The organism is Pantoea sp. EKM103V, assembly GCF_011800365.1.
Taxonomy (GTDB): domain Bacteria; phylum Pseudomonadota; class Gammaproteobacteria; order Enterobacterales; family Enterobacteriaceae; genus Pantoea; species Pantoea anthophila.
In genome coordinates this window covers 83292-138172 of sequence record NZ_JAALFQ010000003.1, presented here as the reverse complement: position 1 = coordinate 138172, position 54881 = coordinate 83292, and the positions used below count along the sequence as shown (strand labels likewise).

General features: G+C 57.7%; 63 protein-coding genes (1 of these 63 only partly in view). 12 read left to right on the top strand and 51 right to left on the bottom strand.

Going from position 1 to position 54881, the window contains the following annotated elements; genetic code table 11:
• The 7 genes from folC to HFD97_RS09675 all read right to left on the bottom strand — a co-directional run.
• Nucleotides 1–37, bottom strand: the 5' end (the start) of a protein-coding gene (folC, locus tag HFD97_RS09705) for a bifunctional tetrahydrofolate synthase/dihydrofolate synthase (protein ID WP_150028895.1). Its footprint begins 1232 nt before the window's first position; only the first 37 of its 1269 coding nucleotides appear in the window; the start codon lies at nt 35–37; its stop codon lies off the left edge, out of view.
• Between the two features lie 94 nt (nt 38–131).
• Entirely contained in the window at nt 132–1046 is a 915-nt protein-coding gene (accD, locus tag HFD97_RS09700; RefSeq protein ID WP_009088976.1) for an acetyl-CoA carboxylase, carboxyltransferase subunit beta, read from the bottom strand.
• A gap of 144 nt (nt 1047–1190) precedes the next feature.
• Nucleotides 1191–1853, bottom strand: a complete 663-nt coding sequence (locus HFD97_RS09695; protein ID WP_009088975.1) for a DedA family protein — start codon at nt 1851–1853, stop codon at nt 1191–1193.
• 29 nt (nt 1854–1882) lie between these two features.
• On the bottom strand, nt 1883–2686 hold the full coding sequence (truA, locus tag HFD97_RS09690) for a tRNA pseudouridine(38-40) synthase TruA (protein ID WP_046102282.1): 804 nt from the start codon (nt 2684–2686) through the stop codon (nt 1883–1885).
• A gap of 2 nt (nt 2687–2688) precedes the next feature.
• Nucleotides 2689–3696: an aspartate-semialdehyde dehydrogenase gene (locus HFD97_RS09685; protein WP_111207526.1), complete on the bottom strand. Its 1008-nt coding sequence runs from the start codon at nt 3694–3696 to the stop codon at nt 2689–2691.
• A 132-nt stretch (nt 3697–3828) separates the two neighbouring features.
• A complete protein-coding gene (pdxB, locus tag HFD97_RS09680; protein WP_167431392.1) occupies nt 3829–4962 on the bottom strand; it encodes a 4-phosphoerythronate dehydrogenase PdxB in 1134 nt (377 codons plus the stop codon).
• 55 nt (nt 4963–5017) lie between these two features.
• Complete coding sequence (locus HFD97_RS09675) at nt 5018–5797, bottom strand: helix-turn-helix transcriptional regulator (RefSeq protein WP_167431391.1); 780 nt, start codon at nt 5795–5797, stop codon at nt 5018–5020.
• Between the two features lie 96 nt (nt 5798–5893).
• On the opposite strand from HFD97_RS09675, the gene HFD97_RS09670 reads away from it, so the two are divergent.
• Entirely contained in the window at nt 5894–6793 is a 900-nt protein-coding gene (locus tag HFD97_RS09670) for a DMT family transporter (RefSeq protein WP_167431390.1), read from the top strand.
• Here HFD97_RS09670 and HFD97_RS09665 read toward each other — a convergent pair.
• Nucleotides 6774–8162, bottom strand: coding sequence for a sensor histidine kinase (locus HFD97_RS09665; protein ID WP_167431389.1), 1389 nt, complete (start codon nt 8160–8162; stop codon nt 6774–6776). The genes HFD97_RS09670 and HFD97_RS09665 overlap by 20 nt on opposite strands.
• Nucleotides 8153–8824, bottom strand: a complete 672-nt coding sequence (tctD, locus tag HFD97_RS09660; protein ID WP_140923021.1) for a transcriptional regulator TctD — start codon at nt 8822–8824, stop codon at nt 8153–8155. The genes HFD97_RS09665 and tctD overlap by 10 nt, the downstream gene beginning before the upstream one ends.
• 120 nt (nt 8825–8944) lie before the next feature.
• Between tctD and HFD97_RS09655 the strand changes: the two genes are divergently transcribed.
• The 4 genes from HFD97_RS09655 (at nt 8945) to flk (ending at nt 13047) form a co-directional block, all read left to right on the top strand.
• The gene (locus tag HFD97_RS09655) at nt 8945–9925 is read left to right on the top strand and encodes a tripartite tricarboxylate transporter substrate binding protein (protein WP_058956892.1); all 981 of its coding nucleotides are present in this window, start codon (nt 8945–8947) and stop codon (nt 9923–9925) included.
• A gap of 12 nt (nt 9926–9937) precedes the next feature.
• Nucleotides 9938–10369 carry a tripartite tricarboxylate transporter TctB family protein gene (locus HFD97_RS09650; RefSeq protein ID WP_167431388.1) on the top strand — a complete coding sequence of 144 codons (432 nt, stop codon included), beginning with the start codon at nt 9938–9940 and terminating at the stop codon, nt 10367–10369.
• Nucleotides 10370–10379: 10 nt separating this feature from the next.
• Complete coding sequence (locus HFD97_RS09645; protein WP_009088963.1) at nt 10380–11885, top strand: tripartite tricarboxylate transporter permease; 1506 nt, start codon at nt 10380–10382, stop codon at nt 11883–11885.
• A gap of 112 nt (nt 11886–11997) precedes the next feature.
• On the top strand, nt 11998–13047 hold the full coding sequence (gene flk, locus HFD97_RS09640; protein WP_167431387.1) for a flagella biosynthesis regulator Flk: 1050 nt from the start codon (nt 11998–12000) through the stop codon (nt 13045–13047).
• A 1-nt stretch (nt 13048) separates the two neighbouring features.
• Here flk and HFD97_RS09635 read toward each other — a convergent pair whose 3' ends face one another.
• A complete protein-coding gene (locus HFD97_RS09635; protein WP_167431386.1) occupies nt 13049–13492 on the bottom strand; it encodes a rhodanese-like domain-containing protein in 444 nt (147 codons plus the stop codon).
• Nucleotides 13493–13579: 87 nt separating this feature from the next.
• On the opposite strand from HFD97_RS09635, the gene HFD97_RS09630 reads away from it, so the two are divergent.
• On the top strand, nt 13580–15001 hold the full coding sequence (locus HFD97_RS09630) for a PLP-dependent aminotransferase family protein (RefSeq protein ID WP_167431385.1): 1422 nt from the start codon (nt 13580–13582) through the stop codon (nt 14999–15001).
• Nucleotides 15002–15082: 81 nt separating this feature from the next.
• On the opposite strand, the gene fabB is transcribed toward HFD97_RS09630, so the two are convergent.
• Entirely contained in the window at nt 15083–16303 is a 1221-nt protein-coding gene (fabB, locus tag HFD97_RS09625) for a beta-ketoacyl-ACP synthase I (RefSeq protein WP_009088958.1), read from the bottom strand.
• A gap of 154 nt (nt 16304–16457) precedes the next feature.
• Between fabB and mnmC the strand changes: the two genes are divergently transcribed.
• The gene (gene mnmC / locus HFD97_RS09620) at nt 16458–18464 is read left to right on the top strand and encodes a bifunctional tRNA (5-methylaminomethyl-2-thiouridine)(34)-methyltransferase MnmD/FAD-dependent 5-carboxymethylaminomethyl-2-thiouridine(34) oxidoreductase MnmC (RefSeq protein WP_167431384.1); all 2007 of its coding nucleotides are present in this window, start codon (nt 16458–16460) and stop codon (nt 18462–18464) included.
• Nucleotides 18465–18501: 37 nt separating this feature from the next.
• On the opposite strand, the gene HFD97_RS09615 is transcribed toward mnmC, so the two are convergent.
• The 6 genes from HFD97_RS09615 to prmB are packed head-to-tail and all read right to left on the bottom strand — an operon-like array spanning nt 18502 to nt 23088.
• Nucleotides 18502–18786 (bottom strand): YfcL family protein, encoded by a 285-nt coding sequence (locus tag HFD97_RS09615; protein ID WP_009088954.1) that lies wholly within the window; start codon nt 18784–18786, stop codon nt 18502–18504.
• 32 nt (nt 18787–18818) lie between these two features.
• A complete protein-coding gene (locus HFD97_RS09610; RefSeq protein ID WP_009088952.1) occupies nt 18819–19364 on the bottom strand; it encodes an elongation factor P hydroxylase in 546 nt (181 codons plus the stop codon).
• Nucleotides 19365–19383: 19 nt separating this feature from the next.
• Complete coding sequence (locus HFD97_RS09605; protein WP_009088951.1) at nt 19384–20187, bottom strand: sulfite exporter TauE/SafE family protein; 804 nt, start codon at nt 20185–20187, stop codon at nt 19384–19386.
• A gap of 8 nt (nt 20188–20195) precedes the next feature.
• The gene (mepA, locus tag HFD97_RS09600; RefSeq protein ID WP_167431383.1) at nt 20196–21020 is read right to left on the bottom strand and encodes a penicillin-insensitive murein endopeptidase; all 825 of its coding nucleotides are present in this window, start codon (nt 21018–21020) and stop codon (nt 20196–20198) included.
• 4 nt (nt 21021–21024) lie between these two features.
• Nucleotides 21025–22110, bottom strand: coding sequence for a chorismate synthase (aroC, locus tag HFD97_RS09595; protein ID WP_009088945.1), 1086 nt, complete (start codon nt 22108–22110; stop codon nt 21025–21027).
• Nucleotides 22111–22155: 45 nt separating this feature from the next.
• Nucleotides 22156–23088 (bottom strand): 50S ribosomal protein L3 N(5)-glutamine methyltransferase, encoded by a 933-nt coding sequence (gene prmB / locus HFD97_RS09590; protein WP_009088944.1) that lies wholly within the window; start codon nt 23086–23088, stop codon nt 22156–22158.
• Between the two features lie 159 nt (nt 23089–23247).
• Here prmB and smrB point away from each other — a divergent pair, with 159 nt between their 5' ends.
• Nucleotides 23248–23796 carry an endonuclease SmrB gene (gene smrB, locus HFD97_RS09585; protein WP_009088943.1) on the top strand — a complete coding sequence of 183 codons (549 nt, stop codon included), beginning with the start codon at nt 23248–23250 and terminating at the stop codon, nt 23794–23796.
• A 28-nt stretch (nt 23797–23824) separates the two neighbouring features.
• On the opposite strand, the gene sixA is transcribed toward smrB, so the two are convergent.
• From sixA to HFD97_RS09565, 4 genes are all read right to left on the bottom strand, one after another.
• Nucleotides 23825–24307 (bottom strand): phosphohistidine phosphatase SixA, encoded by a 483-nt coding sequence (gene sixA, locus HFD97_RS09580; RefSeq protein ID WP_009088942.1) that lies wholly within the window; start codon nt 24305–24307, stop codon nt 23825–23827.
• Between the two features lie 200 nt (nt 24308–24507).
• Nucleotides 24508–26628 (bottom strand): fatty acid oxidation complex subunit alpha FadJ, encoded by a 2121-nt coding sequence (gene fadJ, locus HFD97_RS09575; protein WP_167431382.1) that lies wholly within the window; start codon nt 26626–26628, stop codon nt 24508–24510.
• Nucleotides 26628–27938: an acetyl-CoA C-acyltransferase FadI gene (gene fadI, locus HFD97_RS09570; protein ID WP_167431381.1), complete on the bottom strand. Its 1311-nt coding sequence runs from the start codon at nt 27936–27938 to the stop codon at nt 26628–26630. The genes fadJ and fadI overlap by 1 nt, the downstream gene beginning before the upstream one ends.
• Before the next feature lie 158 nt (nt 27939–28096).
• Nucleotides 28097–28393, bottom strand: a complete 297-nt coding sequence (locus HFD97_RS09565; RefSeq protein ID WP_009088938.1) for a YfcZ/YiiS family protein — start codon at nt 28391–28393, stop codon at nt 28097–28099.
• A 358-nt stretch (nt 28394–28751) separates the two neighbouring features.
• Between HFD97_RS09565 and fadL the strand changes: the two genes are divergently transcribed.
• Entirely contained in the window at nt 28752–30035 is a 1284-nt protein-coding gene (fadL, locus tag HFD97_RS09560) for a long-chain fatty acid transporter FadL (RefSeq protein ID WP_046102298.1), read from the top strand.
• 93 nt (nt 30036–30128) lie between these two features.
• On the opposite strand, the gene mlaA is transcribed toward fadL, so the two are convergent.
• From mlaA to ccmA, 10 genes are all read right to left on the bottom strand, one after another.
• A complete protein-coding gene (gene mlaA, locus HFD97_RS09555; RefSeq protein ID WP_140923029.1) occupies nt 30129–30893 on the bottom strand; it encodes a phospholipid-binding lipoprotein MlaA in 765 nt (254 codons plus the stop codon).
• A gap of 149 nt (nt 30894–31042) precedes the next feature.
• Entirely contained in the window at nt 31043–32254 is a 1212-nt protein-coding gene (gene ccmI, locus HFD97_RS09550; RefSeq protein WP_167431380.1) for a c-type cytochrome biogenesis protein CcmI, read from the bottom strand.
• Nucleotides 32251–32706, bottom strand: a complete 456-nt coding sequence (locus HFD97_RS09545) for a cytochrome c-type biogenesis protein (RefSeq protein WP_181405338.1) — start codon at nt 32704–32706, stop codon at nt 32251–32253. Before HFD97_RS09545 ends, ccmI begins: the two co-directional genes overlap by 4 nt.
• A complete protein-coding gene (locus HFD97_RS09540; RefSeq protein ID WP_167431379.1) occupies nt 32703–33260 on the bottom strand; it encodes a DsbE family thiol:disulfide interchange protein in 558 nt (185 codons plus the stop codon). The genes HFD97_RS09545 and HFD97_RS09540 overlap by 4 nt, the downstream gene beginning before the upstream one ends.
• Nucleotides 33257–35215, bottom strand: coding sequence for a heme lyase CcmF/NrfE family subunit (locus HFD97_RS09535; protein ID WP_167431378.1), 1959 nt, complete (start codon nt 35213–35215; stop codon nt 33257–33259). The genes HFD97_RS09540 and HFD97_RS09535 overlap by 4 nt, the downstream gene beginning before the upstream one ends.
• Nucleotides 35212–35697, bottom strand: coding sequence for a cytochrome c maturation protein CcmE (gene ccmE, locus HFD97_RS09530; protein ID WP_009088922.1), 486 nt, complete (start codon nt 35695–35697; stop codon nt 35212–35214). The genes HFD97_RS09535 and ccmE overlap by 4 nt, the downstream gene beginning before the upstream one ends.
• Entirely contained in the window at nt 35694–35927 is a 234-nt protein-coding gene (gene ccmD / locus HFD97_RS09525; RefSeq protein ID WP_009088921.1) for a heme exporter protein CcmD, read from the bottom strand. The genes ccmE and ccmD overlap by 4 nt, the downstream gene beginning before the upstream one ends.
• A complete protein-coding gene (locus HFD97_RS09520; RefSeq protein WP_058956857.1) occupies nt 35924–36664 on the bottom strand; it encodes a heme ABC transporter permease in 741 nt (246 codons plus the stop codon). Before HFD97_RS09520 ends, ccmD begins: the two co-directional genes overlap by 4 nt.
• 50 nt (nt 36665–36714) lie before the next feature.
• Nucleotides 36715–37374: a heme exporter protein CcmB gene (gene ccmB / locus HFD97_RS09515; RefSeq protein ID WP_009088919.1), complete on the bottom strand. Its 660-nt coding sequence runs from the start codon at nt 37372–37374 to the stop codon at nt 36715–36717.
• Nucleotides 37374–37991, bottom strand: a complete 618-nt coding sequence (gene ccmA / locus HFD97_RS09510; RefSeq protein ID WP_009088917.1) for a cytochrome c biogenesis heme-transporting ATPase CcmA — start codon at nt 37989–37991, stop codon at nt 37374–37376. Before ccmA ends, ccmB begins: the two co-directional genes overlap by 1 nt.
• Nucleotides 37992–38233: 242 nt before the next feature.
• Here ccmA and HFD97_RS09505 point away from each other — a divergent pair, with 242 nt between their 5' ends.
• From HFD97_RS09505 to HFD97_RS09495, 3 genes are all read left to right on the top strand, one after another.
• Nucleotides 38234–39181 carry a formate/nitrite transporter family protein gene (locus tag HFD97_RS09505; RefSeq protein WP_009088915.1) on the top strand — a complete coding sequence of 316 codons (948 nt, stop codon included), beginning with the start codon at nt 38234–38236 and terminating at the stop codon, nt 39179–39181.
• Nucleotides 39182–39696: 515 nt separating this feature from the next.
• Nucleotides 39697–40464, top strand: coding sequence for a hypothetical protein (locus tag HFD97_RS09500; RefSeq protein ID WP_167431377.1), 768 nt, complete (start codon nt 39697–39699; stop codon nt 40462–40464).
• Nucleotides 40454–40876, top strand: a complete 423-nt coding sequence (locus tag HFD97_RS09495) for a hypothetical protein (RefSeq protein WP_167431376.1) — start codon at nt 40454–40456, stop codon at nt 40874–40876. The genes HFD97_RS09500 and HFD97_RS09495 overlap by 11 nt, the downstream gene beginning before the upstream one ends.
• A 112-nt stretch (nt 40877–40988) precedes the next feature.
• Here HFD97_RS09495 and HFD97_RS09490 read toward each other — a convergent pair whose 3' ends face one another.
• From HFD97_RS09490 to HFD97_RS09395, 20 genes are all read right to left on the bottom strand, one after another.
• Nucleotides 40989–41312: a phage repressor protein gene (locus HFD97_RS09490; RefSeq protein ID WP_167431375.1), complete on the bottom strand. Its 324-nt coding sequence runs from the start codon at nt 41310–41312 to the stop codon at nt 40989–40991.
• A 1-nt stretch (nt 41313) separates the two neighbouring features.
• Nucleotides 41314–41553, bottom strand: a complete 240-nt coding sequence (locus tag HFD97_RS09485; RefSeq protein WP_167431374.1) for a DNA polymerase V — start codon at nt 41551–41553, stop codon at nt 41314–41316.
• A gap of 209 nt (nt 41554–41762) precedes the next feature.
• Nucleotides 41763–42176, bottom strand: a complete 414-nt coding sequence (locus tag HFD97_RS09480; RefSeq protein ID WP_167431373.1) for a tail fiber assembly protein — start codon at nt 42174–42176, stop codon at nt 41763–41765.
• A gap of 5 nt (nt 42177–42181) precedes the next feature.
• Nucleotides 42182–43060: a hypothetical protein gene (locus HFD97_RS09475; RefSeq protein WP_167431372.1), complete on the bottom strand. Its 879-nt coding sequence runs from the start codon at nt 43058–43060 to the stop codon at nt 42182–42184.
• Between the two features lie 2 nt (nt 43061–43062).
• Entirely contained in the window at nt 43063–43644 is a 582-nt protein-coding gene (locus HFD97_RS09470) for a YmfQ family protein (protein ID WP_167431371.1), read from the bottom strand.
• Nucleotides 43635–44702: a baseplate J/gp47 family protein gene (locus HFD97_RS09465; RefSeq protein WP_167431370.1), complete on the bottom strand. Its 1068-nt coding sequence runs from the start codon at nt 44700–44702 to the stop codon at nt 43635–43637. Before HFD97_RS09465 ends, HFD97_RS09470 begins: the two co-directional genes overlap by 10 nt.
• The gene (locus HFD97_RS09460) at nt 44695–45108 is read right to left on the bottom strand and encodes a phage GP46 family protein (RefSeq protein WP_167431369.1); all 414 of its coding nucleotides are present in this window, start codon (nt 45106–45108) and stop codon (nt 44695–44697) included. Before HFD97_RS09460 ends, HFD97_RS09465 begins: the two co-directional genes overlap by 8 nt.
• Nucleotides 45105–45662 (bottom strand): phage baseplate assembly protein V, encoded by a 558-nt coding sequence (locus HFD97_RS09455; RefSeq protein ID WP_370528410.1) that lies wholly within the window; start codon nt 45660–45662, stop codon nt 45105–45107. The genes HFD97_RS09460 and HFD97_RS09455 overlap by 4 nt, the downstream gene beginning before the upstream one ends.
• Nucleotides 45662–46732 (bottom strand): phage baseplate assembly protein, encoded by a 1071-nt coding sequence (locus HFD97_RS09450; protein WP_167431368.1) that lies wholly within the window; start codon nt 46730–46732, stop codon nt 45662–45664. The genes HFD97_RS09455 and HFD97_RS09450 overlap by 1 nt, the downstream gene beginning before the upstream one ends.
• Nucleotides 46729–48105 carry a DNA circularization protein gene (locus HFD97_RS09445; protein WP_167431367.1) on the bottom strand — a complete coding sequence of 459 codons (1377 nt, stop codon included), beginning with the start codon at nt 48103–48105 and terminating at the stop codon, nt 46729–46731. Before HFD97_RS09445 ends, HFD97_RS09450 begins: the two co-directional genes overlap by 4 nt.
• A gap of 44 nt (nt 48106–48149) precedes the next feature.
• Complete coding sequence (locus tag HFD97_RS09440; RefSeq protein ID WP_167431366.1) at nt 48150–48644, bottom strand: hypothetical protein; 495 nt, start codon at nt 48642–48644, stop codon at nt 48150–48152.
• A 13-nt stretch (nt 48645–48657) separates the two neighbouring features.
• Complete coding sequence (locus HFD97_RS09435) at nt 48658–50541, bottom strand: phage tail tape measure protein (protein ID WP_167431365.1); 1884 nt, start codon at nt 50539–50541, stop codon at nt 48658–48660.
• 141 nt (nt 50542–50682) lie between these two features.
• Nucleotides 50683–50952: a phage tail assembly protein gene (locus HFD97_RS09430; RefSeq protein ID WP_010246514.1), complete on the bottom strand. Its 270-nt coding sequence runs from the start codon at nt 50950–50952 to the stop codon at nt 50683–50685.
• A complete protein-coding gene (locus HFD97_RS09425) occupies nt 50949–51305 on the bottom strand; it encodes a phage tail tube protein (protein WP_167431364.1) in 357 nt (118 codons plus the stop codon). The genes HFD97_RS09430 and HFD97_RS09425 overlap by 4 nt, the downstream gene beginning before the upstream one ends.
• On the bottom strand, nt 51305–52801 hold the full coding sequence (locus HFD97_RS09420) for a phage tail sheath subtilisin-like domain-containing protein (protein ID WP_167431363.1): 1497 nt from the start codon (nt 52799–52801) through the stop codon (nt 51305–51307). Before HFD97_RS09420 ends, HFD97_RS09425 begins: the two co-directional genes overlap by 1 nt.
• On the bottom strand, nt 52801–52989 hold the full coding sequence (locus tag HFD97_RS09415) for a DUF2635 domain-containing protein (RefSeq protein WP_167431362.1): 189 nt from the start codon (nt 52987–52989) through the stop codon (nt 52801–52803). Before HFD97_RS09415 ends, HFD97_RS09420 begins: the two co-directional genes overlap by 1 nt.
• Before the next feature lie 3 nt (nt 52990–52992).
• Nucleotides 52993–53553 (bottom strand): hypothetical protein, encoded by a 561-nt coding sequence (locus HFD97_RS09410; protein ID WP_167431361.1) that lies wholly within the window; start codon nt 53551–53553, stop codon nt 52993–52995.
• Complete coding sequence (locus tag HFD97_RS09405; protein WP_167431360.1) at nt 53550–54056, bottom strand: hypothetical protein; 507 nt, start codon at nt 54054–54056, stop codon at nt 53550–53552. Before HFD97_RS09405 ends, HFD97_RS09410 begins: the two co-directional genes overlap by 4 nt.
• Nucleotides 54049–54438, bottom strand: a complete 390-nt coding sequence (locus HFD97_RS09400; protein WP_167431359.1) for a phage head closure protein — start codon at nt 54436–54438, stop codon at nt 54049–54051. Before HFD97_RS09400 ends, HFD97_RS09405 begins: the two co-directional genes overlap by 8 nt.
• A gap of 1 nt (nt 54439) precedes the next feature.
• Nucleotides 54440–54769 (bottom strand): head-tail connector protein, encoded by a 330-nt coding sequence (locus HFD97_RS09395; protein ID WP_167431358.1) that lies wholly within the window; start codon nt 54767–54769, stop codon nt 54440–54442.
• Nucleotides 54770–54881: the final 112 nt, after the last annotated feature.

The following is a 54881-nucleotide window of genomic DNA, read 5'->3' as shown; positions in this document are numbered from 1 at the left end:
AAGGCGACGTGGCTTGAGGAAGGTGAAGATTGTCCATATGTCCCGTTTTGCTTATTGATACCCGGCAGACTGCTGCTGCGGTATACGGTGCATTGGTAAGAGGCGCGGTGGACGCGCCTCTCTATCTCCTGTCAGGCCTCGTTGCTTTCCGATTCAGTCGGCGCAGGGGCGGACTGTTCACCGTCATGCAGCGGTGCCGGCAGGTTCATCATTTTTGCCAGCAGGCTTGCCAGTTTGTAGCGCATTTCCGGACGACGGATGATCATGTCGATCGCGCCCTTTTCAATCAGAAACTCACTGCGCTGGAAGCCTGGCGGCAGTTTTTCACGCACGGTCTGTTCGATAACGCGTGGGCCGGCAAAGCCGATCAGCGCTTTCGGTTCCGCCACGTTGAGGTCACCCAGCATGGCAAAACTGGCGGAAACGCCGCCCATGGTCGGGTCAGTCAGCACGGAAATGTAAGGCAGACCGCGCTCCTGCATTTTCGCCAGCGCCGCACTGGTCTTCGCCATCTGCATCAGCGACATCAGCGCTTCCTGCATACGCGCGCCGCCACTGGCGGAGAAGCAGATCAGCGGACAGTTATCTTCTAACGCCTGCTCAACCGCACGGACAAAACGCGCGCCGACCACAGAGCCCATTGAACCGCCCATAAAGGCAAATTCAAAGGCGGCCGTAACAACCGGCATGCCGTGCAGCTGACCTTTCATCACGATCAATGCATCTTTTTCGCCGGTGTCTTTCTGGGCGGCGACCAGACGATCTTTATACTTCTTGGAGTCGCGGAACTTGAGCAGATCTTTCGGCTCGAGTTCACTGCCAAGCTCAACCAGGGTGCCCTGGTCGAGGAAACTGCCGAGACGCTCACGGGCGTGCATACGCATGTGATGGTCACACTTCGGGCAGACCTCGAGATTACGCTCCAGCTCGGCGCGGTAGAGAACCTGGCCACAGCTGTCACACTTGGTCCAGACCCCTTCCGGGATACTGGCTTTGCGCGCAGGCGTCGTGGTGCTTTTATTAAGAATTCGTTCAATCCAGCTCATTGATGACCTTTCTGTTTAAAACTGACCTGGTCCAGTCGTCTTGATACTGCTGAAAACCGCTTCAGCAGACGGTAAATGTCGCTCATTAAACCACAACCTGTTCAGACTGTGGATAAAAATCTGGTCTTACCCCTGAGCAAAGTCTCAGGGCAGCTTCTGCTGTTTAGCCTGACGGCGATGACGCCAGACTTCGATGACGCCCGGCAGGACGGAGACCAGGATAATGCCCACAATCAACAGCTTCAGGTTTTCCTGCACCACCGGCAGATCGCCAAACAGGTAGCCCGCATAGGAGAAGAGCAGGACCCATAACAGCGCACCGGTGACGTTGAACAGCGCGAAGTGGCGATAGGACATATGGCCCATACCGGCAACAAACGGCGCAAACGTGCGGACGATTGGCACAAAACGCGCCAGGATGATGGTTTTTCCGCCGTGACGGGCATAAAACGCATGAGTTTTATCCAGATAACTGCGGCGGAAAATCTTCGAGTCCGGGTTACTGAACAACCGTTCGCCAAACAGCCGGCCAATGGTGTAGTTCACCGCATCGCCCAGAATCGCGGCGGTCACTAACAGCGCCACCATCAGATGCACATTCAGATCGTTCCCCGGCAGGGCTGCCAGCGCGCCTGCGACAAACAGCAGGGAGTCGCCCGGCAGGAAGGGCGTCACCACCAGTCCGGTTTCGCAGAACAAAATCAGGAACAAAATCGCGTAAATCCAGACGCCGTACTGAGCAACCAGCTCGGCAAGGTGCACATCAATGTGCAGAATAAAATCAACCAGAAAATGGAGGAACTCCATAGCGTGCCCTTTAATGTCCTGAAAGTGAATTAATCCGCGAGGAACAGGGGTCCCATCGGCGGCTGTGGTAACGCAAAGTGGGATGGATAATCCACCGCCACCAGATACAACCCTTCTGCCCGGGCTGTAGCGGCCGCTAACGTCCGATCTTTCGCCGCCAGCAGCGTTGCCATCCATGACTCCGGCTTGTTGCCGCAGCCTATCTCCATCAGGCTGCCCACGATATTGCGCACCATGTGATGCACAAAGGCGTTGGCTTTGATATCCACAATCACGTAAGGACCCTGACGCGTCACGTTGAGGTGAATCACGTTGCGCCACGGCGTACGCGACTGGCACTGCACCGCGCGGAATGAGGTGAAATCATTCTCGCCCAGCAGGCATTGCCCGGCGCGCTGCATCTTTTCCGCATCCAGAGGATGGTAAAAGTGCGTCACGCCCTGCGCCAGCACCGCCGGACGCAGACGCTGATTGTAGATCAGGTAGCGATAGCGGCGGGCGGTGGCGCTGAAGCGGGCATGGAAATCTTCCGGCACCGCTTTCACCCAGCGAACGGCTATGTCCGGCGGCAGATTGGCGTTGACGCCCAGCGTCCAGGCGCCGTCAGGCCGCTGCGCCGTGGTGTCGAAATGGACCACCTGCCCGGTGCCGTGCACCCCGGCATCTGTCCGGCCGGCACAAAAGATGCTGACCGGATGATCGGCGACTTTCGACAGCGCACGCTCAACCTTCTCCTGCACGCTGCGGACTTCATTCTGGCGCTGCCAGCCGTAGTAACGGCTGCCGTCATACTCTATGCCGAGCGCCAGTTTTTGCGTCTGACCTTCGGACATGCTTACAGGTACTCCTGAACCAGTTTCTCTGCGGTTTTCACCGCCATCAGCGCGCCGCCGAAACGGATGTTGTCCGCCACGGACCAGAACTGCAGCAGTTCCGGGATGCCGTAATCGTTGCGCACAGCGCCGATGCTGAGTTCGCCGTTGCCTGATGCATCCGTAACCGGCGTCGGCACCTCATCTTCTTCGCTGAGACGAATGTCAGACGCCAGCGCCAGTTCGGCACGCGCTTCCTCCGCCGAGAGCGGACGCAGGTTTTCAATGTGCACGATCTGCGCATTTCCGTAGAAGACCGGCGCCTGAACGCTGCTGACCGCAATCGGCAGGCCTTCGTCCTGCAGCACTTTACGCACCTGCTCAACCACCCGGCGCTCACTCTCAACGCTGCCTTCCGCATCCGCCTGTTGCGGCATCAGGTTAAACGCCAGCTGACGACCAAAATGGTGATCGTCGGCCGGGATGCCATTCAGCAGGCGGGCACTTTCACCGGCCAGCGCATCGACCGCCACTTTGCCGTAGCTGGAGACCGAGATCAGATTGGTCACCTGCAGGCGGCTCAGTCCGGCCGCATCGAGCAGCGGTTTAATCGCGGTCAGCAGCTGGCTGACCAGATTATCCGCCACGCTGATGATATTGCGATTACGGTAATCCGCCAGCACGTGCGGGTTCACATCCGGTACCACCAGCGGCACGTCCGGCTCCAGCGCAAACAGCTCGCTGCTGTCGATGACCAGACACCCGGCGTTGGCCGCTTCCTCCGCAAAACGGGCTGAGGCGTCACGCCCCGCGACGAAAAAGGCCAGCTGCGCCTGCGACCAGTCGAACGTCTCTGCATTTTCGACCCGCAACGTGCGGCCCTCGAAACGTTTGTTTTCGCCCGCGCTATTTTCGCTGGCCAGCAGATACAATTCACCAACCGGGAACTGGCGTTCCGCCAGCAGTTCCAGTACAGCGTTCCCTACTGCGCCTGTCGCGCCCAGTAGCGCAATATTCCAGCCGTCAGACATGTTGGTTTACTCCAGACAATGACATAAAAACAGAAGGCGGTGATATTCACCGCCCAGGGATTCAGATTTATCCCCCTCCTTAACCCGGCACGCGGCAGCGCCGCCTGCGTTCACTGCGGCATCGCGCGCCGGTTACGCCGGAGAGTGGATTGCGTTAAAGCCCAGCTGATTCAGCATCTCAGCCGTGGTGGCGTCATTACACTTCACCCGCAGCGATGACCACTCACGGCGCTCCAGATATTGCTTACGCAGGCGATCAAATTCGCCGGGCTGCGCCGCCACTTTTCGCAGGGGGGCATCATCGCGGCGCACATCATACACCAGATGCGCCAGGCGTTTCAGCGTTGGCTGATCCAGCGGACCATTCAGGGTGATGTCACTGAATTCCGGCTCCGGCAGCAGGGTGCTGAGCGGCACCTGCTGCGGCTGACCGATAAAGTCACACCAGGCTTCGAACACCTGGGTCGTGCCGCGAGCCTTGCCTTCCAGCGTGTAGCCTGCAATGTGTGGCGTGGCAATGTCGACCCTGTCCAGCAGCGCCAGAGAGAGATCCGGCTCCGGCTCCCAGACATCCAGCACCACGCTAAGGTCGTGCCGCATTTTCAGCACCTCCAGCAGCGCGACGTTGTCGACCACCGGGCCGCGACAGGCGTTAATCAGAATAGTGTTGGGCTTCAGCGCCATCAGCAGCGCGGCATCGGCCAGGTGCCAGCTCTTATAAGGCCCCTCTTTAAACAGCGGCGTGTGGAAAGTCAGGATATCGGCCTGCGCGGTCACCGCCTCCAGCGACAGGAAATCCCCTTCGTCACCGCGATCGGCGCGCGGCGGATCGCACAGCAGGGTTTTGATGCCCCAGGCTTCCAGGCGCTTCTGCAGCCGTCCACCGACGTTGCCGACACCCACGATGCCGACCGTGCGATCGCGCAGCTGGAAACCATCACGTTCCGCCAGCAGCAGCAGCGCGGAGAAAACGTACTCCACCACCGCAATGGCGTTGCAGCCGGGCGCCGCAGAAAACGCAATGCCGGCCTGCTGCAGCCAGGCCTCGTCGATATGATCGGTGCCCGCCGTGGCGGTGCCGACAAATTTCACCGGCTTGCCCGCCAGCAGCGCCTCATTCACCTGCGTCACTGAGCGCACCATTAGCCCGCTGGCATCGGCCAGTTCATCCACCGGCAGCGGACGTCCCGGTACCGCGACCACGTCGCCGGTCCGGCTGAACAACTCACGGGCATAAGGCATATTTTCATCGACCAGAATTTTCACCACGGCTTTCCTGTCTGTTGCATGAGAGGCAATTATTCTGGCACAAAGCACCGCGTTAGCCTAACCGGGTGCGGTAGCGCTCCGGCGTGGTGCCCGCCTGCTGCTGAAACATCACAATCAGCGCCGAGGCGGAACTGTATCCCAGCTCATGGGCGATACTCTGCACGCTTTCGCCCTGCTCCAGCAGCACGATGGCGCGCAGAAAGCGCAGCCGCTGCCGCCATTCACCAAACGTCATGTGAAGCTGCTGCTGGCAGCGCCGCGCCAGCGTCCGTTCGGTGGTAAAGACCCGCGCCGCCCAGCCTGCCAGGGTAGTGTTATCCCCCGGGCTGGCTTCAAGCGCATGGAGCACCGGTGCAAGAAATTTATCCTGTGAGGTGGGCAGAAAACTCTCCTGCACCTCCGCCAGCAGCAGGCGATCGCGCAGTACCTCACACAGCCGCCACTGCGCTTCGGTTTCGGGCTGTTCAAGCTGTTGATCGGCAAAGGTATCCAGGATGGCGTGTGCAATTGCGTCGATTCGCATCAGGCAGGCCTGCTGCGGCAGACCAGCGCAAAGCGGGGCCGCCAGATTAAAGGTGCGGAACTGCGCCTGACGATGGTTATAACTGCTGTGCTGCTGCCCCGGCGGGATCCAGACCGGCATGTCAGCCGGGGTCAGCAGGCGTTCACCCTCTACCTGCATCTCCAGCACGTAACTCTTTACCAGAATCAGCTGGCCCCAGGCATGGGCATGCGGCAGATATTCCGTGCGGGCATTGGCCTGTTCATAGCGCATAAAGTAGCGCAGCTGCGAGACGTCGGCTGGCGGCTGGTAGGTCACTTTCAGAATCATTCTGTCCGCTCTGTTAAAATTTTTGTCCGATATTAACTATCTGGATAAAACCGGACAAGCGTACACTGCGTCGCATTCTGATTCAGGAGAGTGCGTATGTTTTTTCTCTATCCGCTCGGTGCGGTGATGATCTGGTCGATCAACGCGATCGTCAGCAAACTGTCGGCCAGCGCGATCGATCCGGCAGCCATCTCATTTTATCGCTGGCTGCTGGCGCTGCTGGTGCTGACGCCGTTTGTGCTGCCCGGTGTGTGGCGCGCCCGTCAGGCGATTAAGCCCCATCTCTGGCGGCTGGCGATACTCGGTCTGCTTGGCATGGTGCTCTACCAGAGCCTCGCCTATTACGCGGCGCACAGTGTCAGCGCCCTCTTTATGGGGATCATCGGCGCGCTGATCCCACTGCTTACCGTCCTGCTGAGCGTGGTGATCCTGCGTATTGCGCCGACATCCGGCATCCTGTTCGGCAGCATCCTCTCCTTTGGCGGTCTGGTGTGGCTGGTCAGTGAGGGCGACGTGATGCAGCTGCTGCATCACGGACTGGGTAAAGGGGAGCTGATGATGCTGGCGGCTTCCATCGCCTATGCCCTTTATGGCGTGCTGACTAAGCGCTGGGCGCTGCCGCTGCCCATCTGGCACAGCCTCTATGTACAGATTCTGGCTGGTGTCCTGATGCTGCTGCCCGGCTTTCTGCTGGCACCTGATGTCTCGCTTGACCGGCATAACCTGCCGCTGGTGATGTTTGCTGGCCTGTTCGCCTCCCTTATCGCGCCATTTTTGTGGATCCACGGGGTGCAGCGCCTCGGCGCGAGCACCACCAGCATCTTTATGAATCTGACACCGTTGTTTACGGCGCTTATCGCCGTGCTGTTTCTTCATGAGCAGCTGCACAGCTACCACTGGATCGGCGGGGGGCTGACGCTGGGCGGGGTGATCCTGGCGCAGCGACTGCGCACGCCCTTAACCCGGTGTAAATGGGTTAACCTGCGTAAGTTTTAAATAATATGGTCACCCGCAGTCCGCCCAGGAGCGGACTGCGATCCAGGTGCATGGTTGCCCCATGCCAGGCACAGATATCCTGCACCAGTGCGAGACCGATACCGGCTCCCGGCTGGATACCGACATTGTCCAGCCGCTGAAAAGGCTGTAACGCCTTCAGCTGCTCCGCCCCCTCAATGCCCGGCCCGCTGTCCTCAATTTCAAGGCCCCCCACAATCACCCGCGCGGTGACAATGCCGCGACAGGGGGTATATTTAATCGCATTGTCCAGCAGGTTGGCGCACAGTTCGCCAATCAGCACGCCATCGCCCCTGACCAGACAACTCTCTTCCCCTTCGAAACCCAGATCGATCTGCCGGGTACGGGCCGCCATATAGCGGCTGAAACAGGCATCGCGCACGATAGCCGCTAAATCAACCCGCGCCATCGGTTTATCCTCGCCATGACGCGCTTTGATACGGGCTAACTGTAACAGCCGATCGGTCAGAATAATGGTCTCATCCAGTGTATGACGCATCCCGAGCAGACTCTCCTGCCAGGCTTCAGGACGCTCACTGCTGAGCGCGACGCTGACCTGCGTTTTGAGGATGGTCAGCGGTGTGCGCAGCTGATGTGCCGCGTCAGCACTGAAACGATCCTGGCGCGCCAGCAGTCCCCGCAGTCGGGCAAGATAGCGGTTAAAGGCGATGATAAGCGGTTGCAGTTCTGACCACGGCAAGGAGGGAAGAGGCGTTAATTCGCCACCGTCGCGCTGCAACACGATGCGCGACAGCCGCCGTAGCGGGCGCAAAACCCGACGCAGCATCAGGCTGGCCAGCAGCAGTGTCATCAGAACCAGTCCGCTCTGGCTGATCAGCGCAGTTTGCATTAGCTGGCGGGCAAACTCCTGACGTGAGTTGATGGTTTCAGCCACCAGCACCAGCGCCATGCCATCCACTCCCGCTTCGCTCACCGGCTGCCATAATGCCGCAACGCGAATCCGATGCTGGTGATAGCGTCCATCATAAAAATGCACCAGTGCGGGATAAGCGTTCGACATTTTGCTGGTGATGGGTATGGGCGGCAGATCGTTATAGCCCGATAACGTTTTTCCCTGCGGTGAAATCACCTGATAAAAGAGCTGATCGTTCATGTTACGTTCGAAGCTGTCGAGCACAACCCACGGCACATCAACCTCCAGATGCTGTTCCCGCACCACCAGCCGCTCTGCCACCGTTCGCGCCGACGCCAGCAGCGAACGGTCATAAGCCTGATTAGCGGCCGCCAGCCCGCTCTGATAGTGGGTATAGACTGAGAGCGCCCAGAGCAGTAAAAGTGGCAGGCCAAACCATGCCAGCAGCTCACCCCGTAGCGAATGAATCAGCCGCATGAGAGCGTTTCCAGGCTGTAACCCAGCCCGCGCAGGGTCACGATCGCCACGTTGCTGCCTGCCAGCTTTTTACGCACCCGATGTACATAGAGCTCAATACTCTCCGGGCTGGCTTCATCTGACAGGGTAAAGGTCTGCTCGTACAGTGACTGACGCGAAACCGGCCTGCCCTGCCGCTGCATGAGTGTCGTCAGGATGCTTGCTTCCCGCGGCGTCAGCGCCAGGGGTCTGTCTGCCAGCAGAAAATAGCCTTCGCCATCCAGCACCAGCTGACCCAGTGACTGGTTTTGCGATGTGTGACTCTGACTGCGTCGCAGCAGCGCCCGTAACCGCGCTTCGAGTTCATCCATTTCAAAGGGTTTCGTCAGGTAGTCATCTGCCCCCAGGTTCAGACCCCGTACACGATCGTCCAGCGCACTGCGTGCAGTCAGTAGCAATACTGGCACACTTTGTCCGCGTCGCCGCAACCGTGCCAGCACCTCCAGTCCATCCATGCGTGGCAGTGAAATATCGAGCACGACCAGTGCATAGGCTTCACATTGCAAAGCATGGTCGGCCGCCATTCCATCCGCGACCCGGTCGACGGCGAACCCTTTTTGGGTGAGAGCTTTTTCCAGCCAGCGTGCCAGGTCTTCCGTATCTTCAACCAGTAAGAGACGCATATCACATCCTGCTATTAAATCCGCGCACTGAAAGGTAAATGAAAGGTAACTGTTTTAACAATTCGGTAACGCTGATGTTTCAGCGGCAATCACACTCTGGAAGAATGAATGGAGCATAAGATGAAAAAAATCATCCATACCGCCCTTGCCACTACCCTGCTGTCGCTGATGGCAACACCCCTCGTTGCCGCCGGGGAGCCCGGTCGCACCGAATGTATCGCGCCAGCTAAACCGGGTGGCGGGTTCGATCTCACCTGCAAGCTATTGCAGGTCTCTCTTCAGGAAACCGGACAAATTAAGACGCCGATGCGTGTCACCTACATGCCCGGCGGTGTCGGCGCGGTGGCCTACAACGCGATTATTGCCCAGCGGCCGGCTGAAGCGGGCACCGTGGTCGCCTTCTCTGGCGGCTCACTGCTGAACCTTTCACAGGGTAAGTTTGGTCGTTATACCGTGGACGACGTTAAGTGGCTGGCGGCGGTAGGTACCGATTACGGCATGGTGGCCGTTCGTGAGGATGCACCGTGGAAAACGTTAGGTGAGCTGATGACGGCGATGAAAGCCGATCCAACCAAAGTGGTGGTCGGTGCCGGTGCGTCAATAGGCAGTCAGGACTGGATGAAAACGGCGTTGCTGGCGCGCGAAGCGGGAATTGATCCACGCAAAATGCGTTATGTCGCCTTTGAAGGCGGCGGTGAGCCGGTAACCGCCCTGCTCGGAAACCATATTCAGGTGGTCTCAGGTGATATGAGTGAGATGGTGCCGCATCTGCAGGGCGGCAAAATGCGGGTGCTGGCCGTGATGTCCGATCAGCGTCTTCCGGGTCAGCTGGCCGGGGTACCCACGGCAAAAGAGCAGGGTTTCAATATCGTCTGGCCGATTATTCGTGGCTATTACCTCGGTCCAAAAGTCAGTGATGCGGATTATCAGTGGTGGGAACAGGCCTTTAAAAAAATGGCTGAGACGCCGGAGTTTAAAAAGCAGCGTGATCTGCGCGGACTGTTCGAATTTAACCTGACAGGCCAGGCACTCGACAGCTACGTGAAGAAGCAGGTGGCGGATTACCGTGAGCAGGCCAAATCCTTTGGTCTGGCCAAATAACGGGAGCAGATGATGAGCGATCGCATTTTTGCCAGCCTGTGGCTGGCGCTCTGCCTTGGCGGCATGATGATGGCCTGGCAGATTCAGAGTGAATACAGCTACGAACCCGTCGGGCCGCGTCCTTTCCCGATGGGGATCCTTGGCCTGATGGCCATCTGCGCCCTGCTGATGCTCTTTCGGAAACCGGACACCATTCAGTGGCCCGCAGCTGGCACGCTGAAACGGCTGGTAGCGCTGGCGCTGATGATGATGCTCTATGGCTGGCTGTTTGAGACGCTGGGCTTTGCCATCTGCACGACGGTGCTGACCTTTGGCATCGGCCTGCTGTTTGGGGCGCGCTGGTGGGCCGCCGCGCTGGCCGGGCTGGTGATGGGCAGCTCGCTGTTTTACGCATTTGACCGTCTGCTGGAAGTCACCCTTCCGGTCGGCAGCTGGCTGAGTTAAGGAGAGCATCATGGATACCTGGTCCTTTTTAATGCAGGGCTTTGCCGTCGCCATGACGCCAGAGAATCTGCTGATCGCCCTGATCGGCTGCTTTATCGGCACCATTGTTGGCCTGCTGCCTGGCCTGGGGCCAATCAATGGCGTAGCCATTCTGATGCCGCTGGCTTTTGCGCTGCACCTGCCGGCCGAGTCGGCGCTGATTCTGCTGGCCACGGTTTATATCGGCTGTGAATATGGCGGGCGCATCTCCTCCATTCTGCTCAACGTTCCAGGCGATGCCGGCGCAATCATGACCGCGCTGGATGGGTATCCGATGGCGCAGCAGGGTAAAGCGGGCGTCGCGCTCTCCATTTCGGCGGTCAGCTCGTTTGTTGGCTCTACGATTGCCATCGTCGGCATTATTCTCTTCGCCCCGCTGCTGGCCAGCTGGTCACTGGCGTTTGGACCGGCAGAGTACTTTGCCCTGATGGTGTTTGCCATCGCCTGCCTGGGCAGCATGATGAGCCACAATCCGCTGAAATCTTTTCTTTCGGCGCTCATTGGCCTGGGCATGGCCACGGTCGGGGTGGATGCCAATACCGGCGTCTATCGCTTCACGTTTGACAGCGTTCATCTCTCTGACGGCATTCAGTTTGTGGTTGTCGTCATTGGTCTGTTCTCGGTCAGTGAAATTTTGCTGATGCTCGAGTCGACCAGTAGCGGCCAGAAAGCGGTGCGGGCAAGCGGCCGCATGATGTTCAACATGAAGGAGGCGGCGATGGCCACAGGCGCGACGCTACGCTCCTCTTTTCTGGGGTTCTTTGTCGGCGTTCTGCCTGGTGCCGGAGCGACCATTGCCAGCGCTATCGCCTACATGACGGAGAAAAAAATCAGCGGCAGTGAGCAGTTCGGTAAAGGGGATATTCGCGGTGTGGCCGCACCGGAAGCGGCAAACAATGCCTCAGCCTGTGGCTCCTTTATCCCGATGCTGACGCTGGGAATCCCCGGCTCCGGCACCACAGCGGTGATGGTCGGCGCTTTAACGCTCTATAACATCACGCCAGGTCCGGCGATGTTTGTTGAGCAGCCAGATATCGTCTGGGGTCTGATCGCGGCACTGCTGATTGGCAACGTTATGCTGCTGGTGATGAACATTCCGATGATCAATGTTTTCGCCCGGATGCTGAGCATTCCGCTCTGGTTCCTGGTGCCGGCCATTGCCGCCATCTCCGCGGTGGGCGTCTATGCTGTGCACAGCACCACCTTCGATTTGCTCCTGATGGTCGGCCTGGGAATCTTTGGTTATATTCTGCGCAAGATGGACTTTCCGATGTCGCCGCTGATTCTGGGCTTTGTGCTGGGTGAGATGCTGGAGCAGAACCTGCGTCGTGCCCTCTCAATCAGTAACGGTAACCTGGTTATTCTGTGGGAAAGTCCTATCTGCAAAGTGCTGCTGGTGCTGGCGATTTCGGTGCTGGTTCTGCCACCGATCTGGAAACGCTGGCGTCGCTATCGCCTCAGACTGGCTGAAGAGTAAATCTCACGCTGAACTGTGCCTCCCCCGTGGGATTTCGCGGGGGCTTTTGCTATCATGGCCTATTCTTTTTCCGGCGCACCCGACGCTGTTCTGTTTTCCCAAGGAATCCGCCATGCAACCTCTCAGCGGCCCCGGTGTGCCGGTCGGCGATCGTTCATCTCTTAATCCGCAAACCGGCGTAACACGTCACGGTTCTGTGGCGGGTGAACAGCCCCTCTCCCCGGCTCAGCGCACGACATTAGAACGCCTGATCGTGCGTATCTTATCGCTCAGCAATCTGAAGGCACCTGAACTCTGGGCGGGCGTCCGGCATGAGGTGGGCGTGAAGAGTGAGGCAGAGCTGCAGTCGCGTCACTTTCCGGCTGCGGAGCAGTATCTCAATGGTCGTCTGACTCAGGCGCAGAATGGCCATGCCACGCGTCAGTTGATGACTCAGCTCACAGAACTGCTGCCGAAGGGCAATAACCGTCAGGCGGTGAGTGACTTTATCCGCCAGCAGTTTGGTCAGACCGTTCTGAGTTCGCTGAGCCAGGACCAGCTGCGTCAGGTGCTGACGATGCTGCAGAACGGGCAGATGACGATCCCGCAGCCGCAGCAGAGCCGCGTCAGCGATCGGACCCTGCTCCCGGCGGAGCATCAGACGCTCAATCAGCAGGTGGTCCGACTGGCCGCCGCCACCGGAGAACCGACCGGCAAACTCTGGACGGCGGCGCTGAAACTGGTCGGACTGACCAGCGGCGATCCCATCCCCTCGCGCCACTTCCCGCTGCTCACCCAGTATCTGCAGGTACGTCAGACGCTGAGTCAGCACAGCGCACCGACCTTACAGCTGCTGGAAGCCTCGCTGAAACAGCCGCTGGATCAGCACGAGCGGCATAGCCTGGAAGAGTACAGCCAGCAGCGTTTTCAGGCCACACCGCAGACGGTGCTAACCGTGACGCAGACGCAGGATCTGCTGAACTTCCTGTTCAGCCGTCGCGCCGATCGTGCCGAGAAAGTTCACGAACAGCCGCTGGCCGCCAGTGAGATTAAACCGCAGCCGATCTGGTCGCCCTTTGTCGCCTCGCTACCGTCACCGCTGCAGCCCCTGGCGCAGCGTCCCCTGCTGGGTCTGTTTGTTGCGCTGGTGGTGATCACCCTTCTGCTCTGGCTGGTGCTCTAGGTCAGCAGCCACAGGATGCATCGGGTGCGGTGACGGGCCATTCGCCCGGCGCCTCCCCCCAGGTCAGCGGATGACCTTCCCGTTTCCAGAAATCCAGCCCGCCAGTCAGCTCCTTCACCTGAAATCCCAGTTCCGCCAGCTTCAGAGCCGCTTTCGTCGAGCCGTTACAGCCGATGCCGTCGCAATAGGTGACATAAATGCGGTTGCGGTCGAGCGGCTCGCAGCTGGAAGCATTGATCTCACGGTGGGGAAAATTAATCGCGCCGCTGATATGGCCGGCGCGATAAGCCGCCGGTGCGCGCGCATCGATCACCTGAATGCCAGGCAGATTCCGGGCCAGATCCTCCGCCAGATCCCAGGCGTCTGTATAATAAGCGAGTTTTGCCTGCAGATAGTCGAGGCTTTGCTGCGGCGTGGCGGCGGGAAAATGTAATACAGATGACATCGCGATTCTCCTGTTGAAGTGAGCGTGCAGTTTACGGCAGAGTGGACTGCCTGCTGATACCCATTTTGCGCCAGGAATAAGACCCATATGAGTTCTCCGCTGTTGCAGCTTTTCCAGCATCAGGCCAGCGGCGGCGTGCGTGAGCGCCTCTGCACCACCCTGCGGCTGGCCATTAACCGGCATCATCTGCACGCCGGTCAGCAGCTGCCCTCCAGTCGCCAGCTGGCGCAGGATCTCCGGATTTCACGCGTCACGGTGGAGGCCGCCTATGGTCAGCTTGAGAGCGAAGGCTATCTGCGACGCGAGATCGGTCGCGGAACGTTTGTGGCCATCACGATTCCCGCAGGCACCGCTTCAGCGGCACGCGTTCAGCCCGCCCGTTTCTCAGCGCGGGGGCAGCAGGTGCTGGCAACCGGAGGCTGTCAGGATCCCCCGTTTCCTCACGCCTTTGCTGCCGGTTCCCCGGAGTTACGCGCTTTTCCCCATGACAGCTGGCGACGCCTGAGCAGCAGCGTGCAGCGTTCGCTGGGCAGCGCCGCCATGGGATATGGCGATCCCTGCGGCTACCTGCCGCTGCGCAGTGCGATTGCTGATTATCTGGCGCTCTCGCGGGGTATGCAGTGCCAGCCGGAGCAGGTGATTATCCTGACCAGTTCGCAACAGGCGCTACAGCTGCTGGCGATGATGTTCGTCGATCCCGGAGATGATGTGTGGATAGAGGAGCCAGGCTATCCCGGCGCACGAAACGCGCTGCTCGCCGCAGGCGCAAAGGTGCACGGGATAACCGTCGATGCCGAAGGCGCAGTGCCGGGTCACGGCAGTGCAAAGCTGATGTATCTGACGCCTTCACACCACTATCCGACCGGGGTAACGCTGAGCCTGCCCCGCCGTCTTGCCTGGCTCGCCTGGGCGCAGCGCAACCAAAGCTGGCTGATTGAAGATGACTACGACAGCGAGTTTCATTATGACGAGCGCCCGATTCCTGCGCTGCAGGGACTGGACCGTCATCAGCGGGTCATTACGCTCGGCACCTTTTCGAAATCGCTGTTCCCTTCACTGCGTCTGGCGTGGATGGTGGTGCCTCCCGCGCTGATTGCCCCTCTGGGCCAGGCTCGCAGCGTGCTGGATGGACACAGCGCCCTGCTGCCCCAGGCGATTACCGCGGCCTTTCTGCAGCAGGGACATTTTGCCACTCATCTGCGGCTGATGCGTCAGCTCTATCACAGCCGTCGCGATCGATTGCTGGAGCAGATTGCGCAGCGCCTCTCACCGTGGATCACGCCCATCGCCAGTGGTGGCGGACTCCAGCTGACGGTGACAGTAGAACAGGATGAAGCGCGCTTAACCGCGCTCGCGGCACAACAGGGATTGCTGTTGCCTCGTCTCAGCCCGCTCTATGCCGGCTCCGCGTCTCAGCAGGGCTGGATACTCGGCTTCGCCGCGCTGACGCCTGATGAGATTGTGGCAGGGTGCGATAAACTGCTGAGGCTGCTGCAGCGGGAGGGATAAATCTGGCCGGCTCCGGTTTACCGTAAGCCAGAAAACAAAAGGGCCGGCAAAGCCGGCCCTTCAGCGTGCTGACGTAAAAGATTACGCCTGATATTTACGCATGGTCAGCGTAGCGTTGGTGCCACCGAAACCAAAGCTGTTAGACATCACGGTCGTCAGCTCTTTTTCCATCGGCTCAGTCACGATGTTCATACCGGTGGCAGCTGCATCCAGTGAGTTGATGTTGATGCTTGGCGCGATAAAGCCATGCTCCAGCATCAGCAGCGAGTAAATCGCTTCCTGCACGCCAGCCGCACCCAGTGAGTGACCGGTCATTGCTTTGGTTGCTGAAATGTAAGGGGTTTTCTCGCCAAACACTTCACGAATCGCACCCAGCTCTTTCACGTCGCCCACTGGCGTAGAGGTACCGTGGCTGTTCAGATAGTCGATTGGCGTGTCGACGCCGTTCATTGCCATCTTCATGCAGCGCACCGCACCTTCACCTGAAGGCGCAACCATGTCTGCACCGTCAGAGGTCGCACCGTAGCCGACGATTTCGGCATAGATGTGTGCACCGCGAGCCAGCGCATGCTCCAGCTCTTCAACCACCACCATGCCACCGCCACCGGCGATAACAAAACCGTCGCGCTCGTTGTCATAGGTGCGTGACGCTTTTTCTGGTGTGTCGTTGTAACGGGTGGAGAGCGCGCCCATGGCGTCGAACTCACAGGCCATTTCCCAGCAGAGCTCTTCGCCGCCGCCGGCAAAAACGATATCCTGTTTGCCCAGCTGAATCTGCTCAACGGCGTTACCGATACAGTGCGCAGAGGTGGCACAGGCGGAGCTGATCGAGTAGTTTACGCCATGAATTTTGAATGGCGTGGCGAGACAGGCAGAGACGCCAGAAGCCATCGCCTTGGTGACCACGTAAGGGCCAACCGCTTTCAGGCCGCGTGGGCTGCGCATTGCATCAGCACCAAAGACCTGGAAGCGCGGGGAACCACCGCCCGAACCTGCAATCAGCCCTACACGCGGGTTGCTCTGATACATTTCATCAGTCAGGCCGGAATCTTTAATCGCTTCTTCCATGGAGAGATAAGCATAGATGGACGCATCACTCATAAAGCGCACAACTTTGCGATCGATGAGGCCGGTGGTATCTAATTTGACGTTACCCCAGACGTGACTACGCATGCCGGAATCTTTCATCTCTTCAGAAAAGGTGATGCCAGAGCGTCCTTCACGCAGAGATGACAGCACTTCCTGCTGGTTATTACCAATACTGGAAACGATCCCTAAGCCAGTAATCACAGCACGTTTCATTCAATCTTCCTCATCCACTTCTTCGTAATTGGCATGCACTCTAGCGTACACTTGTACGCCGAACAAGTCCGATCAGCTATTTCCTTTTGTAAATTTGCGTCATGTGACCTGGGTCGTTAAAATCGCGCCACTGCCTGAAAAACGAGCCTTTCCCGTGAAATTAACCCCGGTTAAACATGCGCAGCTAAACTGGAATGAACAGGGTACACCTGTTTCCCGAGCGTTTGGCGACGTCTATTTCTCTAACGACAACGGTCTGGAAGAGACACGCTATGTGTTCCTTGGCGGCAACGGTTTCCCGCAGCGTTTTGCGGCGCATCCGCGCGATCTCCTGATCGTGGCGGAAAGCGGGTTTGGTACCGGCCTGAATTTTCTTACTCTGTGGCAGGCCTTTGACGCCTTTCAGCGTGAACAGCCTGGTGCGACAGTAAAACGTCTGCATTTCATTAGCTTTGAGAAATTTCCGTTAACCCTCGCGGATCTGATCGCGGCGCATCAGCACTGGCCCGAACTTGCCCCCTGGGCAGAAGCGCTGCAGGCCCAGTGGCCGGCTGCCCTGCCCGGCTGCCAGCGACTGCTGTTTGACGGCGGGCGCATCACGCTGGATCTGTGGCTGGGCGATATCAACCTGCTGATGGAAAAAGTGGATGAGAGCCTGCATCGTCAGGTCGATGCCTGGTTCCTCGATGGCTTCGCGCCCGCAAAGAATCCCGATATGTGGACGCCCGCGCTGTTCAGCATGATGGCGAAGCTGGCGCGTCCACAGGGGACTTTCGCGACTTTTACTGCTGCAGGGTTTGTGCGGCGCGGTCTGCAGGAGACGGGATTTGATGTCACCCGCCGCAAAGGATTTGGTCCGAAGCGCGAAATGCTGTGCGGCAGCCTGCAGGATGCGCCTCTGCTATCCGGCACGCAGCCCTGGTATCATCGCCGTCCGGCGGCGCAGCGGGAGGTCGCCCTGATTGGCGGCGGCGTGGCCAGCGCGACCCTGGCGCTGGCGCTGCTGCGCCGAGGCTGGCGGGTAACGCTCTACTGCGCCGATGAGGCGCCCGCGCTGGGTGCCTCCGGTAACCGGCAGGGCGCACTCTATCCGCTGCTCAATCAGCACGACCCGGCCCTCGCCACCTTCTTCCCGGCGGCATTCAGCTTTGCCCGGCGACTCTACGACCAGAGCGGGGTCACCTTTGAGCATGAGTGGAGTGGCGTACTGCAACTGGGCTGGGATGAAAAAAGCCGCAAAAAGATCGAACAGATGCTGGCGATGGATCTGCCTGAAACCCTCGCCTGCGGCGTCGATGTCGCAGAGGCGGAAAACCGGGCGAAGGTAGCGCTGGGCTGCGGCGGCATTTTCTATCCGGAGGGCGGCTGGCTCTCACCGGCTGAGCTGACCACCGCGCTGCTCGCCCATGGCGAGACACAGGGCTTACGCATTCACTGGCTGCACCGGGTAAGCGGGCTTTCTCAAGAGGAAGATGGCTGGACGCTGACCTTCAGCGACCGCCCGGCGGTTCACCATTCTGCGGTGGTCCTGGCAAACGGTCACGCGATCGCCGACTTTGCGCAAAGCGCCCCGCTGCCAGCCTACCCGGTAGCGGGTCAGGTAAGCCATGTTCCCGCCACGCCTGCCCTCAGCGCGCTGCAGACCGTGCTCTGTTACGACGGCTATCTGACGCCGGTCAGCACCCAGTTTGGTACCCACTGTATCGGTGCCAGCTACCATCGTGGTGAAACCGCAACGCGTTATCGCGAGGCGGATCAGCAGGAGAATCGCAGTCGACTGCTGCACTGTCTGCCTGACAGCCGCTGGGCGGAAACGGTGGATGTCAGTGAGGGAGAAGCCAGAATGGGCGTGCGCTGCGCCACGCGCGATCACCTGCCGATGGTGGGCGGCGTGCCCGATTATGCCGCGACGCTGGCACAGTATGCCGATTTACCGGCCCGGCTTGCGGCAGGCAGTCAGATTACTGACGCGCCCGATCTGCCGGGGCTTTATCTGTTTGGTGCGCTGGGTTCGCGCGGCTTATGCAGCGCACCGCTGGCGGCCGAGGTGCTGGCCGCCCAGCTGGCAGGTGAGCCACAGCCGCTGGATGCGACCACGCTGGCAGCACTCAATCCGAATCGCTACTGGGTCAGGAAACTGCTGAAGGGGAAAGCGGTGTAAAGCGGGTCTGCAGGGCGGCGCTTACCGCCCTGTCATATCATGCGGAGAGCTGGCGCGCCTGAACAAACAGGTTGTCCCACATGCCGACCACCAGCGCCTGGTCGCGCGGTGAGAGTTCGCCTGCGGCAATGGCGTTCTGCAGGCTGCGGGTCACCTGAACCTGCAGCGCTTCTGGCGTATGCTCATCCAGCTGCTCCACTTCAGCGACCGCCAGGGTCAGATGCCCGCGCAGATAACCGCTGGCGAACAGTTCATCGTCACTGGCATGCTCGACCATGTCGTCAATCAGGGCCAGGATACGCGCTTCAAATTCTGCGATCATCTCAATTCCTCTTTTGATAATGTCATCCTGCATCACAGATCGTCCGGCCAGGGAAACTGCGCCGCTGTTAATGAAGGCCTGCCATAAAATTCCGCCAGGGCGGTAATAAAACGCGCGGGACGCGCGGGAATACCCGCCGTCAGATAGCTCATGACCTGAGCATGTACCTTACGCTGAAACGCAATGCGATCCGGCTCACAATCTCCGTCGAGATTGTCACAACTGACGTTGAAGGGAAAGCCCGCCGCCATACAAAACATCCACTCCAGCGCCTGTGGCTTCACTTCAACGGCTTCAAACTGGCTCTGGGTCAGCGCATCGCGGCCATCCGGGCAGTACCAGTAGCCAAAATCGACCAGTTTGCGGCGTGCCTCACCGGCGATGCACCAGTGAGAGATCTCATGCAGGGCGCTGGCGTAAAAGCCGTGGGCAAAAACCACCCGGTTCCACGGCGACTCTGCATCAGCAGGAAGATAGATCGGTTCATCGTCGCCTTTAATCAGGCGTGTCTGAAATTCATCGCTGAAGCAGCGATCGAACAGCGTAATCAGCTGTTCATAATGATGGGTCGGGTTCATGACGTTATCACGTAAAAAGTTACGATTGCAGTGTGGAGAGCCACGCCATCACGGCGCTGCCATGGCTGTCCCACAGGAGTTTTATGCTCATTACGGCAGAGACAATCACCACCATCGGGCGGATCAGTTTCTGCCCGCGGCTCAGCACCAGCCGGGCGCCCAGACGCGCGCCGCAGAACGCGCCGAGCATCATAATCAGGCCGGTTCCCCACACCACTTTGCCGCCGAACATAAAGAACAGCAGACTGCCCACGTTAGAGGTGAAGTTGAGAACTTTGGCATGGGCTGTCGCCTTCGCCAGGTTGTAACCGCAGAGCGTGACAAAGGCCAGCGCATAGAAAGAGCCCGCGCCCGGCCCGAAAAATCCGTCATAGAAGCCCACGGCACCGCCCCCGACCAGCGCATAGGCGAGGCCGTGCAGGCGACGCGCCCGGTCTTCTTCACCGAGACGCGGCATCAGCAGAAACCACAAGCCAATCGCGATCAAAAACAGCGGCAGCATCTGACGCAGAAAGTCCGCCTGCAGGCGCTGGATCAGCACCGCGCCCAGCACGGACCCCAGCAGCGTCATGGCGATATTCAGCCACTGCTCACTCAGATTAACTGCGCCGCGTCGCACAAAGTAGAGGCTGGCCGAGAACGACCCGCCGACCGATTGCAGTTTATTGGTCGCCAGCGCCTGAGCCGGTGAGAGACCCGCCGCCAGCAGCGACGGTACCGTCAGCAACCCCCCGCCACCCGCAATCGAGTCAATAAAACCGGCGAGCATGGCAATCAGAAACAGCAGCCCGACCAGCAGCGGACTGACCACGAACCACTCCATGGAATCCCTTACAGTAGATGTTTATCCAGCAGAGCCTGACAGGCAGGCGGTAACGGCGGCGGTTCACGTTTCACCGGCGCGCCCGATTCGGGCTGCTTCGGCAGGAACCAGCTCTGCAGCTCTGCGCCACAGCCATCGCCCGGAGGCGGTGGCGGCTGATCTTCACAGCCGATACTGCCGGTCGGGCAGCGCAGCCGCACATGCATATGCGCCCGATGCGCGAACCAGGGACGCACTTTGCGCAGCCAGTCACGATCGGCACCGGCATCCGCACAAAGCTGCTTTTTAATTGCCGGGTTGACGAAGATGCGCGTGACATCATCATCTTTCGCCGCCAGTTTAATCAGGCTGTCGATTTCCGGCTGCCAGTGGCGCGCAATCACGTTTTTATCACCCGGCCCGACCAGATCCAGCGGCTGCGGCTTCAGCAGCTGCTGCGCGGTCCAGCGGGTTTTCGGCAGTTGCAGCCAGATATCGACATCCAGCCCGGTCTGATGGCTGGCGTGACCGCTGCTGAAACGTCCGCCAGCCGCCATGCCCATATCCCCAATCAGCACATTACCCAGCTGCAGGTTGTGCACGCGGGTCGTCAGCCGCTGAATAAACGCAATCAGATCGGGATGACCGAAATAACGACGCTGATCCTGACGCATCACCTGATAGTCGGGTGAATTGAGCGGCAGTGCCCGGGCGCCAATAATACAGCCATTCGCAAAGCCGCCGATGGACTGCGGTGTGCCGCTGATGGGCTGCTGAATACGCTGCCACGGCGTCGCCGCCAGGCTGGAGGCGCTGAACAACAGCGCGCTCAGAGTAAGCAGAAGTGCCTTCATGCCATCACCAGCGCGGCACGGTGCTGTTAACGTCACCGTTCTGCGCCCGCTGGCGCAGCAGATGATCCATCAGGACGATCGCCATCATCGCCTCGGCGATCGGCACGGCGCGGATCCCGACGCAGGGATCGTGGCGGCCTTTGGTGATCATCTCCACCTCTTCGCCATCGCGGGTAATGGTTTTACCCGGCACGGTGATGCTGGAGGTCGGTTTCATTGCGAGGTTGGCGCTGATGGTCTGACCGCTGCTGATGCCGCCCAGAATGCCGCCGGCGTGGTTACTCTGGAAACCATCGTGACGGATTTCATCCCGATGCTGGCTGCCGCGCTGGCTGACCACCGCGAAGCCGTCACCGATCTCCACCCCTTTTACCGCGTTGATGCTCATCAGCGCGTGCGCCAGGTCGGCATCCAGACGGTCAAAGACCGGTTCGCCCAGGCCAGGCGGCACGTTGTCAGCCATGACCGTGACTTTAGCCCCGATGGAGTCGCCCTCTTTTTTCAGGCCGCGCATCAGTTCATCCAGCGCCTCCAGCTTCTCCGCATCCGGGCAGAAGAAGGGATTCTCTTCCACGATGCTCCAGTCTTTCAGCTCACAGGCGATATCCCCGATCTGCGCCAGATAGCCGCGCACCACCACACCATGTTTCATCTGCAGATACTTCTTCGCTATCGCACCGGCGGCCACGCGCATCGCGGTTTCACGCGCCGAAGAGCGGCCACCGCCACGGTAGTCGCGCTGACCATACTTCTGCTCGTAGGTGTAATCGGCATGGCCGGGACGGAAGAGATCTTTGATCGCGCCATAATCCTGCGACCGCTGATCGGTGTTCTCAATCAGCAGGCCAATAGAGGTGCCGGTGGTCACACCCTCAAACACACCGGACAAAATTTTCACCTGATCCGGCTCGCGACGCTGCGTGGTATAGCGCGAGGTGCCAGGACGACGACGGTCGAGGTCATGCTGGATATCCGCTTCGGTCAGGGGGATGCCCGGTGGCACCCCATCAACGATGCAGCCCAGCGCAAGACCATGGGACTCGCCAAAGGTAGTTACTCGAAAAAATTGTCCGATGCTGTTTCCGGCCATGCTGTTTCCTTGTCAGGGTTCGGCGGGCGAGGCTTCGCCCCACTTTTAGTCTTTGTAAAAAGAGAAATGGTGTTGTGCGTCGACGATCTGCTGGCGCGTCAGCGTAAAGACCCCGTCACCGCCGTTGTCAAATTCCAGCCAGGTAAAGGGCACATCGGGATACTGCTCGATCATATGCACCATGCTGTTACCGACTTCGCAGACCAGAACGCCCTGCTCGCTGAGATAATCAGGCGCGCAGGCCAGAATGCGGCGCACCAGCTTCAGACCATCGCTGCCCGCCGCCAGACCCAGCTCCGGTTCGTGGCGATATTCATTGGGCAGATCGTCCATATCTTCCGCATCCACATAAGGCGGGTTAGTGACGATCAGGTCATATTTCAGCGGCGGCAGTTCGCGGAACAGGTCGGCACGAATCGGCGTGACCTGATTGATCAGGCCATGTTCTTCAATATTCTGTTCGGCCACCGCCAGCGCACCGGTCGAGATATCGACGGCGTCGACCTCCGCTTCCGGGAAGGCGTAAGCGCAGGCAATCGCGATGCAGCCGCTGCCGGTGCACATATCCAGAATATGCGCGGGTGGCGTGCTGATAAGACCGGCAAAGCGGTTCTCGATCAGTTCGCCAATCGGTGAACGCGGCACCAGCACGCGCTCATCAACAAAGAATTCGTGACCGCAGAACCAGGCTTTGTTGGTCAGGTAGGCGACCGGAATACGCTCGTTAACGCGACGAATGACGCGCTCGACAATCAGAAGACGTTCGCTGGCGGTCAGACGCGCGTTGCGCATATCTTCCGGAATATCCAGCGGCAGCCAGAGAGACGGCAGGACCAGTTGAACGGCTTCGTCCCAGGGATTGTCTGTGCCATGTCCGTACCAGATTCCGGCAGCGGAAAAGCGGCTTACCGCCCAGCGCAGCATGTCCTGAATGGTGTGCAGTTCGTTCACTGCCTCATCGACGAAAATTTTGTCCACGTAGCCCTCCGCAGGCCTTTTGCTAAATCGGCCGATAGTGTGCCATGAAGCCGGGGAGAATTCAGCGCAGCGAGGTGAAAAAGCTGACAATTAATGACACTTAACGGTAAGGTATCAGCTCTGCTGTGTGACAGCCTTTTCTGATAAGACTGACCTGCCATGAGTAAAAAAACACCGCTAAGCCCGGATGATGAGGCGCTGTTTCGCCAGTTAATGACGGGGACACGTCAGTTAAAACAGGACACTTATGTCCATAAAGCGCCGGTAAAAACCCGCGAGATTCCGGTAAAGCGTCTGCTTTCCGAGCAGGCGGACAACAGCCATTACTTTTCGGATGAGTTTCAGCCCCTGCTCTCGACCGAAGGGGCTACCCGTTACGTGCGCGCCGATGTCAGCCATTTTGAGTTGAAAAAACTGCGCCGGGGCGACTATACCCCGGAGATTTTTCTCGACCTGCACGGCTTAACGCAGATGCAGGCCAAGCAGGAGCTGGGCGCACTGATCGCCGCCTGCCGCCGTGAACATCTGTTCTGCGCCAGCGTCATGACCGGACATGGAAAACATATTCTGAAGCAGCAGACGCCGCTGTGGCTGGCCCAGCATCCGTGGGTCATGGCGTTTCATCAGGCGCCGAAAATGTTCGGCGGTGATGCTGCGCTGCTGGTGCTGATTGAGATTGAGGAGTGGCAACCGCCTGAGTTGCCCTGACAGGGCCGGTGTCATCGGCCCCTCGTCGTCAGATGGCTTTCGCCAGCTTCTTCGGACTGACCTGCCACAGCAGTTTACCGGCACTCTCTGCCGGATCGAACTCGACGCAGGCAATGGCGGAAGTGGCAAACATCGGTGGGGTTTCCTGCGGGCAGAGTTCGGAAACCAGGTAGCCCACCAGGGGCAGATGGGAGATGACCAGCGCCGATTTCACCCCTTCGTTCGCCAGCGCCTGCAGATAGCAGCCGACCAGACCCGGATCGCCACCCGGCGTTAACTCCGGTAACACGTCCTGGCCTTCCGGCAGGGGATAGGCTTCACGCACGGTGGCGAGCGTCTGCTGCGCGCGTAAATAGGGACTGACCAGGACACGCTCGATGTCCGGCGTCTGGCTGTTAAGCCAGTGGGCCATCTGACGCGATTCATCACAGCCACATAAGGTTAAAGGCCTGACTGAATCACTTGCTGCTTCCAGAGCCGCATCGCCGTGACGCATGATAAAAACTTGCATAAAGCACCGCTGTTGTTTGTCGATATCGCCCGACGCGACGCGTCAGACTCTTCACTCTGCGAATGAACGCTGTGTTTTACCTTAATGGCTTCAGTATAGTCAACCGGTTGTTTATTAAATAAGCACTTCTCAGATTCATGCTGCGCCGCACACGCGGGCGGCGCTTTTCTAACCCGCTGAATCGGAGCCGTTATTCCATTTCACAGAGAAATGTAAAATTTCGTCTGTTCCGCAGCCGCCTGAATCAGCGCCTCACAGGGGGCAAATCGTTCACCGTGCTGCTGCGCGAGACGGTTCAGCCGGCTGACCATTTCCGCCGCGCCCAGTTTATCCATGTAGTGGAACGGCCCGCCCAGGAAAGGCGGAAAACCGATGCCAAACACCGCCCCCACATCGCCGTCCCGGGCGCTGCGAATCACCTGCTCATCGAGACAACGGGCGGCCTCATTCAGCATCATCATCACACAGCGTTCTGCAATCTGTGCCCCACTCTGCCGGGCCTGCGGCGTGACCTTCAGCAGGCTGTAAAGCGAGGCGTCCGGTTTTTTACGCTGCCAGCGCGGCAGGTCATAACGATAGAAGCCTCGGCCATTTTTACGGCCCTTACGGCCATCCCTGATCACCGCATCAAACGCGGCGGGTGCGGCAAAGCGTTCACCATAGGCCTGATGCAGGATGGGGCTGATTTTGCTGCCGACATCAATGCCCACCTCATCGAGCAGCTGAAGCGGACCAACCGGAAAACCAAACTTCACCAGCGCCCGGTCGATGTGCTCAATCGGCTCCCCCTCCAGCAGACAGCGCATCGCTTCATTTATATAGGGGGTCAGGATGCGGTTGACATAGAAACCCGGCTTGTCTGCAACGACGATCGGCGTCTTGCCCTGACTGCGCGCCAGTGCCACAACGGTAACCAGCGTCGTGGCCGAAGTATTCAGATGCGGGATCACCTCCACCAGCGGCATTTTTTCCACCGGACTGAAATAGTGCAGCCCGATGACATTCTCAGGACGCTGCGCCCCGGCGGCGATATCCGCAATCGGCAGCGAAGAGGTGTTGGAAGCAAACAGGGTATGCGGCTGACAGTGTGCCTCGACGTCGTGCACCATCTGCTGCTTCAGGGCAAGATCTTCGAACACCGCTTCGATCACCACGTCGCGCTGCGAGAATCCCTGGTAATCGATGCCACCTGTGATGCGCGCCATCTGCTGCTGGCGCGCTGCCGGGGTCAGCTGACGACGCCGGACCTTTTTGCTGAGCAGGTCCCAGCTGGTTTTCAGCGCATGGCTGACGCCTTCCAGGCTGATATCTTTGATGCGCACCGGCAACCCGGCGTTGATCGCGGTGACGCTGGCAATGCCGCCGCCCATCAGCCCGCCGCCCAGCACCGCAACACGCTTCACGGTCGCAGGTTCAGCTTCACCGCCCCGCTCCTTTTTCATCGCCGTGGTGGCAAAGAAGAGTCCGCGCAGCGCAACGGACTCCGGCGTCATCGCCAGTTCGCCAAAGGCGCGCGCCTCCGCATCATGGCCGGCGCGGCTGCCCTGCTCCAGCCCGATGCGCACCACCTCAATCAGCCGTCTGGCGGCCGGATAGTTATCCTGCGTTTTCGCCGCGGTCTGGCGTGTCGCCAGCGCAAACAGCGCCTGGCGGGCGACCGGGCCATGCAGCAGCCGATCGCGCAGCGGCAGGACGCGTCCGCTGACCTTGCCCTTTTTCACCCGCGCAATCGCGGTCTCCAGCAGGATCGGGCGGGGAACCGCATCATCGACGACGCCGAGCTTTCGCGCCTGCTTCGCGCGCAGACTTTTGCCGGTCAGCATCAGCGGCAGCGCCTGCTGAACGCCGATTAAACGCGGCAGTCGCTGCGTCCCGCCAGAGCCAGGCAGCAAGCCGAGCTGTATTTCCGGCAAGCCGAGGCGAGTTTTATCATCCAGCGAGCAGATGCGCGCATCGCAGGCCAGCGCCAGCTCCAGCCCACCGCCCAGACAGGCCCCGTGAATGGCCGCCACCACCGGAAAAGGCAGCGCGTCGATCATCGCCATCACTTCCTGGCCCTGCTTCGCCAGCGCTTCAGCTTCCTGCGCACTCTGGCAGCGGTCAATCATGCTGATGTCCGCGCCCGCGATAAAATTGTTCGTTTTGCCGGAGATCAGGACCAGTCCCGCCAGCTGCGGATCGCGTCGCGCTTCCGCAATGATGGCGGCAATCTGGCCAGCAAATTCCGCTTTCAGGGTGTTCATCTTCTCGCCAGGGACATCAATCGTGATAATGCCGACGTGATCCTGTCGCATCGTCAGCTGAAAGGCATTCTGCTCCATTATTCGGCCTCCAGAACCATTGCCGCACCCAGACCACCCGCCGCGCAGGCGGTGACCAGTCCCAGCCCGCCACCACGGCGGCGCAGTTCATTAAGCGTCTGGGTAATCATACGCGCGCCCGTGGCGGCAAAAGGATGGCCATAGGCGATGGAACCGCCCAGCACGTTGAAACGCTCTTCGTTGACCTCGCCCAGCGCATGCGGCCGGTTCAGCACCTCACGGGCGAAACGTTCGTCACGAAACAGCTGCAGATTGCTCAGCGTCTGGGCCGCGAACGCCTCATGCATATCTATCAGCGTCAGATTGGCCAGGCTCACCCCGGCACGATCCAGCGCCAGCGGCGAAGCATAGGCTGGTCCCAGCAGCATGTCCTGCTGGACATCAATGGCGGTAAACGCGTAGCTGCGCAGGTAGCCCAGCGGCGTGACGCCCAGTTCCCTGGCGCGCCCTTCCCGCATCAGAATGACGGCTGCCGCGCCATCCGTCAGCGGCGTGCTGTTGGCGGCGGTAACGCTGCCGTGCTGGCGGTCAAAGGCGGGACGCAGTCGGGCGTAATCCTCTGCTTTAGCGTTCATCCGCACGTTATTGTCCTGATCGATTGCGGTTTTCCACGGCGGTACAAAGGCTGCCATGACTTCCTGGTTCAGTACCCCGGATTGCCAGGCTCTGGCGGCATGCTGATGGGAGCGGAGCGCCAGCGCATCCTGAGCCTCACGGGTGATACCGTAGCTTTTCGCCATCTGCTCGGCCGTGTCCCCCATCCGCAGGCCGGTCGAGTACTCCGCCACCGCAGGCGGCACCGGCAGCAGATCGCGCGGACGCAGCCGTTTAAGGATATGCAGTTTCTGCCCCAGACTGCGGGCCTTGTTGAGATCCACCAGCGCGCGGGCCAGCGTTTTAGTGACCCCAATCGGCAGCACTGATGAGGAGTCTGCCCCGCCAGCAATAGCAGCAGAAACCGTACCCGCCATCAGGCTCTCTGCCACATTCGCCACCGCCTGAAAACTGGTGGCGCAGGCACGACTGACGCTGTAGGCGTCGGTATTCACATTCAGCCCGCTGCTTAAGACAATTTCACGCGCAATGTTTGGCGCTTCCGGCATCTGTACCACCTGACCAAATACCAGCAGCTCAATCACGTCTGCCGGTAACTCACTGCGCACCATTAATTCGCTGACCACCATCCGTCCCAGCTCGATGGCGGGAATGCCATGAAAGCCGGTCGCCTGGCGTAAGAAAGGGGTTCGTAACCCGTGGGTAATTGCGATGCGTTCGCCATCACGCGTCAGCAGCGGCTGCGCTTTGCTCATTGTTCTCACCTGTAGCCGGGACTGTGGCATCATTGCCTGAAGAGGTCTGACCTGATCAGTGTTAACCACAAGCGGGTGAGCCGCCAATAGCAGAAAGGAAAAAGTGCGAAGGGAAACACGAAATTGAAAAACGCCGCGCTGAGGCGGCGTAAGAGGCGTTAACGCAGGCCGAGCTGGAAAATCAGGGTTTCAGCCTGGCAGCTGAAGGTGAAATCGATATCCAGCTGCACGCCCTGATCGACATCGCTGAACCGGACGTCAATCACACAGGGTTCCGATTCCACCTGACGGGCACGCTCAGTCAGCCGGGCGGCTTTGGCTTCCGCATCCTGTCGCTGCGGAAACCACTCTGACCAGCTGGCGGTGCAGTCGGTATTATCCATTACGGTGCCGACATCAACGCAGCAGCAGGCAGCGGTTTCGGTCGCACTGCATTTTTTAATGGCATCAGTCATCTTTATCTCCTGCCCCGGCTTCGGGTGAGTTAAGCGATTTTATGGCCGGAATTTTACCCGCTTGCGATAAGATGCGCCACGCGACTATGGCTAAGTGACGAATATCACAATAAAAATTGATCCAGAACAAACTGGAATCGGTATGCTGTCTTCATCAGGGTGCTTTTTGTTATGCAGATCGAATTTTAAGCGATCAACTCTGAAATATTTTAAAAACAATATTGCAACTTGCACACAGGTCGGACCTATACTCTCCGCACTGGTCTGATATGTGCGTTTACCGTCAGTCCCTACAATCCGCCGTCCTTTGTTACGCGACGTTATAGCGTTAAATAATAATTCACATGAGGTTGTGGTCATGAACCATAAGAACCTGTTCGCAAAGTCAGCCGTGGCGGCTGCAGTGGCGCTTGTCTCTTCACACGTTTACGCAGCTGGGTTTCAGTTAAATGAGTTCTCTACGATTGGTTTAGGTCGCGCCTACTCAGGCGAAGGGGCAATGGGCGATACGGCGGCATCCGCCAGCCGTAACCCGGCAACGATGGCGTTAATGGATCGCCCGGAGTTTTCCATCGGTGCGGTTTATATTGACCCGGATGTGGATATCACGGGCCGCAGTCCGACGGGTCGCAGCCTGGATGCCAGCAATATCGCCCCGAATCAGTGGATACCCAATATTCATTACGTTCAGCCCATCAACGATCAGTGGTGGATTGGCGCATCGGCAACCTCCAACTATGGCTTAGCAACAGAGTTTAATAATGGTTACACCGCTGGCGGCTACGGCGGTAAAACGGACCTGATGACCGGCAATTTAAACCTCAGCACCGCTTACCGGTTTAATGAGCACTTCAGCGTGGGCGTCGGTTTTGATGCGGTTTATGCTAAAGCGAAAATTGAACGCTATGCCGGTGAATCAGGCGCGAGACTCGGCGTGCCGGCTGATACGCAGGTTGCCCATCTGAAAGGCGACGAGTGGGGCTACGGCTGGAATGCCGGTATCCTGTATGAAGTGGATGAAAATAACCGCTTCGGCTTCAGCTATCGTTCAGAGGTGAAGATCGACTTTGATGGCGATTACAAAAGTAATCTGTCCTCCCGTCTGAATGCGGTCAACAACCCGGAAGTGTCAGGCGTGCCTTTTGGTACCAACGGCACGACGGTTCCGGGCGCGTTAACCCTGAATCTGCCGGAGATGTGGGAAGTGTCGGGCTGGCATAAAGTGGCTCCGCAGTGGGCGGTTCACTACAGCATGGCCTATACCAGCTGGAGTCAGTTCCAGGAGCTGAAAGCCACCGGTTCTCAGGGCCAGACGCTGTTCTATAAAGATGAAAGCTTCCACGATGCCTACCGTATCGCGCTGGGCACCACCTATTTCTACGACAGCAACTGGACGTTCCGCACCGGTATCGCATTTGATGACAGCCCGGTCCCAGCCGATAAACGCTCTATCTCCATCCCGGATCAGGATCGTTTATGGCTGAGTGCGGGTACCTCGTACGCCTTCAATGATAACGCCTCGGTCGATCTGGGCATCTCCTATATGCATGGGCAGAAAGTGACGGTGAAAGAAGGTCCTTATACCTTTAACTCAGAAGGCAAGGCCTGGCTTTACGGCGCGAACTTTAACTACAAGTTCTGACCGGATAGCACAATTAAAAAGGGCGACTCAACTGAGTCGCCCTTTTTTGTCGCCCTGAATCGCATGCTGGCTCAGGGAGCCTGCGTCCTGCGTTTACTGCGCGTCGATATCCTTCAGGTCATCCTGAATCGCAGCGGCGTTTGGATTCTCTTCCGGCTTGAGTTTGCCGCCACGCGCCAGGAAGTCGTGACGCTGGAAGTAGGCGTTACGGATAAAGGCGTACGGATCGCTCTGCTGCTTCAGGATCGCATCGGAATCCAGCAGTTGCGCGCGGGTCTCAATCCCCTCCAGCGTCCACTTACCAATCGACATCGGCCAGGTCAGCCAGCCGAGGATCGGATAGAGGGTATCAACGTAGTCACCACCATCCTGCCGTATAGTGAAGCTGCCGTAAGCCGGCAGCTCAACGTAAGGACCATAGCCGACACCATAGTGGCCCAGCGTGGTGCCGAAACGGTGCGGCTGTTCACGCGCCAGTTCCGGATTGGCTTTACCGGCGACGTCAATGAAACCACCCAGACCCAGCACACTGTTCAGGAAGAAACGGGTGAAGTGGATACCCGCATCGCGTCCGTCACCGACCAGAATGGCGTTAACCATGCTGGCGGGCTCTTCCAGGTTGCCGAGGAAATTGCTCAGGCCGGTTCGTGCAGGCACCGGCACGTAGTCGCGCCAGGCGACAGCGACCGGACGCAGCACGTAGGGATCCAGCACATTGTAGTTAAAGTTAAACATCGTGCGGTTAAAGCCTTCGAACGGATCGCTGCGCTGCGCAGGATCGCTATTTGCCGGCTTTGAACTGGCACAACCTACCAGAAGGACGCTGGCCACAGCCAGGCTGGTCAGGCGATAATTCATTCCAATCTCCCTGTGCGGATGAAAAAGGGCTACCCATCGTTCAGGCACAGCCCGGCGTCGAATCGGCTTACCCGATGAGCATAGCTGACTTTATGCCAGAGGCAGCAGGCAATGGCACGCAGCGACCTGAACAGGATCGTTGATGACGTTCAGGGAAGCTGCTGATTAATCTCTACCGCGATCGGCTGATGACCATCCCAGGGCGTCACGGCGCTTTCACCCAGCCAGTCACCCGGCTGCGGGGTGGCGCTGCCGTCGCGGGAGATACGTACCCGAACCGCGACCTGATGCTGCGCCGACAGCAGGCGATCCGACATCATGGCATTGCTGTCATCCAGCGTCAGCGACAGCGGGAAGTGGCTCAGCGGCATGCGCTTCACCGCCACCGGCACCGGTGACGTCCCGTCAGAAACCGAAATATACAACACTCCGTCCTGCGGTAACATTTTTTCTGCCTGCGGGGTCAGCCGCACGGTCAGCGCCAGCTGACGGCTCTGCTCTCCGGCATCACTTCTCGCCTGCTCAATGCTGCGGGCGATCATCGCGCGTCGTGTGTCACCGGCAGGCAGCACGTTCAGCAGGGCCTGCCAGGACTCAATCGCCTGATCGTACTGCTGCTGGCCGTAGGCGTTAAACGCCATCAGGCCAAGCGTACGCGGATTTTGCGGCTCCGCTTTCAGCAGGGCGCGCAGCAGCAGTGACGCCTGACGGTTATCCTGCGGATCGGGAGAGCGCGTCAGCACCTCTGCATAATCCTGCTTCAGCGTCATATCGTTGGGTGAGAGCTGTAAAGCATGCTCAAACGCCTGACTGGCGATATCAGCCTGATTCAGCACCATGCCAAGCCGCCCCAGCATGGTCCAGTCGGCCAGATTATCCGGTTCCGTTTGCAGGGCGGTACGCAATCCGAGCTCTAAACGTGCCAGTTCCTCCATGCTGAGCGGTCTGGCGCCGGGGTCCATCAGCCGCGCACGCAGCGCAGGGTACGCCTGCTGCACCTGCATCCAGCCGGTGTACTGCGTCAGGCCGCCGGTTTTCAGATAGGTTCCCAGCGACACCCCAATCAGCACGAGCAGGCCCGGCAGCAAAATCCAGCGGCTGCTGCTGTGGGACGGGAGGCTCTGCGCCGGCGGAATATCGGCCAGCAGCGTCTGCTGTAACTCGCGCTCCATTACTGGGCGCTCAGCAACAACGCCCTGCTCTTCATCCTGTGCCAGCTCATCGATCCGCTGATGGTAAAAGCGCTGATTGAGGCGATCGCGGTCGCCCGGGCTGGCCTGACGCTGCCGCCAGCCTGCGGCCAGGAACAGCGTGCACGCCGCCAGCAGTAACAGAAAAAGGGTAATCCAGAATGCACTCATGACGGCTTCCTGTCTGACTTCAGTAAGGCATCGAGACGCTGTTGCTCAGCGTCATCCAGCGCACTGTGGGTGTGACGCCGACGGCTGCGCAGAATAATCACCGCGCCACCCAGCAGCACAAACAGCGCCGGGCCAGCCCACAGGATCAGCGTTGACGGGGTCAGTGGTGGCGAATAAGAGACGAAGTTGCCGTAGCGCGCCACCATATAATCAATGATCTGCTGGCGGCTCTGCCCCTGCTTCATCAGCTCATAAACTTTCAGCCGCATATCGGCGGCAATCATGGCATTCGAGTCGGCGATGCTGTTGTTCTGACATTTCGGACAGCGCAGTGATGCGGTGAGGTCACGGTATTGCGCCTCCTGAGCCGGAGAGTCAAATTGCAGTGTGTCGATGGTCGCCCACAGATTGATGCTGAACAGCAGGCCACAGATCAGTAACAGCGATCTCATGATCCCGCCTCCGCACTGTATTTCATCCACAACGGTCTCACTTCCTGCTCCCAGACGCGCGCGTTGAGATCGCCGGCGTGGCGATAGCGGATAATCCCTTTACCGTCGATCAGAAAAGTTTCCGGTGCGCCATAGACGCCGAGGTCGAGTCCCAGCATGCCGCTGCCATCGTAGAGACTCAGGGCGTAGGGATTACCCAGCGTGTTCAGCCAGTTAACCGCCTTATGGCGATCGTCTTTATAGTTCAGGCCGACCACCCGAATGCCCTGCTCCGCCAGCGTATTCAGATAGTGATGTTCGGCGCGGCAGGTCGGACACCAGGTTGCCCAGACGTTCAGCAGTATCGGCCTGCCATCGGTCAGCACGCGCTGGTCGTAGATTTTGCCGGGCTGGTCGAGCGCTTCCAGCCGGAACAGCGGCACCGGTTTACCGATGAGCGCCGACTCAAGACGGGTCGGATCGTCGCCATCCGCATTGCGGGTCAGCTGCCACAGCAGCGCCGCTGCCAGCAGCAGAAACAGCACCAGCGGGATAAACAGGATTTTCTTGTTCATGCGCGCTCCTCACGTGCGGCTTTTTTGCGCGAGCGATAGCGGGGATCCCACAGGCAGAACAGGCCCCCCAGCGCCATCAGTACGCCGCCAGCCCAGATCCAGCGGACAAAGGGTTTGTAGTAGATACGCACCGCCCAGCCGCCATCCTCCAGCTCCTCGCCCAGCGCTGCATAGAGATCGCGGCTGAACCCCCCATCAATCGCCGCTTCGGTCATCATGGTTCGGGCCGCGGTATAGAAGCGTTTTTCCGCCTGCAGCGTCGCTTCCGGTTTCCCGCTGCGCGTGACATCGATAATCCCCATGCCCCCGCTGTAGTTAGGCCCCTGCAGGTTCTGCACGCCGCGGAAGACAAAGTGATAGTGATGGATGTCCACGCTATCCCCCGCCCGCATCCGCACGTCGCGCTCCACGCTGTACTGCGTGCTGAAGGCGATACCGATCACCGTGACCCCGACGCCAAGGTGACCCAGCACCATGCCCCAGTGGCTACGGGAGAGGTGACGCAGCCCGGTCAGAAACGGATGGCGATGCGTGGCGCGTTCGTGCAGTTCCAGCAGCGTCAGCACAATGATCCAGAGGGACATCAGTAAGCCCACCACGGTCATCGCCGCAATGCGATCCTGCAGCCACCAGGGAATCATCATCGAACAGGCCAGGGTAACGAGCAGCGCCAGGGCCAGCCGTTTGGCCAGTTTCTGCGGTTCATCGCGCCGCCAGCGTACCAGCGGCCCGATCCCCATCAGCAGCGCAAACGGCGCCATCAGCCAGCTGAACATCGTATTGAAGAACGGCTCACCCACCGAAATGCTGCCCAGTCCCAGCTGCTTGTGCACCAGCGGCAACAGCGTGCCGAGCAGTACCACCAGCATGGCCGCAATCAGCAGCACATTGTTGCCCAGCAGAAAGGATTCCCGTGACCAGGTTTCGTTCTGTACCCGGCTCCGCACCTGCCCCCCTTTGATCGCATAGAGCAGCAGCGAACTGCCGATGACAATCACCAGAAACGCGAGGATAAACATGCCGCGCGCCGGATCGGAAGCGAACGAGTGGACCGACACCAGCACGCCGGAGCGCACCAGGAACGTACCGAGCAGGCTGAGCGAAAAGGCGGTGATCGCCAGCAGCACGGTCCAGGCCTTAAAGGTGCCACGCTTTTCGGTGACGGCCAGCGAGTGGATCAGCGCCGTGCCCGCCAGCCACGGCATGAACGAGGCGTTCTCTACCGGATCCCAGAACCACCAGCCGCCCCAGCCCAGTTCGTAATAGGCCCAGGCCGAGCCCAGCACAATCCCGATAGTCAGGAAGACCCAGGCCGCGGTGGTCCAGGGACGCGACCAGCGCGCCCACGCGGTATCGAGCCGTCCGGCCATCAGCGAAGCGATGGCAAACGCAAAGGCCACTGAGAATCCGACATAACCCATGTAGAGCAGCGGCGGATGGAAGATCAGGCCGATATCCTGCAGCATCGGGTTCAGGTCGTGCCCGTCTACGGGGAAGTCGGGCAGCGTGCGGGCAAACGGATTCGACGTCAGCAGGATAAACAGCAGGAAGCCGAGATTGATCATCCCCATGACCGCCAGTACACGCGCCAGCGCGTCCTGTGGCATACCGCGACTGAAGATCGCCACGGCTAAGGTCCAGGTGCTGAGCAGCAACACCCACAGCAGAAGCGATCCCTCATGCGCGCCCCAGGTGGCGGCAATGCGGTAGTAGACCGGCAGCAGGCTGTTGGAGTTGGTGACAACATAGGCCACGGTAAAATCGTTGCAGATAAAAGCCCAGACCAGCAGCATAAAGGCCGCAGCGATGCAGACAAACAGCCCACAGGCCAGCGGGCGCGCCATCGCCATCAGCCGCGCATCCTGACGAATTGCGCCCCAGAGCGGATAGCTGCTGAGCAGCAGCGCCAGCCCCAGCGCCAGACAAAGCAGAAAAGTCCCGGTTTCCGGCATCATGATGATTTATTTCCCGCCTGATACTGTGACTGCGGGCCATTGTGATTGCTCTTCATCGCGTCTTCTATCTCCGGCGGCGTATATTTCTCATCGTGTTTGGCCAGCACTTCTCTGGCAACGATCTGGTTACCGTCCGCCAGCACGCCCTGCGCCACGACGCCCTGCCCTTCCCGGAACAGATCCGGCAGGATGCCTTCAAAACTGACGCTGACGACGCCGCGCGCATCATAAAGTTTGAACGTTACCGCCAGGCTGTTCGGGTCCCGGTGCACGCTGCCGGGCATCACCATGCCACCGACGCGCAGCCGCTGGCCCGCCTCCGGCTTCTCATGCGCCTCGCCTTTGCCATAGAGGATTTCACCCGGGGTATAAAACAGATCGATGTTTGAGCGCAGCGCATACATCACCAGCGCGGTGGCCAGGCCCAAACCAAGCAGAATCGCAACGGCCGCACAGAGGCGATTGCGTCGACGGCTATTCACACACTCTCTCCTGCCGCTTCAGCCGCGGCTTTTCTGGATTTAGCTGCCCGGATGCGACGTTCACGCGCATCACGCTGGCGGATCTCCGCCAGCAGGCGGCGGCGCAGTAACAGGGTATGCAGCGTCAGTCCCGCCAGCGGAAGCAGCGTACAGGCCACCGCCAGCCAGACGTAAAAGGCGTAGCCGCCCATGGCAAAAAAGGCGTGCCAGGAGGAAAAGGCCGGCGTCATTTCTGCTCTCCCCGTTTTGCGACGTCAAGAGCCCAGGGGCGATGGCGTTCCGTTAACAGAATCAGGTTGCGCAGCCGCATCAGCGTCAGCGTGATAAACAGCAGCAAATAACCGAGGATGGCCCAGCGCAGCGGCGTTCGCATCACCGGCGCAATCGCCTGCTGAAGGATGCCGGACGAGCCCTGATGCAGGGTATTCCACCACTGCACCGAGAAGTGGATGATGGGCAGGTTGACCACGCCGACCAGAATCAGGACGCCGGCGGCCCGGCCTGCGGTGCGGCGGTCATCGAACGCGTGCCAGAGTGCAATCACGCCCATATAGAGGAAAAGTAACACCAGCTCCGAGGTGAGGCGTGCATCCCAGATCCACCAGGTTCCCCACATCGGTTTGCCCCACGCGGAACCGGTGACCAGCGCAATAAAGGTAAAGACCGCGCCTACGGGTGCCATGGCGGCGGAAACCAGATCGGCCATTTTCATCTGCCACACCAGACCGGTAAACGCCGCGACGGCCATGGCGGCATAGATGCCCATCGACCACATGGCAGCGGGCACATGGATATACATGATGCGAAAACTGTCACCCTGCTGATAGTCAGCGGGAGCAAATCCAAATCCCCAGATCCAGCCCAGCAGCAACGTCGCCACGCCTGCTATCGCAAACCAGGGCACCAGGCGCCCCGAAAGCTGATAGAGCCGTTCGGGCCGGGCCAGCTGATGTAACGCTTTCCACATATCAAATGCTCACATTAACGATAAAAAAGGCCGCGTCTTTTTATGCGCGGTTACTGCAACGTAATCCGTAACGCCGCCGCCGTGGCAAACGGCGAGAGCGTGGCGCTGCCTGCCAGCATCGCGCCAAGAATCGCCAGATAGCCACCCATCGGCAGGCCCTGACTGGCGGCTTCCATCGCGGCACTGGCGAAGATCAACACCGGAATCGCCAGCGGCAATACCAGCAGGCTGAGCAATACCCCACCCCGGCGTAATCCCACCGTCAGCCCGACGCCGATGGCACCGAGAAAACTCAGAGTGGGCGTGCCGAGCAGCAGCGTCAGGGCCATCGCCCGCCAGCCATTGAAATCCAGCGACAGCAGCAGCGCCGCCAGCGGCGACAGGATAATCAGCGGCAGACCGGTGATCAGCCAGTGCGCCACGACTTTGCCGATGACCGTCACCGGCAGCGGCGAAGGCAACAGCAGGAGCTGCTCAAGCGAACCGTCGCTGAAATCGTCGCGAAACAGGCGCTCCAGCGCCAGCAGCGACGCCAGCAGCGCCGCCACCCAGGCGACACCCGGCGCAATGCGCGCCAGCTGCTGCGGATCAGGTCCGATGCCCAGCGGAAACAGGGTAATCACAATCAGGAAAAACCACAGCGGATTGACCACATCAGCGCCGCCGCGAAAGGCGATACGCAATTCACGCTGAATCAGGCGAAACAGCATCAGCTTGCCTCCGCATCGCCAAGGCGAATTTTACGCACCCGCGCGGCCGCAGCGGGTAGATCCTGATGGGTTGTCAGGATCACGGCGCCCCCGTTATCGGCATGGGCGGCAAATCTGGCCATTAATTTTTCAACCCCCGCTTTGTCGATGGCGGTCAGCGGCTCATCCAGGATCCAGACACGGGCCTGGCTGAGCCAGAGGCGCGCCAGCGCGACGCGACGTTGCTGACCCGCCGACAACCGGCTTACCGGCACCTCTTCGTCACCCGTGAGGTCGACACTGTCAAGCGCAGCAAAAATCTGCGCGTCACTGCAGTCAGGATGGTAGAACCGCAGATTTTCCAGCGGGGTGAGGACACCTTTGACGCCGGGATGATGGCCCAGATAAAGCATCGCCTGATGCCAGGCGTCGCGCTGCCGCAGGATCGGCTGCTGCTGCCAGCGTATCTCACCCTGCTCAGGACGGCTCAGCCCTGCCAGCAGTCGCAGTAGCGAGGTTTTACCGGCACCGTTGGGGCCTTCAATCTGCACAATGTCACCGGCAGAGACGCGAAATGAGAGCTGCTGAAACAGCGCGCGTTCATCGTATGCACAAGTGAGCGTAATGATTTCCAACATCGAGGGGGGAATCGCACCAGCTAAAAGTGGCCGGGATATTACCACAATGTTGCTAAGGGCCGAAGTCTGAGCCGCTGCTCAGGCGCGCTGTCAGGGGTTTATTCGTGCGGTCTGGCGCTGAGTCTGAATAAAAATGCAGGTATGAAAAAGCTTGTTACGCTTATTCGCATCGCTCGTTACATAATTGGCAAATAAAAAACAGCTACGCTTATTACGCCACAGCACTATCACCAGGAGAAAATATGAAGCCTTCATCAGGTAATGAACAGGGTCCTAACGACGTCGATAGCGAAGAGAAGGACAAGGGCACTGACATCGAAGTCGATGAGGAGGCATTACCCTCCCGCGCCGCGGCGATCCATGAAGAGATCCGTCAGGATGGGGAGAAAGAGCTGGAGCGTGACGGGATGGCCCTGCTCTGGTCAGCCATTGCCGCAGGCCTCTCCATGAGTGCCTCACTGATGGCGAAGGGGATATTTAAGGTCCACCTTGATGGCGTACCGGGTGCATTTCTGCTGGAAAATCTCGGCTACACCTTTGGCTTTGTTATCGTCATTATGGCGCGCCAGCAGTTATTTACCGAAAATACCGTCACGGCAGTGCTGCCGGTCATGCACAAACCGACCTGGGGTAATGGCGGTCTGCTGTTACGGTTATGGGGTATTGTCCTGCTGGGTAACCTGATCGGTACGGCACTGGGTGCGCTGGCCTTCAACGAGATGCCCATTTTTGACGAGGCGACCCGTCAGGCCTTTACCGACATCAGCATGAAAGTGATGGAGAACTCGCCCGGCTCGATGTTTGCCAACGCCGTCATTTCCGGCTGGATTATCGCCACCATGGTCTGGATGTTCCCCTCTGCGGGCGGGGCCAAACTGGTGGTCATTGTCATGATGACCTGGCTGGTTGCGCTGGGCGATCTGGCGCACATCGTGGTGGGATCGGTGGAGGTGCTCTATCTGGTCTTCAATGGCAGCATCAGCTGGCATGAGTTCCTCTGGCCGTTTGCCCTGCCTACCCTGCTCGGCAACATCACCGGCGGCACCCTGATTTTTGCGCTGATCAGTCACGCACAGATCCGTAATGACATGAGTGAAGCGGCGGTCGCCAAAGCGAAGGCGGAAAAGCGCAGGCAGGAGAAGCGTCGTGAGCGTGAAGAGCGCGGAGAAAAAGAGGAAGGTGCTGAATAATCGTCGTCAGGTAAGAAAGTGCAGCGCAGAAGGATTTGCGCTGCACGTGTTACCTGGCCCCTGCATGAAAAAAGTGGTCTCAAAAGAGAGGCTGAACAGCGACATTGCTGACGTAATGAGCAAACGCGCGGCGACCTGATGAATCTCATCGCCTGTTTCGCTATACTGCGTGCCGCTGTCCCCTTAGTTAAATGGATATGAATAAATAAAATTCAACATCATGTTTTAATTGAATAAAACAAAACAATACCGCATTCGAAAGTACACATTAATGTACACAGCATTCTTTCCCCAAATAATTAACTTGCCCTGTAAACTTATCTGAGAATCTGCCGATAAAATTTACATCCTATACATTAGTAACCTACGCTTTAACACACCGGGCTAACATGATTATGTCTACTTTCAGAGTGACAGCACGCGCCTACATGGTACAATCAGCGCCCATCAAGAAAAGCGATTTTAGCGCTAAACGGCTTAATATCTTTGAATTTTAATCCTTTACAAGGGTTCGCATGACTCCTCAAGCACAAACAAATTTCAGTGACGTTCATGACTCACTATGGCGCTACATCCATAGTGGAAGTCCTATTGAACAAAGTGCTGTCGATGATGTGGAAAAAGATATTCGGCTGTTAGATGGTGTTCAAAAAGCATACCTAACGGCTTTGCTTTATGGCGCCAAGCGTGACTACGACTCTGCGATTGCTTGGTTCAATGAAGCACTAAAATCTGAAGATGCGACGATAGCACTTAACTACCTTGCTTATGTAGGTGCAAGCGCCCATAACTATTTTCATCGCATGGAAATCTTCCGGTTAGAAGCAAAGTATGGTTCTACAGAGATGCGGCGAGTGGCTAGAAATGCAGCTTTCTGCATAGGCAACCAAAAATTGATGCGCATTTATAACCTGAAGCTCTCTGCTTTGTGTGACGGCGAAGAAAAGCAATTCCTTAAAGAACAAGGAGAAAGCATGATTTCAATTGTCGAAGAGTTTAAGCAAGCGGCAAAGCTTAGCTCAAATGATATTGAAGAGCTATGCGATGAAGCCGAAGCGATTGCGAACAAACGCGGCGTTAACTGCATAGGTGCTCACTATTTTCTTAATGGTGAATCTGACAATGCTTACATCATTCGTGCAGAGACCAGCGACGCTGAATTGCTTGCAGAGATGAACATGGAATTGCTCTGTCTTTTATCTTCAGAAAAATATATTGAACGACCTTTTACTTCGTGGTTTCGTAGCGACGTTTCAAAAAAGGAGGAGCGCTGTGACTGTTAATGGACAGGATTTTTACCAGTTCGCACTTCAGTGCGCTCAACAAAACGATGAAATTGGCAGGAGAAACGCTGTAGGCAGAGCTTACTACGGCGTCTATCATGATGTCTGTTCAAAATTACAAAATTGCCCTGACCCTGCCACACATGCTGGGGTTCGAGATTATTTGATTCGTGACTCTTGGCTAAAAGGTAATGAGCCTTTCGAAAAATTTAAGCTGATTTCTTTGGGTGCTATCCTAAAAGGTCTCCACACCCAAAGGAAATGGGCGGATTACAACCTTGATTTAGACTTCACACAAGCAGATGCTGATGCAGCTATGATACTTGCTAAAAATGGCATGGAAAAATCCCAACAGATGTATGAGCTAGCTTTTCCTGTTCAAGCCGCGTCTGATTCGGAACCTGCAGCCTAATGCGAGCCGATTTCTAAGAGCATTCTTGCTCGCCAAACAAATAATTAAATCAACCGTGGCCTGAATTCAAGAAAGCAGTCTAACCGACTGCTTTTTTTATTTCTTTTTACTCTCAGATTATGGGCCGACATGGCTCGTAAACAGCCAGCACTTCAGCCGTCACCTTACCCAGCACGATAATCCCGTCCATACCCTCTCCGTCGATCGTCTCACCGTCTGAAGTGATAATCCCTGAACTGAACAGTTGGCCCAGTTGCGAATAGTCTCCGAGTTGGAATGCTACTTTGTCGCCTGTCTTCCCCTGGATTGTTCTGTCCACAATAGCGAAGCCGACCGGTGTTTCAATCATCAGCATGTGAGTAGGATGAGGCATCAGAACTTTGTTCAGGTCGATGCGACCTTCAACATAGTCCGACGCTGGCGATGGGAACCCCATATCATATTCCCCCGTTCGGGTTGAATTGACGGTAGGTCTTAGCCTCACCCTCCTGCGTTGATGCATCGCGGAACGTCACCGTGTTTGTCTTTATCCACTGGTTAGCCTCTCGCAGGCTGAAATGCCAGTTAAGCAACTCCAACTGATGGACAAACTCCTGAGTAGTTACAATGACTCCCTGCCCGGGCTCTCGCCTCATAGCGTTCACAAATGCGTCTTTGATTTCGTAGTCTCGCGGCATGATAATCCTCCTCTGATGAATACTGTATGGATAAACAGTAATATTGATTGGTAGGATTGATCAAGCCGGACCAGTTCACAGATTTGTAAAGGGTCTGAGGGGAAAGGAGTTTTAATTAGGCTGTCACTATAAGGAGTGACTACTCTAAAATTAAACCCGCATCCTGCTGGAATGGGCGCACCACCACCTGCCCCGTCGCCGGGGCTTTTTTATAATGGCTTATCTGGCCACTTGATTGCTTCAGGTGTATTAGCATCAATAGCATTAAGCAGGTCAATGTAGTCCAGCCAGGCATTGAGCGATTTGCTTTCACCATCGGTCAGTTTGCGTCCCACAAGCAGTTTAGTCTGCCAGACAGTTATCGCTGTTGTTGCCTGAGAAATAAGCATCGACTTCAGAGCGATATTATCTTCCAGGGCTTGTTGCTTCTTTTCCGCCAGGTCTTCTGCTGCTGGCGGTGGCGCAGCAAATACCCCTTTAACATATGAATATCCTGGTGCGGCCGGATTCTCATCAGGGATGATTACAGCAGTGACTTTTTCACCGAAGTCAACGGTGGTTTCTCCGTCCCACACAACCGTGTTAATTACCATCCCATCCTTTACAAGTGCATAACCTGACATGTATATCACCACTCAATAATTAGCAGACCACCGGTACCGGAGCCACCGTTACCGCCATTTCCTGTTGTAGCCGTGTAAGAACCACCGCCTCCTCCACCGCCCGATCCGTATCCAGAGCCGGGATAAGCAAATACGCCACCAGAACGGCCGCCGCGTCCTCCCGGCCCTCCACCACCAAACAGACTTGATCCCCCCGTTCCGCCTCCTGCAGATGCATTACCATCTGTCGAGTCAGTACCGTCACCACCGTTTGGATAGCCGGAACCTCCGCGTGCACCAGCTGCATTACCAGTGGGTCGGTTAACGCCTGCACCACCACCGGAACCACCGATTAAATTAAGAAGTGATCCAAAAGTTGTGTTACCGCCCGCACTCCCAGAATTACCATCACCGCCAGACGAACTGGCAAGGCCTGGATTTCCTCCCAGCCCAATAGAAACAGGAATGACCTGGCCTGCCGAAACTGATACAGCTACACGAACAACTGACTGCCCGGCACCGCCGCCGCCGCCTCCGCTGCCAACATTACCTGAACCTGCTGCGCCACCACCTGCGCCGCCCCCGCCGCCGGGAGCACAGCCAGTCAGATACAATGTGGTAACCCCATCAGGGACGGTAAATGATCCACTTGCAGTGAATTTTACCTGCCTGTTTGTAGCCCTCATTAAAGCCCTGATTGCCTGCAACAACTGATTCTTTGACGCCTTCTGAAGCGTTAATCCGGCAGCCTCAATAGGCGCTGAAATCTCCTCCTGAATGCTGTCGAAGAAGTCCTGATCCAGTGCCGTTGGCAGCTCTCCTGTCTGCGGGTTACCGCCGGTAAAGCCATTTTTACCTGCCCCGAATTTATCTTTCTGGGCTGTAGACGTATCGATACGATGCATGCTTACTCCGGGTATTTGAAAATAACGTAGGTATGTGAGGGTGCCAGCTTGTTGAGGACGCATTCTGCAATGGTGTCACCCCACATTCTCAGGCTGTCTATGCTGTTGCTGATGGCTGTCATTGGAGTAATTTGCGTGGCCACGGGCATGTTCACCTGCCAGTAATAACGCCATTCATCGCTGTAAAGTGAATCGGTGCAGGCTGACATGCAGTTGAACTGGCTTTTGTTGTAGCGGGTGATGGTGACGCCCGTGTAGCCCAGCGCTTCAAGCTGTGCCAGATAGAAAGCCTCATTAATGCCGCCTGCCAGATTTATCTTTGCATCCAGCCGCTGGCGTCTCTGCTGCAGGGTCTGCACGCCTGAAGGCGCACAACTGTCCGGCAGCCCGCTGATACTTTCATAACGGTCAATTAGCTCTGTCACTGAGCGTGGGTCCGTTTCCAGCATCAGATCATCACCGCGCCCATGCACCGCTGCCAGCGAGGGTGCCAGGCCGGTCAGCAACAGGTCGTCACTGTCCCACGCCGGGCCACGTGGCAGCAGCGCACCGAGCATCTGACGGTACTGCGCCGTTAAGTCCATGAGATTGTCCCCACCACACCTACTTCCCCTTTCCCAGTGGTGATATCGGTCGTAGGGCTGACCAGCGTATGGCTGTACTCACCCGTTGCGATGCTGATCGCCTCGCTGATGCGGGACGGCTTCAGCACGCTTTCAGGCCCGCCATCGCGCAGCATCATTGAGCGCAACTCTGCTTCCACGGCATAGCGCACCGCTGCGGTGTCCGGGTTGAGTCGAATCTGGAAATTCACGGTGTGGGACGAGGGAGCAAATACGTAGATATCGGCTCCGGCCACCGGCGCAAGCGGTTCAATGTATGCTTTTACGGCAGCAACCGTGGCAGCATCGGGGATAGGATTTATGAGGTCGCTATTCGCCACCATTACGCCCACCGTTCCACGGCCACTCCAGTGCCGGTACGTCCAGGCACGTGTGATGCCAGCTACTTCTTTAGCCCATACCTCATAATCACCGTCAGCGCCGCCCTGCGGGGTCCAGAACCAGCGCTCAATGACGCGGGCACGCCAGACTTCTAAATCTTCAATGTCAGCGCCACCCTGAATGCTGTCCGCCACACCAGCTGAGGTCAGTCCGGTGATCGGGCTAACCAGGCGCATTGCCAGCCCGTCATCGGTGTTGCCTGCTTTACCTGCCGTATCGCAGACAACCGGTAACCGGAGAATGCCACCAGCAGAGGTCGCTGCCGCTGTGGTAGTAAATGATACGAGGTCGTCCCGCTGAATCGTCACGCCAGCCGGGATCAGAATGCCGTTCGTTGTAACGGACCATCGCACATAGCCTGCCGCTGATGTAGCCGCCTTACGCGGGCATCGCTTCATGTTAGCGTGGCGTGTCAGCCAGTCCTCATCCGCAAGGTCCGGCAAAAGGTTGCGCGCCAGATAGTCGATGTAGCCATACACAGTATGCACCGCCGCCGCCTGCACCCGGCCATAAACTTCCGCATCGGTACGTCGCAGGGCCGCCAGCGTTGAATCTGCAGCCAGACGGGTTAGGATATCGTTGCGGACGGTGGTGATTAACTGAGGGAGTGTCGGGCGGGTAAATCCACTATCAGCCATTAAGTTCACTCCATAAATCGTCAAAGGAAAATGCCGTGCGGTTGCCGTCTTTCTGGTTGATAACTACTGAAGCGCTGAGCGTGTTAATTCCGGTCCGCTCAGCTTTCACTTCCACGCGAACCGCCACGCCATCATCCACCAGCCACTGAAGCGCCTGGCTGATATATTCGCGCGCTTTAAGCGGCGTTTTATTGGTGAGTTTCTGGCGACTGAGAAGGTAAAGGCGGGAACCGATGCGGTCATTCTGAATGGTCGGGAAACTGTCACCCCACCAGCCGTTATCCTGCTCAGGGTTGTCGTCAGGCTCTGCTTTCCGCCAGGAGAACAGTGAGATAATCACCGCGCGCGTCAGAGGATCGGGCGGCCACGTTACGTCACGCGGTACTCCATTAATTACAATAATCATGACGCCACCATTTTCTGCGTGGGCGCGTCGGTAGTGCCGCCTCCAGAGCCGTTCTCTTTATGATTGTGCCCGTTATAGGAGAAGCGCATGGCTGACATGGTCAGGCCGGAAGACTCACACTTATCTTTGATCTCGCCTGTCGATTCAATGTCCATTTCGAACCGGGCCTTTGGCGCATTGGTAAACGTGATTGGCTTGCCTGCGCCATTGACGACTATCCCAGCGCGGGTCAGAGTGACCGACTGTCCCTGATCGTCATATACCGCCACTTCTCCAGTCTTCAGACCTTTGATGCGGTAACGCCGGTCAGAGACAACCAGCACTACCCCGTGTGACCTGTCACCATCAAAGTAAGCGGCCACGGCCTCAGCCCCGATGAGCGGCGCAGCCGTAAATCCGTAAGGCTCCATATGCTCAATATCGCTTTTGCCCTCGCCACCCGCCATTTCAACCTGCAGCATCTGGCACTTTGTTGCCGTGTTCAGTCCGCGAACGACCGCACGTGCCAATAGGTTCGACAAAGCACGCCCCATACCTGAAATCGGGTTAGCCATCAGAAATCATCCTCTTCTTTCTTTTTCTTCCGCTTGCCGGGTTTCGCCGGCTCAGGAAGATAAGCATCAGGCGGCCCAACCCGGATTTCGGTGACGGTGCCGTTCTCATCCTGCTGATAGGTCACCTCCGCGATCACCATCTGGCGATTGTTAAAGCCCAGAACGGGATCAAAGACGATTACCTGCAGGTTAGGCAGCCAGAGTGAGCCGTCACCCTGCCGCCAGCCCTGTACGGTATAGGTCACCTCATCGGTGCGTGCAGCACGCTGGCGCATCTCAAATTCTGCGCGTGCGCTGCAGGTTGCCGTGGTGGCGTTGCCGGTCTGGCGAATAATCATCGGTCGGTAACGCTTGAGGCCGCCATCGATGGTCTTAGAGCGGATGGCCGTAGTTGTGGCCTCGCCAAAGTCATCATCGTTACCCTTGCGCTGACCGGACACCTGATAGTCGCTGAACCGGTCCCGTATGCTCTTTTCCGTGTCGCAAGACAGAATGTTTTCACCCAGCACCAGCGCGGTGTGAGCCTGCTGACTGCCAATTCCCCCGATAACCAGATTGCCCTGCGCGTTGTCATACGCCAGCGCCTGCTGCAGTCCGAGCATTTTGTTCAGTACGTCCATGACAGTTTCGCCCTGGTCGGCCTGAATGCCCTGAAGCGCACCGGACGCACCTCCCGCATCCACTACTTTGATGCTGAAGGGCTTTGCCAACTCAGCGGCTATCTGCGCCAGCGAACGACCGGCATACTGTGAAGGCGTGGCAGAACAGTCGATAAGGTCAGCGGTTTTACTGCGACCTGAAATCCCGGTGCTGATGCTGCGTGCGTCGTACCGGACCGGCGTTGCCTCAACGTAGCCGGTCAGCACCTTATCGGTGCCTATCAGTACCTCAACCAGATCACCGTTTTTAATGCGGGTACTGCGCACAGCCTGGTCGGTATCGCCGGGCCAGCTCCGGGTAATCTCAACGGTGAAGTCGCGGGCGATACGCTCAATACCGGCGGCAATTCTGACCGAAGTCCAGCCGCCCCACTCCTGACCGTTAACGCGAAGAATCACAGTATTGTTCATCGTACTGGCACCCTCAGTGACTGAACCGGCACGAAGCCGGGATGGCGGATGCCGTTACGTGCGGTAATGTCACCGGCACGGGAGGCAGAGTCGTACCAGTCTGCGGCCAGCACCAGCGCGGGCATAACCTGCGGGGGTGTCCGTTCCGTCATGCGGTCGACCTGCTCAAGGCGTGCTGAGATATCCCGGTTAATGTCAGTGCGCACTGTGACCAGCGCCTGATACAGCCCATCATCTGATACCCGCTCCAGTTCGAGATCGATTGCCTCATTGAGGCTGTCACGTACCTGCGCGAGATCGTCCCATGAAATAACGGTGCCGTTATCCAGAGAGGTGATCACGCCGGAAGAGGCAGACACGGTTGCAGTCGCTGTCGTGTCTGAATCAGAAAACGCATTACCGGAATCAGGCCGTATATTGCTGACAGCAGGATGCGATACCACCACCGGCTGCTGCGGGTCCTGCTGACGCGTCACTGTGCGGCTTGAAGTCTGCGGCAGGCTGGTTACTGTGGCAGCGGCCTCGCTGATTGCTGTGGTGCGTACCGCCTGGGCTACATAATTCCGCTGGGTGGTTTGCGCTTGAGCGGTTTTGCTGTCGGTTTTCCAGACGCCGCGCGGAGCCAGGCCAGAATCAACTGTGACCCCGGTCAGCCCCTTAATCATCGACATCAGATCAGAAGTGTTACCCGTCAGCCGCGTTCCGGCGCGCCACATGGTCTGCAGCCGGTTAACAAAGCTCATGCCGCTCGACGGCGGACTGAGTAGTACCGATAAATCACCCTGCATAAGACGTGATGCGGCGCTGATGCCAGAGTCAACATACTGGAAGGCGCTGGTTACGGTACTGAACATGCCGGTTGCCTCATCAAGCACACCGTCCTGAAGGAAGTCAGGCATGCCATCCATACCAAAGGCACCGAATGCCGATGAAATAGCGTCATCCAGAAACGAAACGGAAGAAGATAATTTCTGACCGGTTGCCAGCCCTGCGGTCGGAAAAGAAAGCTCGCCAGACTCAACGAAGCTAAAACTGATGCGGCACATGCGCCCTTCGCTCTGCGAATGACTGACGCGCACGGTATCGTCAACAACCACGGTCATCTCACCGTAGTATGGGTGAACCAGCGTACAGGAACCCGGCTTTTCAATAGCCTCAATCAGCCGGTTACGCTGCTCAAAGAAATCATCGCCAATCAGATAGGCCTGAACGCTGAAGCGGCGAGTTGACCTGCCTAAATCCTCCGACCACGGCTTATCGCGGTTCGGGTACTCATGCACCTGCACGCGTCGGCCAAAGGTTGCCTCATCGCTGTCTACCTTAAACGCGACACCACGCAGTGAGGCATCCTGCAGATTATCTTTCCAGGTCATGGCTTACTCCGGGCATAAAAAAACCCGCCGGAGCGGGTTGATGTTTATTTCAGGTGTATCTGTATCGAATAGGAGTCGCCAGTTTTCACAAATAAAGAGTTGGCTTTTTCGTCGTAAGATTCAAACCGCTGAACGTCCTTAAACTTCTCCAGCTTATTCTCGAAAATTGTACTGTTGGTTCCGGTCAGGTATTCAAAAGCCTTACCGGCCAGCGCAACATTAACCTGATTCATCGAATCATCTTCATTTGAATAAAAATGAATTGAGATGCGTTCAGGACAAGGAGGATTATAAAGAGTGACGTAAATCTGAGGTTCATACTCGGCATTTTTACTCTCGTCAAAAGCATCTTCAAGGCTTTGCTCTTTCCTGAAAGAGTATTGATGCCTCAGCCTGCCGCCATCCCTGAAGACCTGCACCTTCTCAGGCTTTTTCCCAATTGCAGCAATGAAGTCTTTTTCGTTAAACGAGGGGTAGCACTCGCTTGCCGCCACCCAGTTAATAAAGAACAAAGCCATCAAGATAGCAAACAGGCGCATGCTGGTATTTTCCTTAATTTGGAGTTGAGAACCGATTATAACCCACATCGAGATCAAACCAAGGAAGTGCGCTACCAGAAGGCTCAACTCGCATTCCGGGAGGAGCGTTTTCGAAGGAAACCTTAATCTCTCCCTTTTGTGATGTTGCATCGTCACGCATTAATGGACCGCTCATGCTTTGCGGATTTAGCGGAACGCTACCACCCTTTAACTGCTGCTCATTGTTATACCAGCCTCCAGCCTTCCATCTCTTCTTAAGTGACTCCCAGAATGATTCCGTGCCATCTTTCTGGGTGGTCGCATCAGAGATTTCTTCCAGCTTTTTAAACATGTAGAGTGCGACCGCTATTGAAACCGTTAGAGCGCTCAATTTTCCTATTTGAGTAAGAACAGCGAGTAACCCGCTTGCTTTGGCTGTAGCTGTGGTGAGCGATCCAATAACCTGAAGCGTGAATGACCCAGCCATCACCCCGCCAATTCCGGTGATGATTCCGTTCATACCCCCCAGCGCCTCTGTCAGGCCATCGATTTTAGTCCAGACATTCTCGACAACAGGACCAAATTTATCCCAATCAGAAATTAAAAGGCCGATTCCCAGCGCTGCAAGCCTAAGGAATATTCCCATCGGAGAAAGCTTCAGTCCTTGCCCCAGAATACCCAGCGCAAAGTTAATTCCCAGCAGCCCCAGCTTCATACCGACAAATCCGGCGGCAATACCGAAAGCGCCACGGATGACTTTGGGATTTTTTTCAGCAAATTCGCTGAAGCGTTGTGACATGTCACCCAGCCAGCCAACTAACTTTTTAGCATCACCAGAGAAAGCACCCCCAATTGCTGCTAAGCCGTTAACCGCCGTGCCTGTCATGGAGTCCCATAAATTCGTAAGCGTGCCAAGCTGAGCGTTCACTCGCTTATTTAGGTCAGCCTGCTTATTCATTTTGGCCTGAATTTCATCGTAGCCACTCTTCCCTTTGTCGATTAAAGCATTCAATACAGAAAGAGTGTCTCCATCGTCGCCGAAAATCTCCTTAATGATTCTGGTTCTGTTCAGAGTGCTAAGGGACTGAAGTTTTTTTAGCTGCTTGAAAAGATTTTCAATACCACCAAACTCCCCTTTTCCATCAGTGAAATCCAGCTTGATGCCTTTACGCCCCAAAAGTTTATTGGCAGCCTTCATCTTCTTAGTGTCAAAGCCAGCCTGGAATATTTTCCTGATTGCATTGCCTGCTGTTTCACCCTGAGTTCCCATTTGATCCATCATTACTGCAATGGGAGCCAGGGATCGGGCAGCAGTCAGGCCATCCTTGCTTACCATTTTTGTAACTGAACTGACGTTAGTGAAAAATGAAAGCATGTTGGTATCATCAACACCCAGATAAAAAGCCTTCTGGATCGTGTCGAATAATCCCATCATATCTTCTGAAGCTGTGCGCGTTGCATCCTGCATTTTGGCCGCAAACTCTGCGGCGTCTTCTGGGGTCTTTTTAAGCTGAACCGCCAGATAAGCGGATGCCTCACCAACACCATTCAGTATGTTCTGAGCCGGAATACCCTGCCTGACAAGCATCTGCATCATGTTCTGAAAGTCAGCAGTAGTGCCAGGCAGTTTGTTACCCAGACCGATAGCCAGCTTATTAATTTTCCCAAAATCAGAACTCACAGCGCCGCTGGCGTCCATCATGGCAACTTTCAGGCCTGTCGCGGCGTCTTCCTGTTTGGCAAAGGCAACCAGCGAACCTGTCAGCCCGGCAGCAAGACCGCCTGCCATAACCATGCCGCCTCTGCCAGCTTCCTCTGCATCTTTACGGAACCGGCGCAGGTTCTTTTGCATGCGGCCAAGTGCAGGCGAAAGTCTGTCAACGCCAGTAATGAGCGCCTTCAGTTCAAATTCAGCCATTGGCTTTTCGCTCCCGTTCTATCCGGTTCGCCTGGTCAATAAGCAACTGCAGGCTTTTTAAGTCCTCGCTCAGGACTTCCAGAGGATTTATGCGCCAGTAACTGGCGCAGTCGAAATACAGATTAAGCAGCTCTTTGGCTGTCAGGCCTGAAGGAAAAAACCAGCAACTACCCAGCCAGCAGCATTCAGGTCTGATGGCGACATGTCATCAACTGAACTGGGTGGAATGCCGCCCAGCTGGCTGATGTATTTAGCCACAACGTGAGCCAGCAGCTTTACTGACTCATCCTGATTCATCTGGTAGGGATAGCCCAGCTCACGGACATCCTTGCCCGTTGGATCGCGCAGCTCCAGCACATGGATAGTCTCGCCATGTGCCGTAATAGGTTTTGAAAGCTGAAGTTCACTCACTGATAGAATCCTTCTGAGCCGTGGAATTCGAGGTCTACCGTACCCTCTTCCGCATTGTGGTTGGCTTCACCGAACTGGAACGCTTCAGACAGCACGTAAACCATGCCGTTAGCCAGTTCGGCGGTGATGGTCATCTGATCCGAATCCATCAGTTTGGTGACCGGGAACGCCTTCGGCACCTTAAAGGTGCCTTTGACGTATGGTGCGCGGTGCGTTTCTTTGTAATCCACGTCACCGGCCAGGCCGATCACGTCATCACGCACTTTGGTATTCATCGGCACCTCAATGCCGCCGGTCAGCGACAGCTGCTGGCCGTCCACCTTGACGTATGCTGTACCCGCAATCTTTGACATTACGCGGTCTCCTCGCTGTATTGCAGACGGAACTGATTAAGCAGCGCAAAGACGCGCAGCTGGTTGACGTAATCCGGCGGGAACAGGACATCCACGCGGGTCGGGTCGCTGACGTTGCGTTCTACCACCAGATGCTGCTTGAAGAGATCGAAGTTCTCCACAATGCCCGCCCGCTCCATCGTGCGATAGCTGGCGCACATCTCACCTTTCAGCACAGCAGGCGTCACGATGGCCTGACCCGGACCGAAGCGCGTCCCATCATTCGCCAGCTTATGACGCGGGTACTTGCTGGTAATGATGCTCTTCAGCTGACGGATAACGTAGGCGCTGGTATGCAGCGTCTCGCTGTCGAGGTAGCTGTTGTCCGCCACGCCATAGGCGTTTTTCTGATAGGTAGTAATGTCGCGCTGAATGCGCAGCACGCCGCTCTCAGCGTAAGCCGTAGCGATACCGTGCTTCAGAAGCGACTGCTGCTCGGTCAGGGTAAAGCGGCTGCCTGCCGGTGCCGGTAATGCGCCGGTCAGCTCACCGGTCTGCGTCGGGCGGGCCGGGTCAGTGCGGATAAACACGGCATTGCGTGCGGTGCGCAGCGCGACCAGCTCATCTGCCGCCGTCTGAACTGCAGGTTCATAACCGGCAACGGTAATGTGCTGGTTGTTCATGGTGTCGCCAAAGGCTACCAGTTCGGAGAGCGTGCCGATTTTCGCCGTGTAAACGTGACCGTAAAGCTGACGCGCATAGCCCCAGCGACCGGAAGAATCGTTCATCTCCAGCGCCAGTGTCGCCAGAGAGGCAGAATCACTGAACGGCGTGCCGATGAAGTCAAACGGCTCATCGCCCATCGCGGCCACGGTTGCAGCCAGTGGCGGTGAGCCCGTACCGCCAGCCATCGCGGCAATCACGACGTTAACGCCGTCTGGCGTGGATTCGCTGCCCACGGTGCCGTAGTAGTTCAGCGCCAGCGGAATGCTGTTGCCGGTAAGCCCCTTATGCCGGGCCGTCAGCGTCACCACGCCAGAAGCAGCGGCAGCAGTCACCGGCAAATCAGCATTGGCGTTAACGGCGGCGGCCAGCGTCGCGGCCAAGGTTGACGGGGTGTCGCCTGTCACAACGGCGGCCTGAACGCGCACTGCGCCGATATACAGGCTGAGAGAACCTGAACCCTGCGCATTGCCGGTAAGCGTCACGGTGCCCTTGGCAGTCTCGCCTTCAGGCTCGCCTACCGCAATAACCCACAGCTCACCAAACGGATCGACAGCGCGATAACGTGCCACCATGCGGGCCAGCTGGCTGCCACGGCCTGCAACCTTACCCGCCAGCGCGGCAGACGGCATGATGGTGAGCTTATTTTTAACGATGGTGCTGTCAGCTGAAGCGAGGCCAATCAGCAGCGACGGTCCGCTGCTCTGCGCGGTATTAGCTTCGCTGCTGTCCATTTCGGCCCAGAACAGCGGCACGCGGAGGTCTGACGGAATAGTGGGGAACGAGACTGACATTATTCACCGCCCTTTTTCTTGGCGTCAGCGGTGGGCATTTCTTCTTCCGCGCTGACTTCTTCGACATCACCATCCGCAATGCGACGGTGCCAGTAGCTGCTCTCTTCGACGTTCCGGCCTTCTGAAGGCAGCAGATCGCCCCGGACAGGGTCAGGAACTGACCGCCCGCGCTTGGGTCTGATTTGCATGATTTACTCGCTGAGGTTGATTTTGGAGTGGTGCTCGATGATGCCGTCAGGGCCATTGCCCGGATCGATGTAGTCAACATTGAGATCGACCGTTTTCAGCTCATCCAGGCTGTTGAGGTCATCCTGCTGGCGCGTGTCCTCTTCGGTGATTTCCCGCGTCAGCATGAATTCAAACTGGTAATAAAGGCGACCCCGATCCATATCCAGAAGCTGACCGCCGGAATACGCCACCGGGCCTGCGTCTGAATCAGGCTCCCATCCCAGCAGCGCCTTCCAGATTTGCTGTCGCACGTCATGTACGGCGTCATACCCTGCCGCCTGACCGCGCTCGTCGCGCGTATTGTCCAGCACCACTACTACCGCAAAGCCTTCTGTCACGTTCTGCCAGTAGTCAGTCAGGGACTTCTGCTCAGCGGTGACGTCTTCAGTCGGTACTACATAAGCGGCCGGCAGCTTCATTTTCCCGGTCTCAGGGATAGACTTGAACTCAGCCGCCCCGGCCACGTTGCCCGCAAACATCGGACACCGAGCCCGGAGTGCGGCAATTACCAGTGATAGCTTCATTTCTTTTTCCTTTCAGGACGCAGGGAGGTACGCAGCGCACGGGTCAGCACATAGCGAGTCCACGTTTTGCGCGCCTCCAGCACCTCGGTCATATAGTTTTTACGCGGTGCAACGCGCCAGCCATTACCGCCAGACTTGCCCTTGTGGTGACTCTTTTTGCGCTTAGCGCCACGCTTGATGCCGTAGAACAGAAACGCCGGGTAAAAGTCTCCATCAATTAGGCGGTTACCTTCGCCCCGCTTCTGGTTTGGCGCGATGCGCACCATCAGACCCGGACGGCTTTTTGATGCGCGGGGAACGTAATAGCCAATAGACCGCGCCAGCCTGCCGGTTCTGAATCCCGGGTACTCGCCCGGAGCAGACCGGCCACGACGCATAACCAGACGCCGGGCATCACGCATGTGAACCTGACCAATCTGAATGAAGGCGCGGCGCAATTTTGCCCGGTTGAAAACGAGATCTTTTGGCTGCTGAAAATCAACGTGCAGAAGCGGCTTAGCCATACATCCCTCCGTCACGCTCCACCGCGCCCAGCTCCTCACACTCCAGCAGCAGATAGCGACCGGCAGAGTTGAGGTCGCGCAGGCGCTTAACGCGATACACGTAGCCGCTGTGAACCACCTCAAAATCGGAAGTGATGCCCCGGCGGTAACGGATAGTTATGTAGTGGGTTATGGTGTCATCAGCCTGAACGGAATCGTGATAGGTGGTGGCACCCACCTGCCGGACCTTAGCCCACACGTCCTTTTCATTCTGATAGATCGGCTCTGTACCGTAATCAGCCGCTGCCTGGTCTATGCGCTGGCGCAGGTGAATGCGCTTATTCAGTTCACCGGGATCGGGCAGCGTGAAAAGGGCACTGGTGTTTGATGAGCGTTGCTGCATGCTAATACCCCGACACCGGCAGACGCCGCGAATAGAGCAGGAACTCAAATGCCTGCGGCGTCTCCGTCATCTCCAGCTCTGACACTGAACTGCGATGCTCATACCAGTGACTGACCAGCATCAGCAGGGCAAGCCTGATATCTTCGGTAATGACCATGCCGTCCATATCAAGCGGTGCAATATCTGCCACCGTTTTATAAAGATTGCGGTTGAGGTAGGTCACCGCTTTTGCCTCAGCGGCCAGCGCAAAAAGCTCAAGCAGCCGATCTTCTTCCGTGAAGTCGCTCTCCAGTCGGCACTGCTGTTTAATTTCTTCGAGCGTCAGCAGCATGGTGTTCAGCCTTTTTTGTTTTTACCTTTTGCTGGCTCTGGCTCTGGCTCTGGCTCTGGCTCTGGCTCTGGCTCTGGCTCTGGCTCTGGCTCTGGCTCTGGCTCTGGCTCTG

Bases quoted from the DNA above. Each gene is read 5' to 3' on its own strand.
- truA (WP_046102282.1), bottom strand. From the start codon at position 2,686: ATGTCCGAAGGTCAGACGCAAAAACTGGCGCTCGGCATAGAGTATGAC.
- accD (WP_009088976.1), bottom strand. From the start codon at position 1,046: ATGAGCTGGATTGAACGAATTCTTAATAAAAGCACCACGACGCCTGCG.
- HFD97_RS09445 (WP_167431367.1), bottom strand. From the start codon at position 48,105: ATGACCTGGAAAGATAATCTGCAGGATGCCTCACTGCGTGGTGTCGCG.
- HFD97_RS09435 (WP_167431365.1), bottom strand. From the start codon at position 50,541: ATGGCTGAATTTGAACTGAAGGCGCTCATTACTGGCGTTGACAGACTT.
- HFD97_RS09540 (WP_167431379.1), bottom strand. From the start codon at position 33,260: ATGAACAAGAAAATCCTGTTTATCCCGCTGGTGCTGTTTCTGCTGCTG.
- HFD97_RS09450 (WP_167431368.1), bottom strand. From the start codon at position 46,732: ATGAACAATACTGTGATTCTTCGCGTTAACGGTCAGGAGTGGGGCGGC.
- HFD97_RS09505 (WP_009088915.1), top strand. From the start codon at position 38,234: ATGAAGCCTTCATCAGGTAATGAACAGGGTCCTAACGACGTCGATAGC.
- ccmD (WP_009088921.1), bottom strand. From the start codon at position 35,927: ATGACGCCGGCCTTTTCCTCCTGGCACGCCTTTTTTGCCATGGGCGGC.
- HFD97_RS09605 (WP_009088951.1), bottom strand. From the start codon at position 20,187: ATGGAGTGGTTCGTGGTCAGTCCGCTGCTGGTCGGGCTGCTGTTTCTG.
- mepA (WP_167431383.1), bottom strand. From the start codon at position 21,020: ATGAAGGCACTTCTGCTTACTCTGAGCGCGCTGTTGTTCAGCGCCTCC.
- fadI (WP_167431381.1), bottom strand. From the start codon at position 27,938: ATGAGCAAAGCGCAGCCGCTGCTGACGCGTGATGGCGAACGCATCGCA.
- HFD97_RS09480 (WP_167431373.1), bottom strand. From the start codon at position 42,176: ATGTCAGGTTATGCACTTGTAAAGGATGGGATGGTAATTAACACGGTT.
- HFD97_RS09490 (WP_167431375.1), bottom strand. From the start codon at position 41,312: ATGGGGTTCCCATCGCCAGCGTCGGACTATGTTGAAGGTCGCATCGAC.
- fadL (WP_046102298.1), top strand. From the start codon at position 28,752: ATGAACCATAAGAACCTGTTCGCAAAGTCAGCCGTGGCGGCTGCAGTG.
- flk (WP_167431387.1), top strand. From the start codon at position 11,998: ATGCAACCTCTCAGCGGCCCCGGTGTGCCGGTCGGCGATCGTTCATCT.
- tctD (WP_140923021.1), bottom strand. From the start codon at position 8,824: ATGCGTCTCTTACTGGTTGAAGATACGGAAGACCTGGCACGCTGGCTG.
- ccmB (WP_009088919.1), bottom strand. From the start codon at position 37,374: ATGCTGTTTCGCCTGATTCAGCGTGAATTGCGTATCGCCTTTCGCGGC.
- HFD97_RS09425 (WP_167431364.1), bottom strand. From the start codon at position 51,305: ATGTCAAAGATTGCGGGTACAGCATACGTCAAGGTGGACGGCCAGCAG.
- HFD97_RS09645 (WP_009088963.1), top strand. From the start codon at position 10,380: ATGGATACCTGGTCCTTTTTAATGCAGGGCTTTGCCGTCGCCATGACG.
- HFD97_RS09635 (WP_167431386.1), bottom strand. From the start codon at position 13,492: ATGTCATCTGTATTACATTTTCCCGCCGCCACGCCGCAGCAAAGCCTC.
- HFD97_RS09695 (WP_009088975.1), bottom strand. From the start codon at position 1,853: ATGGAGTTCCTCCATTTTCTGGTTGATTTTATTCTGCACATTGATGTG.
- HFD97_RS09465 (WP_167431370.1), bottom strand. From the start codon at position 44,702: ATGGCTGATAGTGGATTTACCCGCCCGACACTCCCTCAGTTAATCACC.
- mlaA (WP_140923029.1), bottom strand. From the start codon at position 30,893: ATGAATTATCGCCTGACCAGCCTGGCTGTGGCCAGCGTCCTTCTGGTA.
- fabB (WP_009088958.1), bottom strand. From the start codon at position 16,303: ATGAAACGTGCTGTGATTACTGGCTTAGGGATCGTTTCCAGTATTGGT.
- HFD97_RS09485 (WP_167431374.1), bottom strand. From the start codon at position 41,553: ATGCCGCGAGACTACGAAATCAAAGACGCATTTGTGAACGCTATGAGG.
- HFD97_RS09400 (WP_167431359.1), bottom strand. From the start codon at position 54,438: ATGCAGCAACGCTCATCAAACACCAGTGCCCTTTTCACGCTGCCCGAT.
- HFD97_RS09405 (WP_167431360.1), bottom strand. From the start codon at position 54,056: ATGGCTAAGCCGCTTCTGCACGTTGATTTTCAGCAGCCAAAAGATCTC.
- HFD97_RS09675 (WP_167431391.1), bottom strand. From the start codon at position 5,797: ATGATTCTGAAAGTGACCTACCAGCCGCCAGCCGACGTCTCGCAGCTG.
- HFD97_RS09420 (WP_167431363.1), bottom strand. From the start codon at position 52,801: ATGTCAGTCTCGTTCCCCACTATTCCGTCAGACCTCCGCGTGCCGCTG.
- ccmI (WP_167431380.1), bottom strand. From the start codon at position 32,254: ATGAGTGCATTCTGGATTACCCTTTTTCTGTTACTGCTGGCGGCGTGC.
- HFD97_RS09545 (WP_181405338.1), bottom strand. From the start codon at position 32,706: ATGAGATCGCTGTTACTGATCTGTGGCCTGCTGTTCAGCATCAATCTG.
- smrB (WP_009088943.1), top strand. From the start codon at position 23,248: ATGAGTAAAAAAACACCGCTAAGCCCGGATGATGAGGCGCTGTTTCGC.
- HFD97_RS09415 (WP_167431362.1), bottom strand. From the start codon at position 52,989: ATGCAAATCAGACCCAAGCGCGGGCGGTCAGTTCCTGACCCTGTCCGG.
- HFD97_RS09630 (WP_167431385.1), top strand. From the start codon at position 13,580: ATGAGTTCTCCGCTGTTGCAGCTTTTCCAGCATCAGGCCAGCGGCGGC.
- HFD97_RS09650 (WP_167431388.1), top strand. From the start codon at position 9,938: ATGAGCGATCGCATTTTTGCCAGCCTGTGGCTGGCGCTCTGCCTTGGC.
- sixA (WP_009088942.1), bottom strand. From the start codon at position 24,307: ATGCAAGTTTTTATCATGCGTCACGGCGATGCGGCTCTGGAAGCAGCA.
- HFD97_RS09685 (WP_111207526.1), bottom strand. From the start codon at position 3,696: ATGTCTGACGGCTGGAATATTGCGCTACTGGGCGCGACAGGCGCAGTA.
- HFD97_RS09440 (WP_167431366.1), bottom strand. From the start codon at position 48,644: ATGCGCCTGTTTGCTATCTTGATGGCTTTGTTCTTTATTAACTGGGTG.
- HFD97_RS09565 (WP_009088938.1), bottom strand. From the start codon at position 28,393: ATGACTGATGCCATTAAAAAATGCAGTGCGACCGAAACCGCTGCCTGC.
- HFD97_RS09500 (WP_167431377.1), top strand. From the start codon at position 39,697: ATGACTCCTCAAGCACAAACAAATTTCAGTGACGTTCATGACTCACTA.
- HFD97_RS09460 (WP_167431369.1), bottom strand. From the start codon at position 45,108: ATGATTATTGTAATTAATGGAGTACCGCGTGACGTAACGTGGCCGCCC.
- aroC (WP_009088945.1), bottom strand. From the start codon at position 22,110: ATGGCCGGAAACAGCATCGGACAATTTTTTCGAGTAACTACCTTTGGC.
- HFD97_RS09455 (WP_370528410.1), bottom strand. From the start codon at position 45,662: ATGGCTAACCCGATTTCAGGTATGGGGCGTGCTTTGTCGAACCTATTG.
- fadJ (WP_167431382.1), bottom strand. From the start codon at position 26,628: ATGGAGCAGAATGCCTTTCAGCTGACGATGCGACAGGATCACGTCGGC.
- HFD97_RS09470 (WP_167431371.1), bottom strand. From the start codon at position 43,644: ATGGACTTAACGGCGCAGTACCGTCAGATGCTCGGTGCGCTGCTGCCA.
- ccmA (WP_009088917.1), bottom strand. From the start codon at position 37,991: ATGTTGGAAATCATTACGCTCACTTGTGCATACGATGAACGCGCGCTG.
- HFD97_RS09610 (WP_009088952.1), bottom strand. From the start codon at position 19,364: ATGAACCCGACCCATCATTATGAACAGCTGATTACGCTGTTCGATCGC.
- HFD97_RS09535 (WP_167431378.1), bottom strand. From the start codon at position 35,215: ATGATGCCGGAAACCGGGACTTTTCTGCTTTGTCTGGCGCTGGGGCTG.
- HFD97_RS09665 (WP_167431389.1), bottom strand. From the start codon at position 8,162: ATGCGGCTGATTCATTCGCTACGGGGTGAGCTGCTGGCATGGTTTGGC.
- HFD97_RS09670 (WP_167431390.1), top strand. From the start codon at position 5,894: ATGTTTTTTCTCTATCCGCTCGGTGCGGTGATGATCTGGTCGATCAAC.
- HFD97_RS09520 (WP_058956857.1), bottom strand. From the start codon at position 36,664: ATGTGGAAAGCGTTACATCAGCTGGCCCGGCCCGAACGGCTCTATCAG.
- HFD97_RS09615 (WP_009088954.1), bottom strand. From the start codon at position 18,786: ATGATCGCAGAATTTGAAGCGCGTATCCTGGCCCTGATTGACGACATG.
- HFD97_RS09395 (WP_167431358.1), bottom strand. From the start codon at position 54,769: ATGCTGCTGACGCTCGAAGAAATTAAACAGCAGTGCCGACTGGAGAGC.
- HFD97_RS09410 (WP_167431361.1), bottom strand. From the start codon at position 53,553: ATGAAGCTATCACTGGTAATTGCCGCACTCCGGGCTCGGTGTCCGATG.
- HFD97_RS09655 (WP_058956892.1), top strand. From the start codon at position 8,945: ATGAAAAAAATCATCCATACCGCCCTTGCCACTACCCTGCTGTCGCTG.
- HFD97_RS09475 (WP_167431372.1), bottom strand. From the start codon at position 43,060: ATGCATCGTATCGATACGTCTACAGCCCAGAAAGATAAATTCGGGGCA.